Annotated in this window: 58 protein-coding genes and 2 pseudogenes; 21 read left to right on the top strand and 39 right to left on the bottom strand. The window is 64.7% G+C overall.

The window, feature by feature from the left end; all coding sequences use genetic code 11:
• Window positions 1-24 precede the first annotated feature (24 nt).
• The 4 genes from XH84_RS29045 to XH84_RS29035 all read left to right on the top strand — a co-directional run bounded on the left by XH84_RS29045 (window position 25) and on the right by XH84_RS29035 (window position 3,144).
• Complete coding sequence (locus XH84_RS29045) at window positions 25-1,050, top strand: aldo/keto reductase (RefSeq protein WP_164936396.1); 1,026 nt, start codon at window positions 25-27, stop codon at window positions 1,048-1,050.
• Between the two features lie 66 nt (window positions 1,051-1,116).
• Window positions 1,117-1,281: a hypothetical protein gene (locus tag XH84_RS40085; protein ID WP_164936395.1), complete on the top strand. Its 165-nt coding sequence runs from the start codon at window positions 1,117-1,119 to the stop codon at window positions 1,279-1,281.
• A gap of 12 nt (window positions 1,282-1,293) precedes the next feature.
• Complete coding sequence (locus XH84_RS29040) at window positions 1,294-1,632, top strand: c-type cytochrome (protein WP_128920541.1); 339 nt, start codon at window positions 1,294-1,296, stop codon at window positions 1,630-1,632.
• Between the two features lie 90 nt (window positions 1,633-1,722).
• Window positions 1,723-3,144 (top strand): MFS transporter, encoded by a 1,422-nt coding sequence (locus XH84_RS29035; RefSeq protein ID WP_128920540.1) that lies wholly within the window; start codon window positions 1,723-1,725, stop codon window positions 3,142-3,144.
• 72 nt (window positions 3,145-3,216) lie between these two features.
• Here XH84_RS29035 and clpA read toward each other — a convergent pair whose 3' ends face one another.
• Together clpA and clpS are read right to left on the bottom strand one after the other, a co-directional pair.
• On the bottom strand, window positions 3,217-5,625 hold the full coding sequence (gene clpA / locus XH84_RS29030) for an ATP-dependent Clp protease ATP-binding subunit ClpA (RefSeq protein WP_128920539.1): 2,409 nt from the start codon (window positions 5,623-5,625) through the stop codon (window positions 3,217-3,219).
• Between the two features lie 284 nt (window positions 5,626-5,909).
• Window positions 5,910-6,242, bottom strand: a complete 333-nt coding sequence (gene clpS, locus XH84_RS29025) for an ATP-dependent Clp protease adapter ClpS (protein WP_026202494.1) — start codon at window positions 6,240-6,242, stop codon at window positions 5,910-5,912.
• Between the two features lie 482 nt (window positions 6,243-6,724).
• Here clpS and XH84_RS29020 point away from each other — a divergent pair, with 482 nt between their 5' ends.
• A complete protein-coding gene (locus XH84_RS29020; protein ID WP_128920537.1) occupies window positions 6,725-8,077 on the top strand; it encodes a vWA domain-containing protein in 1,353 nt (450 codons plus the stop codon).
• 74 nt (window positions 8,078-8,151) lie between these two features.
• Here XH84_RS29020 and XH84_RS29015 read toward each other — a convergent pair whose 3' ends face one another.
• A complete protein-coding gene (locus tag XH84_RS29015; RefSeq protein WP_128920536.1) occupies window positions 8,152-8,490 on the bottom strand; it encodes a phasin family protein in 339 nt (112 codons plus the stop codon).
• A 388-nt stretch (window positions 8,491-8,878) separates the two neighbouring features.
• On the opposite strand from XH84_RS29015, the gene XH84_RS29010 reads away from it, so the two are divergent.
• Window positions 8,879-10,723, top strand: a complete 1,845-nt coding sequence (locus tag XH84_RS29010; protein ID WP_128948517.1) for a D-alanyl-D-alanine carboxypeptidase — start codon at window positions 8,879-8,881, stop codon at window positions 10,721-10,723.
• A 248-nt stretch (window positions 10,724-10,971) separates the two neighbouring features.
• Here XH84_RS29010 and XH84_RS29005 read toward each other — a convergent pair whose 3' ends face one another.
• From XH84_RS29005 to XH84_RS28990, 4 genes are all read right to left on the bottom strand, one after another.
• Window positions 10,972-11,697 carry a DnaJ domain-containing protein gene (locus XH84_RS29005; RefSeq protein ID WP_128920534.1) on the bottom strand — a complete coding sequence of 242 codons (726 nt, stop codon included), beginning with the start codon at window positions 11,695-11,697 and terminating at the stop codon, window positions 10,972-10,974.
• 72 nt (window positions 11,698-11,769) lie between these two features.
• Complete coding sequence (locus XH84_RS29000; RefSeq protein ID WP_128920533.1) at window positions 11,770-12,519, bottom strand: vWA domain-containing protein; 750 nt, start codon at window positions 12,517-12,519, stop codon at window positions 11,770-11,772.
• 133 nt (window positions 12,520-12,652) lie between these two features.
• A complete protein-coding gene (locus tag XH84_RS28995; protein ID WP_128920532.1) occupies window positions 12,653-13,513 on the bottom strand; it encodes an alpha/beta fold hydrolase in 861 nt (286 codons plus the stop codon).
• A gap of 340 nt (window positions 13,514-13,853) precedes the next feature.
• Complete coding sequence (locus XH84_RS28990) at window positions 13,854-14,777, bottom strand: division plane positioning ATPase MipZ (protein ID WP_128920531.1); 924 nt, start codon at window positions 14,775-14,777, stop codon at window positions 13,854-13,856.
• Window positions 14,778-15,058: 281 nt separating this feature from the next.
• Here XH84_RS28990 and panC point away from each other — a divergent pair, with 281 nt between their 5' ends.
• Window positions 15,059-15,910: a pantoate--beta-alanine ligase gene (gene panC, locus XH84_RS28985; RefSeq protein ID WP_128920530.1), complete on the top strand. Its 852-nt coding sequence runs from the start codon at window positions 15,059-15,061 to the stop codon at window positions 15,908-15,910.
• 97 nt (window positions 15,911-16,007) lie between these two features.
• On the opposite strand, the gene XH84_RS28980 is transcribed toward panC, so the two are convergent.
• The 4 genes from XH84_RS28980 to XH84_RS28965 form a co-directional block, all read right to left on the bottom strand.
• The gene (locus tag XH84_RS28980) at window positions 16,008-16,448 is read right to left on the bottom strand and encodes a DUF1489 family protein (RefSeq protein WP_128920529.1); all 441 of its coding nucleotides are present in this window, start codon (window positions 16,446-16,448) and stop codon (window positions 16,008-16,010) included.
• A 42-nt stretch (window positions 16,449-16,490) separates the two neighbouring features.
• Complete coding sequence (locus XH84_RS28975) at window positions 16,491-17,498, bottom strand: hypothetical protein (RefSeq protein WP_128920528.1); 1,008 nt, start codon at window positions 17,496-17,498, stop codon at window positions 16,491-16,493.
• Window positions 17,499-17,669: 171 nt separating this feature from the next.
• Window positions 17,670-17,873 carry a hypothetical protein gene (locus XH84_RS28970; protein ID WP_007611353.1) on the bottom strand — a complete coding sequence of 68 codons (204 nt, stop codon included), beginning with the start codon at window positions 17,871-17,873 and terminating at the stop codon, window positions 17,670-17,672.
• 293 nt (window positions 17,874-18,166) lie between these two features.
• Window positions 18,167-18,841, bottom strand: a complete 675-nt coding sequence (locus XH84_RS28965; protein ID WP_128920527.1) for a glutathione S-transferase family protein — start codon at window positions 18,839-18,841, stop codon at window positions 18,167-18,169.
• A 120-nt stretch (window positions 18,842-18,961) separates the two neighbouring features.
• Between XH84_RS28965 and XH84_RS28960 the strand changes: the two genes are divergently transcribed.
• Window positions 18,962-19,678 (top strand): DUF599 domain-containing protein, encoded by a 717-nt coding sequence (locus tag XH84_RS28960; protein WP_128920526.1) that lies wholly within the window; start codon window positions 18,962-18,964, stop codon window positions 19,676-19,678.
• Window positions 19,679-19,885: 207 nt separating this feature from the next.
• Here the strand turns inward: XH84_RS28960 and XH84_RS28955 are convergent, their stop codons facing one another.
• The 4 genes from XH84_RS28955 to mgtE form a co-directional block, all read right to left on the bottom strand.
• On the bottom strand, window positions 19,886-20,824 hold the full coding sequence (locus XH84_RS28955; protein ID WP_128920525.1) for a hypothetical protein: 939 nt from the start codon (window positions 20,822-20,824) through the stop codon (window positions 19,886-19,888).
• Window positions 20,825-20,873: 49 nt separating this feature from the next.
• Window positions 20,874-21,692: an aldo/keto reductase gene (locus XH84_RS28950; RefSeq protein ID WP_128920524.1), complete on the bottom strand. Its 819-nt coding sequence runs from the start codon at window positions 21,690-21,692 to the stop codon at window positions 20,874-20,876.
• Between the two features lie 162 nt (window positions 21,693-21,854).
• Window positions 21,855-22,187 (bottom strand): helix-turn-helix domain-containing protein, encoded by a 333-nt coding sequence (locus XH84_RS28945; protein ID WP_128920523.1) that lies wholly within the window; start codon window positions 22,185-22,187, stop codon window positions 21,855-21,857.
• A 443-nt stretch (window positions 22,188-22,630) separates the two neighbouring features.
• Entirely contained in the window at window positions 22,631-24,052 is a 1,422-nt protein-coding gene (gene mgtE, locus XH84_RS28940; protein WP_128920522.1) for a magnesium transporter, read from the bottom strand.
• A gap of 83 nt (window positions 24,053-24,135) precedes the next feature.
• Here mgtE and XH84_RS28935 point away from each other — a divergent pair, with 83 nt between their 5' ends.
• Both XH84_RS28935 and XH84_RS28930 read left to right on the top strand, forming a co-directional pair.
• Window positions 24,136-24,942, top strand: a complete 807-nt coding sequence (locus XH84_RS28935) for a polysaccharide deacetylase family protein (protein WP_128920521.1) — start codon at window positions 24,136-24,138, stop codon at window positions 24,940-24,942.
• Window positions 24,943-25,130: 188 nt separating this feature from the next.
• The gene (locus XH84_RS28930; RefSeq protein ID WP_128920520.1) at window positions 25,131-26,405 is read left to right on the top strand and encodes a polysaccharide deacetylase family protein; all 1,275 of its coding nucleotides are present in this window, start codon (window positions 25,131-25,133) and stop codon (window positions 26,403-26,405) included.
• 3 nt (window positions 26,406-26,408) lie between these two features.
• Here the strand turns inward: XH84_RS28930 and XH84_RS28925 are convergent, their stop codons facing one another.
• Window positions 26,409-26,783: a hypothetical protein gene (locus XH84_RS28925; RefSeq protein WP_128920519.1), complete on the bottom strand. Its 375-nt coding sequence runs from the start codon at window positions 26,781-26,783 to the stop codon at window positions 26,409-26,411.
• Between the two features lie 294 nt (window positions 26,784-27,077).
• Here XH84_RS28925 and XH84_RS40080 point away from each other — a divergent pair, with 294 nt between their 5' ends.
• The gene (locus XH84_RS40080) at window positions 27,078-27,335 is read left to right on the top strand and encodes a hypothetical protein (protein WP_164936394.1); all 258 of its coding nucleotides are present in this window, start codon (window positions 27,078-27,080) and stop codon (window positions 27,333-27,335) included.
• Between the two features lie 6 nt (window positions 27,336-27,341).
• Here XH84_RS40080 and XH84_RS28915 read toward each other — a convergent pair whose 3' ends face one another.
• The 4 genes from XH84_RS28915 to XH84_RS28900 all read right to left on the bottom strand — a co-directional run bounded on the left by XH84_RS28915 (window position 27,342) and on the right by XH84_RS28900 (window position 29,924).
• Entirely contained in the window at window positions 27,342-27,530 is a 189-nt protein-coding gene (locus tag XH84_RS28915; RefSeq protein WP_128920518.1) for a hypothetical protein, read from the bottom strand.
• A gap of 10 nt (window positions 27,531-27,540) precedes the next feature.
• Window positions 27,541-27,870 (bottom strand): four-helix bundle copper-binding protein, encoded by a 330-nt coding sequence (locus tag XH84_RS28910; RefSeq protein WP_128920517.1) that lies wholly within the window; start codon window positions 27,868-27,870, stop codon window positions 27,541-27,543.
• A gap of 81 nt (window positions 27,871-27,951) precedes the next feature.
• Window positions 27,952-28,851 carry an NAD(P)/FAD-dependent oxidoreductase gene (locus XH84_RS28905; protein WP_128920516.1) on the bottom strand — a complete coding sequence of 300 codons (900 nt, stop codon included), beginning with the start codon at window positions 28,849-28,851 and terminating at the stop codon, window positions 27,952-27,954.
• Window positions 28,848-29,924, bottom strand: coding sequence for a flavodoxin family protein (locus XH84_RS28900; protein ID WP_128920515.1), 1,077 nt, complete (start codon window positions 29,922-29,924; stop codon window positions 28,848-28,850). The genes XH84_RS28905 and XH84_RS28900 overlap by 4 nt, the downstream gene beginning before the upstream one ends.
• Before the next feature lie 192 nt (window positions 29,925-30,116).
• Between XH84_RS28900 and XH84_RS28895 the strand changes: the two genes are divergently transcribed.
• Window positions 30,117-30,401, top strand: a complete 285-nt coding sequence (locus XH84_RS28895) for a hypothetical protein (protein WP_128920514.1) — start codon at window positions 30,117-30,119, stop codon at window positions 30,399-30,401.
• Window positions 30,402-30,970: 569 nt separating this feature from the next.
• Complete coding sequence (locus XH84_RS28885) at window positions 30,971-31,171, top strand: hypothetical protein (protein WP_128920512.1); 201 nt, start codon at window positions 30,971-30,973, stop codon at window positions 31,169-31,171.
• A gap of 47 nt (window positions 31,172-31,218) precedes the next feature.
• Here the strand turns inward: XH84_RS28885 and XH84_RS28880 are convergent, their stop codons facing one another.
• From XH84_RS28880 to XH84_RS41945, 3 genes and pseudogenes are all read right to left on the bottom strand, one after another.
• Window positions 31,219-31,965, bottom strand: a complete 747-nt coding sequence (locus XH84_RS28880) for a Crp/Fnr family transcriptional regulator (protein WP_128920511.1) — start codon at window positions 31,963-31,965, stop codon at window positions 31,219-31,221.
• Window positions 31,965-33,098, bottom strand: a pseudogene (locus XH84_RS41950) (sensor histidine kinase); the annotation flags it as partial. The pseudogene XH84_RS41950 and the gene XH84_RS28880, both read right to left, overlap by 1 nt.
• A 42-nt stretch (window positions 33,099-33,140) precedes the next feature.
• Window positions 33,141-33,722, bottom strand: a pseudogene (locus XH84_RS41945) (chemotaxis protein CheB); the annotation flags it as partial.
• A gap of 345 nt (window positions 33,723-34,067) precedes the next feature.
• Here XH84_RS41945 and XH84_RS28870 point away from each other — a divergent pair.
• On the top strand, window positions 34,068-34,541 hold the full coding sequence (locus tag XH84_RS28870; protein WP_128920509.1) for a response regulator: 474 nt from the start codon (window positions 34,068-34,070) through the stop codon (window positions 34,539-34,541).
• 289 nt (window positions 34,542-34,830) lie between these two features.
• Here the strand turns inward: XH84_RS28870 and XH84_RS28865 are convergent, their stop codons facing one another.
• Complete coding sequence (locus XH84_RS28865) at window positions 34,831-35,613, bottom strand: SDR family NAD(P)-dependent oxidoreductase (protein WP_128920508.1); 783 nt, start codon at window positions 35,611-35,613, stop codon at window positions 34,831-34,833.
• A 151-nt stretch (window positions 35,614-35,764) separates the two neighbouring features.
• On the opposite strand from XH84_RS28865, the gene XH84_RS28860 reads away from it, so the two are divergent.
• From XH84_RS28860 to XH84_RS28840, 5 genes are all read left to right on the top strand, one after another.
• Window positions 35,765-36,940 (top strand): zinc-dependent alcohol dehydrogenase, encoded by a 1,176-nt coding sequence (locus XH84_RS28860; RefSeq protein ID WP_128920507.1) that lies wholly within the window; start codon window positions 35,765-35,767, stop codon window positions 36,938-36,940.
• A gap of 11 nt (window positions 36,941-36,951) precedes the next feature.
• Window positions 36,952-37,521: a hypothetical protein gene (locus XH84_RS28855; RefSeq protein WP_128920506.1), complete on the top strand. Its 570-nt coding sequence runs from the start codon at window positions 36,952-36,954 to the stop codon at window positions 37,519-37,521.
• Complete coding sequence (locus XH84_RS28850; RefSeq protein ID WP_128920505.1) at window positions 37,502-39,097, top strand: alpha-amylase family glycosyl hydrolase; 1,596 nt, start codon at window positions 37,502-37,504, stop codon at window positions 39,095-39,097. The genes XH84_RS28855 and XH84_RS28850 overlap by 20 nt, the downstream gene beginning before the upstream one ends.
• A 156-nt stretch (window positions 39,098-39,253) precedes the next feature.
• Window positions 39,254-39,433 carry a CsbD family protein gene (locus XH84_RS28845; RefSeq protein WP_128920504.1) on the top strand — a complete coding sequence of 60 codons (180 nt, stop codon included), beginning with the start codon at window positions 39,254-39,256 and terminating at the stop codon, window positions 39,431-39,433.
• A complete protein-coding gene (locus XH84_RS28840; protein ID WP_206734152.1) occupies window positions 39,430-40,605 on the top strand; it encodes a DUF305 domain-containing protein in 1,176 nt (391 codons plus the stop codon). Before XH84_RS28845 ends, XH84_RS28840 begins: the two co-directional genes overlap by 4 nt.
• Window positions 40,606-40,617: 12 nt before the next feature.
• On the opposite strand, the gene XH84_RS28835 is transcribed toward XH84_RS28840, so the two are convergent.
• The 7 genes from XH84_RS28835 to XH84_RS28805 form a co-directional block, all read right to left on the bottom strand.
• On the bottom strand, window positions 40,618-41,226 hold the full coding sequence (locus XH84_RS28835) for a cysteine hydrolase family protein (protein WP_128920502.1): 609 nt from the start codon (window positions 41,224-41,226) through the stop codon (window positions 40,618-40,620).
• Between the two features lie 124 nt (window positions 41,227-41,350).
• Entirely contained in the window at window positions 41,351-42,400 is a 1,050-nt protein-coding gene (locus XH84_RS28830; RefSeq protein WP_128920501.1) for a LacI family DNA-binding transcriptional regulator, read from the bottom strand.
• On the bottom strand, window positions 42,397-43,041 hold the full coding sequence (locus tag XH84_RS28825) for a ThuA domain-containing protein (RefSeq protein ID WP_128920500.1): 645 nt from the start codon (window positions 43,039-43,041) through the stop codon (window positions 42,397-42,399). Before XH84_RS28825 ends, XH84_RS28830 begins: the two co-directional genes overlap by 4 nt.
• 9 nt (window positions 43,042-43,050) lie before the next feature.
• Complete coding sequence (locus tag XH84_RS28820) at window positions 43,051-44,148, bottom strand: Gfo/Idh/MocA family protein (RefSeq protein ID WP_128920499.1); 1,098 nt, start codon at window positions 44,146-44,148, stop codon at window positions 43,051-43,053.
• A 22-nt stretch (window positions 44,149-44,170) separates the two neighbouring features.
• Entirely contained in the window at window positions 44,171-45,019 is an 849-nt protein-coding gene (locus XH84_RS28815; RefSeq protein ID WP_128920498.1) for a carbohydrate ABC transporter permease, read from the bottom strand.
• A complete protein-coding gene (locus tag XH84_RS28810) occupies window positions 45,012-45,953 on the bottom strand; it encodes a carbohydrate ABC transporter permease (protein WP_128920497.1) in 942 nt (313 codons plus the stop codon). Before XH84_RS28810 ends, XH84_RS28815 begins: the two co-directional genes overlap by 8 nt.
• 1 nt (window position 45,954) lies before the next feature.
• Complete coding sequence (locus tag XH84_RS28805) at window positions 45,955-47,214, bottom strand: extracellular solute-binding protein (RefSeq protein WP_128920496.1); 1,260 nt, start codon at window positions 47,212-47,214, stop codon at window positions 45,955-45,957.
• Window positions 47,215-47,378: 164 nt separating this feature from the next.
• Here XH84_RS28805 and XH84_RS28800 point away from each other — a divergent pair, with 164 nt between their 5' ends.
• Entirely contained in the window at window positions 47,379-48,137 is a 759-nt protein-coding gene (locus XH84_RS28800) for an SDR family NAD(P)-dependent oxidoreductase (protein WP_128920495.1), read from the top strand.
• A 283-nt stretch (window positions 48,138-48,420) separates the two neighbouring features.
• Here the strand turns inward: XH84_RS28800 and XH84_RS28795 are convergent, their stop codons facing one another.
• From XH84_RS28795 to XH84_RS28760, 8 genes are all read right to left on the bottom strand, one after another.
• On the bottom strand, window positions 48,421-49,089 hold the full coding sequence (locus XH84_RS28795) for an NrsF family protein (RefSeq protein WP_128920494.1): 669 nt from the start codon (window positions 49,087-49,089) through the stop codon (window positions 48,421-48,423).
• A complete protein-coding gene (locus tag XH84_RS28790) occupies window positions 49,086-49,718 on the bottom strand; it encodes an RNA polymerase sigma factor (RefSeq protein ID WP_128920493.1) in 633 nt (210 codons plus the stop codon). Before XH84_RS28790 ends, XH84_RS28795 begins: the two co-directional genes overlap by 4 nt.
• The gene (locus tag XH84_RS28785; protein WP_245471883.1) at window positions 49,715-50,206 is read right to left on the bottom strand and encodes a DoxX family protein; all 492 of its coding nucleotides are present in this window, start codon (window positions 50,204-50,206) and stop codon (window positions 49,715-49,717) included. Before XH84_RS28785 ends, XH84_RS28790 begins: the two co-directional genes overlap by 4 nt.
• Before the next feature lie 14 nt (window positions 50,207-50,220).
• Window positions 50,221-51,009 carry an HvfC/BufC N-terminal domain-containing protein gene (locus XH84_RS28780; RefSeq protein ID WP_128920724.1) on the bottom strand — a complete coding sequence of 263 codons (789 nt, stop codon included), beginning with the start codon at window positions 51,007-51,009 and terminating at the stop codon, window positions 50,221-50,223.
• Window positions 50,993-51,880: an MNIO family bufferin maturase gene (bufB, locus tag XH84_RS28775; protein WP_128920491.1), complete on the bottom strand. Its 888-nt coding sequence runs from the start codon at window positions 51,878-51,880 to the stop codon at window positions 50,993-50,995. The genes XH84_RS28780 and bufB overlap by 17 nt, the downstream gene beginning before the upstream one ends.
• 49 nt (window positions 51,881-51,929) lie before the next feature.
• Complete coding sequence (locus XH84_RS28770) at window positions 51,930-52,271, bottom strand: BufA1 family periplasmic bufferin-type metallophore (RefSeq protein WP_128920490.1); 342 nt, start codon at window positions 52,269-52,271, stop codon at window positions 51,930-51,932.
• Between the two features lie 140 nt (window positions 52,272-52,411).
• Window positions 52,412-53,002 carry a TlpA disulfide reductase family protein gene (locus tag XH84_RS28765; protein ID WP_164936393.1) on the bottom strand — a complete coding sequence of 197 codons (591 nt, stop codon included), beginning with the start codon at window positions 53,000-53,002 and terminating at the stop codon, window positions 52,412-52,414.
• A 20-nt stretch (window positions 53,003-53,022) separates the two neighbouring features.
• On the bottom strand, window positions 53,023-53,352 hold the full coding sequence (locus tag XH84_RS28760; RefSeq protein WP_128920488.1) for a hypothetical protein: 330 nt from the start codon (window positions 53,350-53,352) through the stop codon (window positions 53,023-53,025).
• Window positions 53,353-53,663: 311 nt separating this feature from the next.
• On the opposite strand from XH84_RS28760, the gene XH84_RS28755 reads away from it, so the two are divergent.
• Complete coding sequence (locus XH84_RS28755) at window positions 53,664-54,326, top strand: hypothetical protein (protein ID WP_206734151.1); 663 nt, start codon at window positions 53,664-53,666, stop codon at window positions 54,324-54,326.
• The last annotated feature ends 193 nt before the right edge of the window (window positions 54,327-54,519 follow it).

Here is a 54,519-nt window from a genome sequence, read left to right as displayed (position 1 = left end):
AGCAGGCAGCCGAGGAGCATATCGATGGAATACCGACGCTTGGGCCGGTCAGGCCTCATGGTGCCCGCCCTGAGCCTTGGCACCGGCACTTTCGGCGGCGTCGGCCGCCTCGCTGCGTGGGGGACGACGGACGCGACCGAAGCGCGGCGCCTGCTGGATATCTGCCTCGAGGCCGGCGTGTCGATGTTCGACACCGCGAATGTCTATTCGCTCGGCGAATCCGAGCGCGTGCTCGGCGAAGCCGTCAAGGGCCGCCGCGACAAGGTGCTGATCTCGACCAAGGCCACTTTCCGCTTCGGCGACGGCCCCAACGACATCGGCTCGTCGCGGCAGCATCTGCTCGCCGCCATCGATGGTTCGCTGCGCCGGCTCGGCACCGACTACATCGATCTGTTCCAGCTTCATGGCTTCGACGCCTTCACGCCGCCCGAAGAGGTGCTCTCAACGCTTGATGTGCTCGTGCGCGCTGGCAAGATCCGCTACGTCGGCGTTTCGAATTTCTCGGGCTGGCACCTGATGAAATCGCTCGCACTTGCCGACAAGCACGGCTTTCCGCGCTACGTCGCCAACCAGACCTATTATTCACTGATCGGGCGCGACTACGAATGGGAGTTGATGCCGCTCGGCCTCGACCAGGGGTTGGGCGCGGTGGTCTGGTCGCCGCTCGGATGGGGGCGCCTCACCGGCAAGATCCGCCGGGGTCAGCCGAAGCCCGAGGTGAGCCGCCTGCCGAAGACGGCCGAGTTCGGCCCGCCCGTGCCGGACGAGCACGTCTATCGCGTGGTCGATGCGATCGACGAGGTCGCGAAGGAAACGGGCAAGAGCGTGTCGCAGATCGCGCTGAACTGGCTGCTGCAGCGCCCCACAGTGTCGACGCTGATCATCGGCGCGCGCAACGAGACGCAGCTGCGCGAAAATCTCGGCGCGATCGGCTGGTCGCTGACCAAGGAGCAGGTTGCCAAGCTCGATGCGGCGAGCAAGGTCACGCTACCCTATCCCTACTGGCACCAGAGGACGACGTTCACCGACCGCAATCCGCCGGCGGTCTAGGACCCTTGAGCTGCATCAAGCGCGCTTGCGTCGGCCATGACATTCTGCGGCCGTCGCGAGGCTCCGATGCGCCGATTTGCCATGAAGGTCCTGTTCACAGCCCTCAGTCTGGGCCGCGCCGAGCGGACGCGGATCGATTGGGATCGCTACATCCTGGTCATCTCCACAGGGGTGACGATCGCCTTGATCACACTCTACGTCTGGGCCAAGGCAACCTCGCGCTGGGAATGACGGGAGTGCCTGATGAATAGGGTCGTACCGGCGTTGCTGGCCGTCGGCATTCTGTGGAGCACCGCGAGTCAAGCCCTGGACCTCGAACAGCGGCGCGCCGAAGCAATGCTGCAACGGATGTGCGCGCGTTGCCACGCAGTTGGCAGGGCTGGCACGAGCCGGAATGAGTTGGCACCGCCTTTCCGGAACCTCGGCGAGAACAAACTCTACGACCCCGACTTCATGCAGCGCCTCCAGGACGGCTACAGCAGCATTCACCGCTCCATGCCGACGGCTCGATTCGGCCGCGACGACGCCGAGGCCGTGGTAAGCTACCTCAGGGCGATTCAGGAGCCGCGGAAGCCGAAATAGGAGCTGAGACGGCTACGGCTTTGGCTGGAACCATCCCGGGTCGGACCAAGTTGCGGAGCAGCACCGCATCTCAACCGAACACGCTTCACGATGTCGTCAACCACGATCGAGCATGCCGACGGCCTGCCGCAGCCGCAGCGCAAGCAGGCGGTGCTGACGATTGCGCTCGGCATCATCATGGCGGTGGTCGACAGCGCCATCGCCAATGTCGCGCTGCCGACGATCGCGGCCGACTTGGACGCGAGTCCGGCCTTCTCGATCTGGATCGTCAACGGCTACCAGCTCGCGATCACGATCGCGCTGCTGCCGCTGGCCTCGCTCGGCGAGATCGTCGGCTATCGCCGCGTCTATCTGGTCGGGCTGGTGCTGTTCACGCTGGCGTCCGCCTTCTGCGCGCTGGCGCATACGTTGCCGCTGCTGACGGTCGCGCGCATCATCCAGGGCTTTGGCGCCGCCGGCATCATGAGCGTCAATTCGGCGCTGGTGCGCTTCACCTATCCGCGCAATCTGCTCGGCCGCGGCATCGGACTTAACGCGCTCGTAGTCGCTTTCTCCGCCGCAATCGGCCCGACGCTCGCCGCGGGCATCCTCGCGGTGGGAAGCTGGCCCTGGTTGTTTGCCATCAACGTGCCGCTCGGCGCGGTGACGCTGCTGGTCGGCTTGCGCAGCCTGCCGCACACCAAGCCTGCCAGCCATTCGTTCGACTGGCAGAGCGCGGGGCTTTCCGCGATCACGTTCGGTGTCGGCATCGCCGCGGTCGACAGCGTCGGTCATGGCGAGGCAGCGATCACCTGCCTGATCCAGTTCGCCATCGCCATCGTCGCCGGTGCGCTGCTGATCTGGCGCGAGACCCACATGACCTCGCCGCTCCTGCCGGTCGATCTGCTGCGCATCCCGGTGTTCGCCCTGTCGATTGCAACCTCGATCGCCTCGTTCTGCGGACAGATGCTCGCCTTCGTCGCGATCCCCTTCTACCTCCAGAGCCGCTTCGGCTATTCGGCGGTGCATATGGGCCTTTTGATCACGCCATGGCCGATCGCGGTGGCGTTCGCGGCGCCCCTCGCCGGCCGCCTGGTCGAGCGTTATCCGGCTGGCCTGCTCGGCGGCATCGGGCTCACGCTGTTCGCCTGCGGCCTTGCCGCGCTCGCCCTCCTGCCCGCGGACCCGACGCCGTTCGACGTGATCTGGCGCATGGCGCTGGCGGGCGCCGGCTTCGGCCTGTTCCAGACTCCCAACAACCGCACCATGATCGCGGCCGCCCCGCGCGAGCGCGCGGGCGGGGCCAGCGGCATGCTGGGCACGGCGCGCCTGCTCGGCCAGACCACCGGCGCTGCGCTGGTGGCGCTGCTGCTCGGCCGCTATCCGGTCGAGGGGACCAGGCTGGCCCTCCTCGCGGGCGTCGGATTTGCGCTCTGCGGCGCGGTCCTGAGCATGCTGCGACTGTCCCCGGCCGGCGCGCGCGGCGCCGAACATGTCCGTGTGCAGGACGATCAGCGCTTGCGCGGCGATTGACGGTCATCGGACGTCGAGCCGACAAAAAAGGCCGGCTTTACAGCCGACCTTTTCAACCCATATCGCTCGAGATCAAGCCTTGACCAGCGGGCCCTTCGAGGTCGGCCCCTTGGAGCCGCCGGGACCGCCCGGCTTGGACTTGCCCGGCGGACGCTTGCGGGCGCCGGGCAGCTTCTCCTGCTTCGGCGTGACCGGGCCCTCGACGAATTCGAAGCCGATCTTCTCCTTGGTCTCGTCGGCCTCGTCCTTGACGAGAACGACGCGGACGTGGCCGCCGCCCTTGAGCTTACCAAACAGCACCTCGTCGGCCAGCGGCTTCTTGATGTGCTCCTGGATCACGCGGGCCATGGGACGCGCGCCCATCTGCTCGTCGTAACCATGCTGGACCAGCCAGGCCTTCGCGGGCTCGGACAGCTCGATGGTGACGTCACGGTCGCCGAGCTGCGCTTCGAGCTGAAGCACGAACTTCTCGACCACGGTGCCGATCACCTCGACGCTGAGATGGCTGAACGAGACGATGGCATCGAGGCGGTTGCGGAATTCCGGCGCGAACTGCCGGTTGATCGCCTCGTGGTCGTCGCCTTCCCGCTTGGAGCGCGTGAACCCGAACGCCTGCTTGGCGAGATCGGAAGCGCCCGCGTTCGTGGTCATGATCAGGATTACGTTGCGGAAGTTGACCTGCTTGCCGTTGTGGTCGGTGAGCCGGCCGTGGTCCATGATCTGAAGCAGCACGTTGTAGAGGTCGGGATGCGCCTTCTCGATTTCGTCGAGCAGCACCACGCAATGCGGATGCTGGTCGACGCCGTCGGTCAAGAGGCCGCCCTGGTCGAAGCCGACATAGCCGGGAGGCGCGCCGATCAGGCGCGACACGGTGTGCCGCTCCATGTATTCGGACATGTCGAAGCGAAGGAGCTCGACGCCGAGCGACGCCGCGAGCTGCTTGGCGACTTCGGTCTTGCCGACGCCGGTCGGACCCGAGAACAGGTAGCAGCCGATCGGCTTCTCCGGCTCGCGCAGGCCGGCCCGCGCCAGCTTGATCGAGGCGGCGAGCGACTCGATCGCCTTGTCCTGGCCGAACACGGTGCGCTTCAAGGTCTGCTCGAGATGCTTGAGCACCTCGGCATCGTCCTTCGACACGCTCTTCGGCGGGATCCGCGCCATCGAGGCGATCGTGGTCTCGATCTCCTTGATGCCGATCGTCTTCTTGCGCTTGTTCTCGGCAACCAGCATTTGCGCGGCACCGGACTCGTCGATCACGTCGATCGCCTTGTCAGGCAGCTTGCGGTCGTGGATGTAGCGCGAGGAGAGCTGAACCGCAGCCTCGATCGCCTCGTTGGTGTACTTCAGCCGGTGGTAGTCCTCGAAGTACGGCTTGAGCCCCTTGAGGATCGCGATCGCGTCCTCGACCGTCGGCTCGTTGATGTCGATCTTCTGGAAGCGCCGCACCAGCGCGCGGTCCTTCTCGAAGTGCTGGCGATATTCCTTGTAGGTGGTCGAGCCCATGCAGCGGATCGTGCCCGAGGCGAGCGCAGGCTTCAGCAGGTTCGAGGCGTCCATCGCCCCGCCCGACGTCGCACCCGCACCGATCACGGTGTGGATTTCGTCGATGAACAGGATGGCGTTGGGATGCGCCTCGAGCTCCTTCAGCACCTGCTTCAGGCGCTCTTCGAAATCACCGCGATAGCGCGTGCCCGCGAGCAGCGTGCCCATGTCCAGCGAGAACACCGTGGCAGCTGCCAGCACCTCCGGCACTTCGCTGTCGACGATACGCTTGGCGAGGCCTTCGGCGATCGCGGTCTTGCCGACGCCGGCTTCGCCGACGAACAACGGATTGTTCTTCTGCCGGCGGCACAGCACCTGGATCGCGCGGTTGATCTCGGAATTGCGTCCGATCACCGGATCGATCTTGCCGTCGCGCGCCTTCTTGTTGAGGTTGACGCAATAGGTCTCGAGCGCCTCGCCCTTCTTCTTGGCGTCCTCGTTGCCCTTGGCCTCGGTCTCCTCGTCGACGCCGCGAACGGGGCGCGCCTCGGAGACACCCGGCCGCTTGGCAATGCCGTGGCTGATGTAGTTGACCGCGTCATAGCGCGTCATGTCCTGCTCCTGCAGGAAGTACGCGGCATGGCTCTCGCGCTCGGCGAAGATCGCGATCAGCACGTTGGCGCCGGTCACCTCTTCGCGACCGGAGGACTGCACGTGGATGACCGCGCGCTGGATCACGCGCTGGAAACCGGCGGTCGGCTTGGCGTCGTCGGCGCCATCGGTCACCAGGTTCTCGAATTCGGTCTCAAGATAATTGACGAGGCTCGTACGGAGCTTGTCGAGATCGACGCTACAGGCGCGCATGACGGCGGCTGCATCGGAGTCGTCGATCAGGGAGAGCAAGAGATGCTCGAGCGTCGCGTATTGGTGATGACGCTCGTTTGCGATCGCCAGCGCACGATGCAGGGATTGTTCAAGGCTTTGGGAAAAAGTCGGCATTCGCGTCCTCTATGGCCCCCACCATCATGGTCGTGATCGCCCGGTCAGGCAACAACAACCTTTGTCACATATAGTTATACAAGACCGCGGCGAAAGACCGGTTCCCGCGACTCGGCGACTCCACAGCTGTGGTATTTTTCGATGCAAAACCCATTCCGAATTGGGCGGGAGCGGCGCCGGCGCGGAATTCCGTAGTTTTGCCGACTGCGACGCACCTCGTGCGCACAGGCCTCACGCGACGCTCACACTGCGACCGACACAAGGGCCGGCGTCAAACGCACCGTCTACTTCTTTTCCATCACGCATTGCAGCGGATGCTGGTGCTTACGGGCGAAATCCATCACCTGCGTCACCTTGGTCTCGGCGATCTCGTAGGTGAAGACGCCGCACTCTCCGATGCCGTGATGATGGACGTGCAGCATGATCTTGGTCGCGGCCTCGATGTCCTTGTTGAAGAACTTCTCCAGCACGTGGACGACGAACTCCATCGGCGTGTAGTCGTCGTTCAGGATCAGCACGCGGTAGAGGTTCGGCCGTTTGGTCTTGGGCTTGACCTTGGTGATGACCGACGTGTTCGGACCGGAGGGGTTGCCGGAACGGTTCTCGTCATTGCTCATGCGAGGAGCGTGGGCAGCGGCTGGCGCGGACAGGTCGAGTCTGGAAGTCAATTGCGGCATGGCTCAGGCGTTCAAATTCCCCACGGAAGCGAATGGCGGCCACCGCGCGACCCCGCCCTTCGGAGCCTGGCGCAGGCGCGCCGCCTTATTGGATCGCCGCTCCCGATAGATCCGATTCAAACCGGATCGTTCGCCAGCAATATGGGCCTGCCCCCGGCTCGCCGCAAGCGTGCAAGGTCCGACCGATGGCCGCGGCAGTCCCGATTCCCGGTCCGGGCGATCTGGGTCAAGGTTAATCAATCCGGACCGATTTGACAAAAACTTATGCCCCTGCCGCTTAGAATCTGTTGACCAGGAACCCAGCCATTTAACACGATTGCGACGTTTCGCCCGAGATACCCCGGTCTTCTACGGTGCGATTCACCAAGTCTTCAATGGCGTGGCGCGAAATCGGGCAAAACCACCGATTTCGGGGCACCGTCATGTTTCGCTCGCCGCTCGCCAGCCTGATTGGTCGACAGTTCGCCCGCTTCGCAGCGGCCGAGCAAGGCAATATCGCCGTGATCTTCGCGATCGCGCTGGTCCCGGTGCTGAGCTTCATCGGTGCCGCAGTGGACTATAGCCGCGCCGCCCAGGCCCGGACGTCCATGCAGGCGGCCCTCGACTCCGCCGCTCTGATGCTTTCCAAGGATCTGTCGTCCGGGACCATCACCACCTCGCAGCTCGGCACGAAGGCGCAAGCCTATGTCAACGCGCTGTTTACAGATACGTCCGCCCTGCCTTCGGTCAGCGTCGCGGCGACCTATTCGGCGAGCACCAGCATGGGCTCAACGATCCAGCTCACCGGAACTGGCACCTACACGACCACCTTCATGAAGATCGCCGGCTTTCCGACGCTCGACGTCGGCACCACGTCCACCAGCGCCTGGGGCAACGTCCGCATGCGCGTGGCCCTGGTGCTCGACAACACCGGCTCGATGGCCCAGGACGGCAAGATGGGGGCGATGCAGACGGCTGCGAAGAATCTGGTCGACCAACTCAGCGCGCTCGCCAAGACTACCGGCGATGTCTACATCTCGATCGTTCCGTTCGCCAAGGACGTCAATGTCGGCGCCAGCAACTACAATAAGAGCTGGATCGATTTCAGCGATTGGGATGCCGCCAACGGCAGCTGGAGCTGCACGTCGGGCAACTACAACAACTGCAACAATTGGAAATGGACGCCGGCCAACCACAACACCTGGACCGGGTGCGTGGTCGATCGCGATCAGGACTACGACACCAAGAACACCACGCCGACGAGCGGCAATGTGGGGACGCTCTTCCCCGCCGACCAGTACTCTTACTGCAGCACGAGCAGCTGGTCCTACCTGCAACCGATCATGCCGCTGAGCTACGACTGGACCGCGCTCAAGAGCCGGATCGACGCCATGAAGCCTACGGGCAACACCAACCAGGGCATCGGCCTCGCCTGGGGGTGGATGACACTATCGACCGGCGATCCCATGAACGCGCCGGCCAAAGACACCAATTACACCTACAAGGACGCGATCGTGCTGCTTTCCGACGGTCTGAACACGCAGAACCGCTGGTACAGCAACGCCTCGCAGATCGACGCGCGGCAGAAGAAGCTGTGCGACAATGCCAAGGCCCAGCCCTACAACATCACGATCTACACCGTGCAGGTGAACACCGGCAGCGATCCGACCTCGAGCGTGCTGCAATATTGCGCCAGCAGCACCGACAAATTCTATCTGGTCACGTCGGCCAGCCAGACCGTCTCGGTGTTCAAGGACATCGGCACCTCGCTGTCGAAGCTGCGCGTGGCGCGTTGACCGAGTGACCGCGAGCAAACAAAAAGCCCGGCTGGATCAGCCGGGCTTTTCGATTCCAGGATATCCTGAAAACGTTACTGGGCGGCCGGGGTGAACTTCGACACGATGGTCTCGACCGGCTTGAACGCCTGCTTGGCGAGGTCGCTGTAGAGGCCGGCGATCTTCTGCGATTCCGCAACGAAGGTCTCGTAGGCGGAACGGGCGAAATCGGTCTGCGCTTCCATCGCCTTGTCCAGCGACTTCACGCCGGAAAGCTTCTCGACGAAGGACTTGGTGTCTTCGAACGACTTCTTGGTGTAGTCGCCATAGGCACTGGCGATCGCCTGGAGGCCATGCTGCACCGAGGTCGCGGAAGCAACACACTGCTCGAACTGCTCTTTCCCGTAGTTCTGAAAGTCTTCAACCTTGAACATTTCGGAATCCTTTTCCCTGGCTCGCGTCGGAAGCCCCGGCTCCCTGACTCTGCCCATTATTAGTGCAACGCACAAATAAGTCAAGAATATTTGTGCGTCGCACAAAATTCGACGCAAATCGCGGAGATTCCCGGGGTTTCCCGCAAGGGTTCCTTAAGCTTTTGGAAACCGCGGCCCCCTACCCTGATTCCCGGACGTGTTCAGCTACCGCAGACGGTCAAAAAGCCGTTTGAGAACATCACCTTAGCCAGAATAGCGGCTCAGGTCCAACGTCTCCCGCGGCGAACACCAGCGGAGGGACAGCCTGAGCAGGTAATGATCCCGGGTCCAATGGGCACAATTTCGCCTCACGAGCCGGTGATCTAGTCAGAAACGGGGACGGGGTTCCATGCTTCGCAAAAACTTGTCTTCCTCGCGCTTGGCGCGGGTTGGCGTTTTCGGGCTTCTTACGATCACCACCGCGGTCATCTTCACCACCGATGCCGCCGAGGCACGGCGCCATCGCCGCCACTATGCGCACCACCGGGTGCAGCGCGATGTGTCCGAGAGCTCCAGCCCGAAATTCGCGTCCATCATCGTCGACGGCAATTCGGGTGCGGTGCTGCAGGCAACGAGCCCCGACGGGATCCTCCACCCCGCCTCGCTGACCAAGATCATGACGCTCTATCTCCTGTTCGAGCGCCTTGAGTCCGGCAAGATGAAGCTCGACACCGAGATGCCGGTGTCCCAGCACGCCGCCGACCAGGATCCGACCAAGTTGAACCTGCGTGCCGGCCAGACCATCCGTGTCGAGGACGCGATCAAGGGTCTCGTCACCCGCTCCGCCAACGACGCCGCGGTGGTGATCGCGGAAGCGATTGCCGGCGACGAGGACGACTTTGCCCAGATGATGACGCGCAAGGCGCGCGCGCTCGGCATGTCCAGGACGGTGTACCGCAACGCCAACGGCCTTCCCAACGACGAGCAGGTCACGACCGCGCGCGACCAGGCAACGCTCGGCCGTGCCATCCAGGAGCGCTTCCCGCGCTACTATCGTTATTTCGCGACCTCCACGTTCAACTGGCGTGGACAGTCGATCCGCAATCACAATCACCTGCTCGGCAGCGTCGAGGGCGTGGACGGCATCAAGACGGGCTACACCCGCGCCTCCGGCTTCAACCTCGTCACCTCGATGCGCCGCGGCAACCGCCATCTGATCGGCGTCGTGCTTGGCGGCCGCAGCGGCGGCTCGCGCGATGCCATCATGCGCAACCTGCTCGCGGAGAATCTCGATAAGGGTGCGACCACTCACACCGTCGCCGCGGTCACCGAGCGCAACGGCGCCGACACCGCCACCGATGTTGCTGCCGCCTCGGATACTCCGCCGGCCCGTCCCGCTGCGCAGGTCCAGGCCGCGGCCCCTGCGCCCGAATCCGCCCCGTCTCGTCTCGCTGCCCGCCTGTCGACGCTTGCTGCCGCAACGGCCGCGGTGCCACCGTCCCCGCCCAAGCCGGAAACCAGCAAGCCCGAGGTTCGGCAGACGGAATCCAAGATCGAGCCCGCGCCGCTCACCAATGGCGTGATCTCGAGCCAGCCGCTCTCCATCATCCCCGGCTCGTCCGAGCCGATGAAGCCGGTGCGGGTCAAGACGGTTCAGGTCAAGGCCGGCGCCGTGAAGGTCGCCTCGGCCGCCCCCGCCCAGGTTGCCCCGCCGGTCACCAGCACCATCCCGTCCCGTTCCGACGTCGCAGAAACCTCCGGCGCCGTGGTCGCCCGGGCCGACCTCATCAACAAGCCCGAGATCGTCAGCCAGGCGGAAGCGCCGAAGGCCGAGGTCGCCCGCACCGAGATGCCGCGGCAGCCGGCCGGCTTCGGCACCGGCAACGGGATCCTCGGCGTGCTGCCCGCCACAGCGGCCGCCGCGCCAGCCCCGGCCGCTCCGAAGCTCGCCTCCGCCGATCCGATGCCGGTCCAGATGAGCGCCACCACCAAGCCGGCCGCCACCCACAACGGCTGGATCGTCCAGGTCGGCGCGCTCGAGAGCGAGAACGAAGCCCAGCAGCGTATCGACGCCGCGCGCAGCTCGGCCCGCGGCCTGCTCAGCAGGGCCGATCCGTTCACCGAGCCCGTTGTCGCAAAGGACAATCGCAAGCTCTATCGCGCCCGCTTCGCCGGCCTCGAGCGCGACCAAGCCGAAGCGGTCTGCCGCACCCTGAAGCGCGCCGAGATTTCCTGCATCACCGTCCGCAACTGATCTCGTTTCCCGTTCCCGACGAAATGCCCGCGCCTTGCGCGGGCATTTTCGTTTGGGGGGACGCGTTCGTTGTGCGGACGCGGTGACGGGATCACGACAAGGCTGTTCCGCGACAACCTCTCGTCAAGAATTTACGGTTAAAACTTTGCTCAAGGGATCGACCACGCCGAAATGGCGGGCATCGGGGCGACGGCAAACGGAGCAAGCGGAGCTCACACGGTACGGGCGTTTGTGGCGTGGTGCCGGAGTTAGCCGTTATGCGTACGAAGCAGAGTATCCTTGGCCTCGTTTACCCGGGCAGCGAGATAGTTCGAGCCCCCCTGGTCGGGATGGAGTTTCTTCATCAAGGACTTGTGCGCCCGGCTGATGTCGTCACGCCCCGCCCCCGGCTGCAGGCCAAGGATCTGATAGGCCTCCTCCGCCGTCATTTTGCCGCTCGCCGCCGTGCGGCGCTGCCCCCCTGCCGCATCGCCCTGCGCGTTCTGACGCCAAGCGGGAAACCGGCGGTCCAGATAGCTTTCAAGTAAGGCCACGCTCTCGGCGTCGAAGGTCGGGACCATCGCCAGCAGGCTCGGAAGATCGAACTCGCCGAGATCGCGCCCGGCGTGAGGCCCGGCGACGATCTGTCCGCCAAGCTGGCCGGAATCGTGGTCGAGCCGCATATCCAGGAATTGCGAGCGCACGCGTGAGGCCTGCCCTGACGCGGGCGCGGCACCGCCGCCGAACAGTCCGCCGACATTGCCGAAGCCGGCGTTTGCCAGCGGTGTCCAGCCCAGCAGCCCGGCACCGAAAATCCCCAGCGGGATCGCCACCGCCAGCTCGCCGCGCAGGCCGGTGAACGCTGCGACTGCGAGTGCCAGTACGCCGCCACCAAATCTGATGGCACGCGCCAGCACCGCCGGGTTGGCGGCGCGGAACGTCTGGAGCAGCAGATAAAGCGTGATAACGGCGACGGCGCCGGCGAGCAGGGTCATATCGGGAATATAGTCGCCCTCGCGGCAAAATGCATGGCATGCGCCCCGCCGCGAGCGAGGACGGCCTGCGCGCTATTTCATCTGGCCGATCAGCTTGGCCGCGCCGCTCGCGGTCTTCGCCAATTTCAACAACGCCTCGCGACCGCCGGCGGCATAGGCCGCGGCTGCCCGCAGCAGCTCGCGCAACTGCGCGGCCGCGCCTGGATCGAACCGGCACCAGGCACCGCCGGTCAGGCGCGCGATCTCGCGAAAGGCCTGCTCGGCGACCGCATCATGACCTTCCTGAAACACGAACACGGGCACCTTGAGCATGCCGAGCTCGCCGGCCTTGGCGCAGAGCTCGTCGACCTTCTCCTCCATGGCATCGCCGACGAAGACGACGGCGCGCACGCCCGATGCGACCGCTTCGCGTCGCGCCTCGGTCAGCACCTTGCCGATCTGGGTATCGCCGCCGCGGCAATCGATCTTGCTCATCAAAGCCGCAAGCCTGGCGCTGTCGGAGATCCACCCCGTGGCACGGCACTCGTTGAAGCCGCGATAGTAGACTAGCCGGATATCGAGACTGCCGAGCGCCGCGGTCTCGCGGAACATGTCGGCCTGAAGCGCGCAGGCCATGTCCCAGGTGGGCTGTCGGCTCATCGTCGCGTCCAATGCGAAGATCAGCCGCCCCTTCGCGCCCGGCGCATGGGGTGACAGTGCCCGCGCCTTGGCGACGAAAGCGGCGATGTCCTCCGCGGTCGACGTTGCGGCTTGTGGCACCGCGCCGCCCGCTTGCGCGGAGACGGCATCGCCGCGGTGCGGCTTGATGGGTTCGCCCGACATTCCTTGACCCTGCGTGGACAGCTAATGTGGTCAGCGCGGGAGGCCCGGTCAATGCGCAAAGCCCCCGCGGGCGGAGACCGGCGGGGGCTTTGAGAACGTGACGGACGACGAGGAAGAGCGTCGGCTTAGGGCATTAGCTCTTGGCAGGCGCCATCAGCGCGACCGGACCAGGCTCGAGGATGTTGGGCGGCGACGATTGCGTGTCGACCGGCGCGATCTCGCTGTCGGTCACGCTCAGGAATTTGTCGAGCATGCCCTGGATCGAGTTCTTGGCGACATCCGGACCGGTGTCGCGCATGTCATTATGCTGGAATTCGGTCTTCACAACCTGGATACCCGCCTTCTCGCATTCCTCGTCGGTCGGGAGAACGCCCGCATCGGTCTTGAACTGCGGATCCTGCGAGCGGAACGACAGGATCTTGAACTTGCCGGCGGTGACGAAGGGCACGCGCAGATTGTCAAGTGTGACGACTTTCTTGACCTCATCCGGATACTGCTTGGCAAAATACATCGTGATGTCGCCGCCCATGGAGTGGCCGACCATCGTCACCCTGGCGTAGTCGGCGTTGGGCTGAACCTTCTTCAACTCCTGCATCGCGAGATGGATGTTGGCAACGCCGCGCAGGATCTGCGGCAGCCGGCCGACATAGAGCTCGCCGGGCTTGGTGACCATCGGAGGATCCGTCGGCAAATCGTGCTGCGGGCTCACGACCATGTAGCCGCGCGCAGCGAAGATGTTCGCGAGGAAGCCGTATTCGGTGTTCTTGACGGTGTTGCCGTGATTGATCACTGCGACCGGCAGCGTGATCATGCCGGCATTGGCCTGCATTTCCTTGTCGCGGCGCACCGCGATGTCGACGGGCACCGGACGATTGTCCCGAGAGGCGTCGTAGAAGGTGATGGTCTCGTGCTTGATTGCCCACTTGCTCGCCGTGAAATAGGCGATGCCGCAGAGGGCACTGACCGAAACCAGAACGGCAATTCCACGCTTCATTTTCGTCCTCAGCCTCAGGCGTTTGCGGCCTGAATCCCTGTTGAAAATCGTGTTCTTCCGGGGCTCTTCGTCCCCTGGTCGCCTATTCGCTAATATATGTCACAGGCGCGTGACAGGAAGGCCAAATATTGTGAACCGGCAGCTCTTTCGTTGTGCGGCGCACACGTTTTCTAGGCACCCTGTTTTTCCACGGCTACGTTAGGGTGTATCTCACTATCCGACGCAACCGGTCAGGATCGGGTTCAATTTCGCGTATGCGTAGGATGAAAACGGCCAAACGCGGCTCCGGTTCCCTGAGGAATCGGCCGGTTAGATCGATCGGAAGTAGCGATATACCGCCTCAGGCGCCCAGGATGTCGTGGACTTCGAGCGGCTTGTCGACCTGGTTGAACCACTCGGCCCGGTTGGCGGCGCGGCGGCGGCCGCGTTCGTCGAGCGGCAGCTTGAGCTGACGAAGCAGGCTCGTCACTTCTTCCCGCGCGGTGAGATGGCCGAGATTTGGCCGCATGCCGAGCGTGACCTCGTCGATCTCGTCGAGGGCGGTCAGGCCGCGCGGGAAAAATTCGCGGTAGATGACCCGTTCGGCGAAGCCATCGACGTAGCGGAAGCCGAGCCGCAGCGAGAGATCCTTCAGCCCCTCGGCGACCAGCTGCTTGTTGCGGGAGCCGAGCATCGACAGGCGGTTGCGCACGACGATCCAGTCGGTGGTCGAACCGTCGAGCTGGCGGCGCTTGCGCCTGACGTCGCGCACCATCTCTGCGTAATGGCTCTCGCCCGTCACCGCGTAGCTCGCGGGATCGACGGTACCGAGCACGTCGAAATCGAGGAAGCTGTCGTTGATCGGCGTGACCAGCGTGTCGGCCATCGAATGCGCAAGCCGCATCAGGTAGCTGTCGGTCCCCGGCGTATCGATGACGATGAAGTCGAAGCTGCTCTCGACCGCCGAGACCGCCTCCATGAACTGCTGGAACTCGGAATTCTCGTTCTCGGCGATCTGCATGGTCTCGCCGAGCTTGATGCAGCGATGAACCGGCAGTTCGAGGTCGAGCTTGGTGCGGCGCGCCCAGGCGGCGCGGTTGCCGATGTAGCGGGTAAAGCTCTGCTGACGGCAGTCGAGGTCGATGGTGGCGACGCGCTGGCCAGCCTTCAGGAGCGCAACCGCGATGTGCAGGGCGGTGGTCGACTTGCCGGAGCCGCCCTTCTCGTTGCCGAGCACGACCACATGCGCCGAGCCGGATTGGCCTTGGCTAGCCTGCACAAGCATGGCGATCCTCAACACCCCTGATGAATATCTTCGAGTTGGCCGCGTCTGCGGTCAAGTGAAATGCGTGACAGGCAATGCAAATCGTACTGCGCCGTTCTTCATCATGAATCGCGGCGCCAATCTTCGTCTGTGATCCAGTCTACAATGTCGCGATGTCGTGCGGCCTTGCGCGGGATGCTGTGCCGCATCCGCATGCATGGCGTCCATGATCGCTGCTTGTTAAGGTTAGTCGCCCTGGGCGCAGATCACACCGCGCCGATTCCCAACCCTGCCGAGTCCTGATGTCATCAAGCCCCTTGATCGCCCGCACGGTCCCAACCTTGCGCCGCACCGTCGACACTCTTCGCAAGCGAAAGGCCACGATCGCGCTGGTCCCGACCATGGGGGCCCTCCATGACGGACATGTGTCTCTCGTCCGCCTCGCCAAGCGGCGCGCCAGCCGCGTCGTGGTCTCGATCTTCGTCAACCCGACCCAGTTCGCCCCGACCGAGGATTTCGGCGCCTATCCGCGCACCTGGAAGGCCGACATCGCCAAGCTCGCGGCCGAGGACGTCGACATCGTCTGGCATCCGGACGTCAAGGCGATGTATCCGGAGGGCTTCGCCACCCGAATCGTGCCGGAGGGGCCGGCGCTCGCCGGCCTCGAGGATCGCTTCCGCCCGCATTTCTTCGGCGGCGTCGCCACAGTCGTCGGCAAGCTGTTCACGCAGTGCCGGCCGGACTTCGCAATCTTCGGCGAAAAGGACTTTCAGCAGTTGCGGGTGGTGACGCAGATGGCGCGCGACCTCGATCTCGGCGTCAAGGTGATCGGCTCGCGCACCGTGCGCGAGCGCGACGGACTCGCGATGTCCTCCCGCAACGTCTATCTGTCGCCCGAGGAGCGGCAGACCGCCCCCATCCTTTACCGTGCCATGAAAGAGAGCTCGCGGCGGATCAAGGCCGGCGACGCCATCGCACCTGCGATGGCCGGCGGCGCCGAGATGATCAAGGCGGCGGGCTTTGCGCTCGACTATTACGAGGTCCGCCATGCCGAGACGCTGGCGCAAGTCGCCTCGCGCAAGGAGGGCCCGTTGCGGATCCTGGTCGCGGCCAAGCTCGGCAGCACGCGGCTGATCGACAATATAGGAGTCTGAAGATAGGAGTCTGAAGCGCGATGACATCATCGCGCTTCAGCTTATTGTTTGAGCATGATCTCTTCGGAAAACCGCAGCGCACTTTTCCGGATCATGCTTAGAGCAGACCCAGATCGCGCAATTCGCGCCGCATCGGCTCCGGCATCGCCGCGATCGAGCCTGCAGCGGACTTGCCGAGATCGGGCGGCACGGAATCCTCGGTGAGATAGCGCCAGCCCTGGAACGGGCGCATCGGCCGCGGCGATACCGAGATCACTTTCGGCTGCATCACGATGCGGCAGCGCCCGATACCGTCCTTGTCGCGGAACGGCTCGATGCCGATGATCTTTTCCCGCGCGGCGACCTCGCCCTTGATCACCCAGTAGAGCGACCCGCCCGCGAGGATCTCGGCGTCGCGCTTGGGGACCATGCGGGTGATGTGGATGTGATGTTGCGGCAGCCCCTTCTTCTTGGCGGTCTGCATCCGTTCGGCGATCCACCCCTTCAATTCCTTGACGGAGTCGCAGCCGACGGCGAGCTTGATCAGATGTAGCGGCATGCCCAAGCATTAGCCGGGCAGCACCGCATTTGGAATGCCGAACTACTCGTTATCCGCAGCCGCAGGAGCCGCAGCCGACGCCGGCGGGGGCGCGAGCGGAACCGGCGCGGCGGGGGCACGCGCAGCCTTCGGAGCCGGCGGCCTCTTCGCAGCAGGTGCCGCAGGAGCCGAGGCCTGTGCCGAGGTCGCGGCCGGTGCGCGCGAAGCGGCCGGCGCTGCCGCTGCGTTCGCGGCAGGGGCCGCCTGCCGCGTCGTCGCCGCGGGCTCCGGATTCATGATGCTCACCGGCGGCGTCGACGAGGCGCTCGGGAACTCCGCGTTGGTCGGCTTGCCCGTCGGCATCGAAGGCGGCAGACCCGCAAGCGCCGCCGTCGGTGGCAGCGCTGCTGGCGCCGTCGCCATCGCGGGCGCGTTCCAGGTCGGCGCATGGCGCGCGACCAGCGTGTCGTAGAGACGGGAATCCATGTTGGCAGCGACCTGCTGCTGGTCGGTCAGCGAGCGGAACGCGGCACAATCGAACTGGGTACAGCCGTCGCGCACGACCAGCACCTGCGCCACAAGGCCGTAGCGATCGCGCTCCAGCGCCTTGCGCAGCACCTTCATGTCCGCCGTCAGGCTCTTCTCGGCAGTCGCGGCATCACCGAGCGCCATCAGCCGGTCGATCCGGGCCGCGGTGTAGGACACGGCCGAAGCCACGGCATCCGGCGAGCCGAACAATGCCTTCTCGCAGCCGATGGCCACGGCATCGCCGGCGAGATCGTCAAGGCAGGACAGCGCCGGCAGACTGGCGACGACCGCACCTTGCGCGCGCGCCTCGACCGGCGTGTCCGGCCCCGCCGGTCCATAGACGCGCACGGTGGCGGCTCCGGCGATCGCGATGGAGAGCAGCGAAATCACGGTCAGGGCGCCGTTGGCGACCGACTTCTCGGCGCGCAGCAGCGTAATCAGCAGGATCAATCCGAAGAATCCTGCAGCGGCCAGCGTCATCCACATCGGAAAGGCCGGTGAGCGCCAGATTTGGTCGAGCGAAGTGGCCCATGCCCAGTTCATGCGCGACGTCCCCTCACGCGAGCAGAGAGCGAATGGTCAAGCGAGCACCGCGAGTCGGCAGCTGCCCCGGCCCACCTTTTGAAGGTGAAGCGGGCCTTTTAACGGCGGCAGGACACAATTCCGGATGGCACCCATGCGAGGTGCGTCAGCCTTCAGGAGCGTGAGCTGGCCTCAGGACAGCGCGAGCTGGCTTTCCTTGGCAACGCGTTCGAAGGCTTCGGTCGAGCTCTTGATCCGATACTGGCAGTCGTCGCCGTCGGTCGGCAGCAGGCGGATGACCTCGTACGAGCCGCTGGCAGCGGGACGCGCGACGTTGCTCGCCGTGAACAATACGCGCGCTCCAATCGGGAATTTGTGCTTCAACACCCTCTCCATCACTCAAACAACGCCTGCCTCGCCCATGGTCCCACTACGACGGCCGGCCGGAAACCCAGGCGCTGTATAGCACGCGGCCGACGGTTTTGGCCAGCGCCATGCCCGCATGGCAAACGAGTAAATTTTGCAGTCTTTTCAAAATGATAGAGATCGAACCAGCGGGCCGATGATACCGCCCGGGCCGCTCGTTCGGGCGGGCGAGTCGCAGGCCGGGGATCCCTGGCCTCCGGTCAATTTCCGGACCGGCGCGCCGCCGGCCGACACGCGGCCAGCGGACCTGGGGGACCCGGCGATCAAGCGTCCTCGAACTTGGAGATGACCAGCGTTTCGGCGAGCCCGTCACGGGTCCATTCCTGGAACGCGGGCAGCGCCATCATCGTCTCCATGTAGACCTTGGTGTCCGGCGCGACGTCGATCGCGTAGGTGCGCAAGCGGTGCACGACCGGCGCGTACATCGCGTCCGCCGCGCCGAAGCGGCCGAACAGGAACGGACCCTTGGACGAACCCTTGGCCCCATAGCCCGTGCGGCACTCGCGCCAGATCTCCTCGATGCGCGCGACGTTGGCCTTGGCGTCCGCGGAGAGCGCCACGGGGCGGATCGGCCGATGCAGGTTCATGCCGCATTCGCCGCGCAGCGCCACGAAGCCGGAATGCATCTCGGCGCACACCGATCGGGCCTGCGCGCGCGCGGCGACGTCGTCGGGCCACAGCTTCACTTCCGGATAGCGCTCGGCGATGTATTCGATGATGGCGAGCGAATCCCACACCGTGACGTCGCCGTCGACCAGCACCGGCACTTTGCCGGCGCGGCTGAAGGACAGGATCTGCTCCTTGTCCGCGGGATTGTCGGTGTAGAGCGGAATCAGCGTCTCCACGAACGGGATGTCGTTGGCGCGAAGCGCGAGCCAGGGCCGCATCGACCATGACGAGTAGTTCTTGTTGCCGATCGCGAGTTTCAGCGCAGCCATGTCATCAGTCCTTCCCGAAACGCTTTGAAGCGCCGCTTTTAACGCCATCGCCTGCCGCCAATCAATCGTTGCCGCGCCCCGTCACGCGTGGCAATCGTGGCGGCTTCCGAGGAGAGAGAGATGAGCAGGCATTGGGTCGACATCACCGCCGTCGGCTTCTTCATCATCGAATGGCTGGTCTACGCCCTGACGCTGGAGCATTCGGCCTACGGCCGGGACAGCCTGTCGGCGCGCATGAACCGCTATCGCGAGGTCTGGGTCCGCCGCCTGCTCGACCGCGACACCCGCATGGTCGACATGCAGATCATGGCCTCGCTGCAGAACGGCACCGCCTTCTTCGCTTCCACCAGCCTGTTTGCGCTCGGCGGCGCGCTGGCGCTGCTGCATGCCACCAACGACGCCATCACGATTCTGAGCAAGCTGCCGATCGACCTCAGTACGTCGCCGGCGATGTGGGAGCTGAAATGCGTCGGCCTCGTGCTGATCTGTGTCTATGCCTTCTTCAAATTCGCCTGGGCCTATCGTCTGTTCAACTACGTCGCGATCCTGTTCGGCGGCATGCCGCCGGCGGAGCGGCGCGACACGCCGGAGGCGGAAGCCCATGTCATCCGTACCTCGCGCCTGTTCGAATCCGCCGGCCGCCATTTCAACCGCGGCCAGCGCGCCTTCTTCTTCGCGCTCGGCTATCTCGGCTGGTTCGTCAGCCCCTGGGTGCTGTTCGTCACCACCGCCGCCGTGGTGGTCGTGACCTGGCGACGCCAGTTCGCATCCAGCGCCTGGGCGGCGATGGCGCCGGAGGTGGTGCACGGCGATGAGGAGATGAAGCGCGGTCATTGACGTACGTGTCCCGGACCAGCCGCAACGCGCTGAGCGTTGCGGCGCAGAGCTTGGACCCAAGGGCCGCACGGTACAATGCGGATGGATGGGCCCCGGCTCTGCAGCGCAGTGCTGAAGGAGCGCTGCGCTGCGTCCGGGGCACGACAACGAGAGTGTGGCGCGCAAGCCGCTCACCCGGGCTTCAAGACGCCACCCGAGCTACCAGAGCTACCCGCCGAAATCCCGCGGGCTGAACGGCAGGTCCAGCACCTTCCATTCCTCGTACAGATTGGCGGGCAGCATCTTGTAAGGTTGACAGTTCTGCAGCGCGCTCATCGCGGATTTCATGAGGGCCACGCCTTTCGCGGACGGCGGGGCCTCGATCAGGATCGGCTCGCGGGCCAGCGTGCCGTCGGTCGAAAACACCGTGCGCAGCTTGATGTGAACGTTGTCGGTGGGCGCAAGTCCGGCCGGCAATTTCGCACAGCTGCGCAAGTGACCGCGAAGCGCGGCGATGACTTCCGGCGGCAGCTTGGCGCCGATCGAATCCTTGGCGTCGCCGCCATCGTCCTTGGGGACGACGTCTTTCGGCAGCGGCAGCGGCAATTCAGGCGGCAGCCCCAGCATGACGCCGTATTTGACGGTGACGTCAGGCTGCGGCGCCTGATAGGCCGGCGGCGGCGCAGCCTGCTGCTGCGGGGGCGTCGGCTGAGGCGGCATTTGCGGTAGCGGCTGCGACTGGGGTTGCTGCGGCGGCTGTTGTTGCGGCGGAGCCTGTTGTTGCGGCTGCGCGTTGGCCTCACGCGGCTTCGGCGCCTGCGCGGGCTGCGGCGGCTTCTGCAGCGCCGGCTGCGGTGAAGGTTGCGACGAAGCCTGCGGCTTGTCCGCGGGTTTTGGCGCTGGATCCGCCTTGTCAGTGATATCGAGCTTCGGCAGCTTCAGGTCGGGCTCCGGCGGCTTTTCCTTGACCTCTTCTTGAGCCTTCTCCTCTGCCTTCGCCTCCTCCTCTTTCACCTGCTCCGGCGTGATGATGTCCACCGTGACGGTTTCGGGCGGAGTAGCGTGGAACGGATGGACTTCGCTGATCAGGATGATCAGCGCCACCAGCGTCAGATGCGCGATCGCCGACGCTGCAATGTCCGTCCGTATGATTGTCCGCAGTTCCATTGCCAGATCTTGGATTGCCGCCCTGCTGTTAGCATAATGCGGTCTCCCCTCAATCCCATTTCGGGGCGAAGCCAAAGTCGGTCAGGCGGCCCTTCGGATTGGCGAGCGCGGCGATCTGGCTCATCTCGTCTTCCGACAGCTCGAAATCGAAGATCTCGATGTTTTCAGACAGGCGCTCGATGCGCGAGGTGCGCGGGATCGCAGCGACATTCTGTTGCAGCAGCCAGCGCAGGCATACCTGCGCCGGCGTCTTGTGGTGGGTGCGCCCGATCTCGACCAGCGTCTGGTCGGTCTTGATGCGCCCCTTGGCGATCGGGCTGTAGGCGACGAGGGCAAGGCCATGCTGGTCGCAGGCCGCCCTCACCTTGGCCTGATCGAGATAAGGGTGGTATTCGACCTGGTTGCAGACGAGCCGCTCCGGTGAGGCCGCCACCGCCTGCTCGATCAGCGCCACCGTGAAATTGGAGACGCCGATGTGGCGGGTCAGGCCCATCGTCTTCGCATGCGACAGCGCGCCAAGCGTCTCCGCCAGCGGCACGTGAGAATTAGGCCAGTGCAGCAGCAACAGGTCGACGCTAGGAAGCCGCAAGCGCGCCAGGCTCTCCTTGACCGAGCGCTCGAGATCGTGGGGCGCGAAATGGTTGGTCCAGACCTTGGTGGTGAGGAAGACGTCGTCGCGCCGCACGCCCGAGGCGCGCAAGCCGTCGCCGACCTCGCGTTCATTGTCGTAGACCTGGGCGGTGTCGATGTGGCGATAGCCGAGCCGCAGCGCCTGCTCGACCACGCGCGCGGCAAGCCTTCCGCTCAGCTCCCAGGTCCCGAGCCCGATCGCCGGGATTCTTGCGCCATTGGCCTCGACGAACAGCATGAGGACTCCTCTTCCGTTCCGGCAGCCCCAAACGTCATCAGAGCGCATTATGGACCCGGCCCATGACGCTGCCAACGGAGGCCGCGGCAGTCCGGCCGGATATTTGGCGCAATGCTAACGGGAGGTTCGCATCAGGGCTGTTCAATCCGCGAGGCCTTGACGTCAGGCTTTGGCAAGCGCCTGGAACACCGTTTCCGGGGCGTGCGCGATCACCGCCAGTAGCGCGCGGGCCGGCCCCCGCGGAGCACGCTTGCCCTGCTCCCAATTGCGGATGGTCTCAACGGGAACGCCGAGCTTGGCGGCAAATTCCATCTGGGTCAGGCAGGCGCGGCGACGCAAATCGCGCACCGCGAGCGAAGAGCTATCGCCAGGCGCGACCGTGGCCACGGGCTCGACGACAGACGGCTGGACCGGAAACGGCTGAACTGGAAGCTCTTGCCCGTCCCGCAACTCAACGACCCGTCCGTCCGCCTTCAGCCGCAACCGCATGTCCAGTCCCCCAAGCGCGGCCGATGATGCGGCAGGTCGCTTAAGTTCGGATTAAAGATGACGGTCCCGTGCCCCGGACGCAGCGCAACGCGCCGCCCTTGCGGCGTGGTGCGCTGCTGAGCCGGGGCCCATTTCGCCGCGGAGTACGCCGCCTTCTGGGTCCCGGTCTGCGCAGCAGCGCCATAAGCGGGTTTACGCGCGTCTTCGACGCGCTATGGAGCGCCGCAGCGCGCCCGTGACACGAGAGTGAGGGAGCCCGCGCTGCCCACCCCGTCATTGCGAGGAGCTCGCGACAAAATTGCGTAGCAATTTTGCGCTGATGCGACGAAGCAATCCAGACTGCCACTGCGGAGGGATTCTGGATTGCTTCCGCCTTCGCCAAAGGCTTCGGCGGACAAGTCGCTGCGCTCGCAATGACGCGGAGCGAGCTTGGCGCCCCAAACCGCCCCCTACCTCAACCCGAACCAGAGCGTCGCGATGCCGAGGAAGGAGAAGAAGCCGACGACGTCGGTCACGGTGGTAACGAAGGTGCCGGAGGCCACGGCCGGATCGGCCCTGACACGTTCGAGCGCCATCGGGATCAGGATGCCGCCGAGCGCGCCGGCGACGAGGTTGCAGATGATCGCAAGTCCGATGACGATGCCGAGGCCAGGAATCTTGAACCAGGCCACCGCCGCGATCCCCGTGATCACGGCGAAGGCGAGCCCGTTGACGAGACCGACCAGGCCTTCGCGCATCACCACGCGCCAGGCGTTGGAGGAGCCGAGCTCGCGGGTCGCCAGCGCCCGCACCGCGACCGTCATGGTCTGGGTCGCGGCATTGCCGCCCTGGCTCGCCACGATCGGCGCCAGCACGGCGAGCGCGACCATCTTCTCGAGCTGCCCCTCGAACAGGCCGAGCACGGAGGACGCGAGGAAGGCGGTCGCGAGATTGACCAGCAGCCAGTTGAAGCGGCCGCGCGCGATGGTCAGGAAGGTATCCGACAGCTCTTCGTCGCTGGTGACGCCGCCGAGCGCCTTGAGGTCCTCGTCCGCCTCCTCCTCGATGACGTCGACGACGTCGTCGACGGTGATGACGCCGACCAGGCGATCCTGGGTGTCGAGCACGGGGGCAGCGACGAGATTGTACTTGCCGAACATGCGCGCCACCTCCTCCTGGTCCTCCAGGACGGACACGCGGCGGCGGTCCTCATCGGTCAGCTCGGCCAGCGCGATCGGCCGGCGCGCGCGCAGCAGCACGTCGAGGGGAACAGCGCCCTGCCAGTGCTGGTCCTTGTCGACGACGTAGATCTCGTAGAAGCGGTCGGGCAGATCCGGCGTCTCGCGCATGTAGTCGATCGCCTGGCCCACGGTAAAATCCTGGGGCACCGCGATGAACTCGGTCTGCATGCGGCGTCCGGCCGAATTCTCCGGATACAGCAGGCTGCGCTCGAGCGCGACGCGCTCCTTCAGCGGCAGCTTCTCGAGGATCTCCTCCTGCTCGGCCTGGTCGAGGGTCTCCAGCAGCTCGACCGCGTCGTCGGATTCGAGCTCACGGACGCCCTCGGCGACGGTCTCCGGCGGCAGCTCTTCCAGGATCTCCTCGCGGACGGCCTCGTCGACCTCGTTCAGCGCGGAGAAGTCGAAGTCGGCCCCGGTGAGCTCGACCAGGCGGACACGGTCGTCGGGCTCCAGCGCGCCGATGAGATCGCCGAGATCGGCCTCGTGCAGCTCGGCGACGCAGGCGCGCAGCGAGGCGCTGTCGCCGGCCTCGATCGCACGCGCAATCTCCTCGACGAATTCGTGCCTGATGTCGCCGTCTTCATTGCGCATCGGCACGTGGTCGAGTACCGAATCCGCAGCGGGTGGGGCCACGTCCATATGTTCGTCCATGGCGCGCCTCGCCGTTTGACAGGTTGGAACGGGTGATCTGGGCTGACGGTTCAGGCAATACCCACAAGGCAACTCCGAGCGCAATGACAAAGATGCTTCGACTGAGGTGGACCTCGATGTCGCTGGGCGCGGCCCTCGCCGCCCTCGCCGGCATCGCCGCGACGGATGCTGCGGAGTGCCCGCGCAAGGCCGCGCTCGGCACCTTCCGCGTGCTGAGCGTCGATGCCAAGACCACGCCGCGCGTGGGCTTGAAGAGCTTTCCGCAGACGCTGCCGCTGGCCGATCACGAGGTCGTGCTGACCTTCGACGACGGACCGAACCCGCCGACGACGTCGAAGGTGCTGGCGGCGCTGGCGCAGGAATGCGTGCGCGCGACCTTTTTTCTGATCGGCCTGCACGCCTCCCAGCATCCCGACATGGTCAAGCGCATCGCCCGCGAGGGCCACACCATCGGCCACCACACCTTCTCGCATCCGTTCATGGCGCGGATCCCGTTCGACAAGGCGAAGAGCGAGATCGACCGTGGCATCGCCGCGAACGAGACGGCGTTGCACGGCACCTCGACGACGACGCCTTCGACACCGTTCTTCCGGTTTCCCTATTTCGAGGGGACGCAGGCCGAGCTCGACCTGCTCCAGGCGCGCGGCATCGTCGTGTTCGGGGCCGACCTCTGGGCCAGCGACTGGAACGAGGTGACGCCGGAGCAGGAATTGAAGCTCGTCACCGAGCGCCTCGCCGCGGCCGGCAAGGGCATCGTCCTGTTCCATGACCCCAAGGCGCGCACGGCCGCGATCATGCCGGCCTTCCTGCGGTATCTGAGGGAGAACGGGTTTCGCGTGGTTCACGTCGTACCGGCCGGCGCGCCGCAGAAAGATGCCGACGCGCGCTGATGCCGGAATGTCACGCCGGCGCAAATTGGGGTGATTTGGGCCCTATTAACACTCTGTTCATGCTACGCCATGCAAATGGATGGGGACTTTGCAATGGGAAAGGCTTGAAAGCCTCTTGGCGCCTGAACCGTTTCCTGCAGTCTCCGACCTATTATGGGGGCAATAGCTGATGAGGGCAGACGGAGTTCATGATCGGAAGTAGCGTTGTTGTGCGGACGCGATCGTGGATCGTCCTTTGCCTCGGCGGTTTCCTTGGGTGTTCGGCCGTGGGATCGCCGGCGGCGCTTGCCGATTGTCCGGGCCATCCGGACGCGCTCGGGACTTCCCGCACGCTCGTGGTCGATCCGCACGAGCATCCGCGCATCGGCACCATGCAGTACCGCGAGACGCTGCCGCTGAAGGACCATGAAATCGTTCTCACCTTCGACGACGGTCCGCTGCCCAAATATTCCAACCAGGTCCTCAAGATCCTCGACGACGAGTGCATCAAGGCGACCTTCTTCATCATCGGCAGCCAGGCCAAGGCGAATCCCGAAGGCGTGCGTAAGCTGGTGGCGGCGGGGCATACCGTCGGCACCCACAGCATGAACCATCCGCTGACCTTCGACCGGATGCCGGTCGAGAAGTTCGAGCCCGAGATCAACGGCGGCATCGAGTGGACTTCGGCCGCGATGACGGACCCGTCCCAGCTCGCCCCGTTCTTCCGCATTCCCGGCCTGATGCGCGCCGAAGGCGTCGAGAACTATCTGATCTCGCGCGGCATCCAGGTCTGGAGCGCCGACTTCCCGGCCGACGACTGGCGCCATGTGTCGTCCGACCGCGTCTATCAGCTCGCGATCCAGCGGCTGGAGGCCAAGGGCAAGGGCATCCTGCTGCTGCACGACATCCAGGCCCGCACGGTGGCGGCGCTGCCGAAGATCATCCGCGACCTCAAGGCGCGCGGTTATCGCATCGTGCATGTGGTGCCGGCGACCGCCGACCGGCCGGCGACGCCGACCAATCCGGTGGAATGGCTGCTGCATCGGCCGACCGAGACGGTGCCGATCGCGCGCTGGCCGGCCGTTCCGACCTTCGTGTTCACGCAGACCCGGACGCTTCCGGCGCCCTCGCTCGCCGACCTCAACGCACAGACCGAGCATCAATCGCTGCTGCCGCGCCGGACCAAGGGACAGATGGATCTCGCATCCACCCTGCCCGTGCCCGGCCGCGCTCTCTTCGCGATCCCGGAAGGCTCGGTCGAGGTGCTTCTGTCGACGACATTGTCGCGGCGTGCCGCGACGCGGCTGGCGATGGCGGCCGAGACGCCGCATACGGTCAGGGGCAAGATAGCAAAGGGCAGGACGGCCAAGTCCCAAGCTCGGCACGCCGCGCATGCGTCCCCGGCGGCACCGAAGCATGCCGCGCAGGTCAAGAGTGCTACGCCGCGCCCGACCCGCGTCGCCAGCCTGAAGAAAAGGGCTTAACCTCTACTGCCGCAGGATAGCGGCGACGCAGAGCAGCACGATCAGCGCCAGGAAGAACAGGTCCATATAGGACTTGAGCTCGCCGTCACGCCGCAGCCGGGCAACGTCGGCGATGACCTGCTTGCGCGCGTTCGTTCCTCCGGAGCCGTCGTTGATCGGGCCCTGAAGACGCCGTGTCTCGGCTTCCAGCCTCTCGATCTTCTGGAAGAAGTAGAACGCGCGCAGCGTCGAGACGGCACGCATGGAGGCATAGATCAGCACCAGGATCGCAAGGATCGCCCGGTTCGGATATTTCTCCATGAAGTTCAGGCTGAAATAGACCACCGCCATGAACGCGAAGTTGGTGATGAAGCGGTAGACGAAGCTGAGAAAGACCATGCTGGTTCGAGCCTTGAGGAGCGCAACCACAATCGTGTTGCAAATTCGGGATCGGAGATTCAGACCGGAACGGCCAGCCTGGATGCGGTAGCGGCCCGTCTACGCCAAGTTTGTTTCAATAAAGATACTGTCGCCCCCGCAACTCGCGCCGCCTTTTAGCCTGACGCGGACATAAGGCAAGCCGGAGCATGGCCCACGGGCGCTGCCCCCCGCAGGATACCCGCAACGGCTCAATGGCGATTTGGCGGAAGTCGCGATAGACTAAAGCCCTGCCGCCACATCTGGGGTCAGCCGATGCCGAAGAAGGGAATTACCGGCCACGACGACTGGGTTCTGACCGAGGCCCTCGCGACCGCCCTGGTCGCGCTGGAGCAGCTCGAACCGAAGCACCAGCCGACCGCGCATATGGACGACATCCGCAAGATGCTCTCGAACGGCAAGGAGCCGGCGGCGGTGCGCCTGCACCTCGCCCAGGCCAAATGCCGCCTGTTTCCCGACCTCGATCCGCTGGAGATCTATCGGGAATACGGCATCGGCGAGGAATACGGCTGAGGCGGCTTAAGGGCCGCCCGCAACCGATCCGGCGATCGCCATGACGAGCGCGCCGAGGTCGATCTTGCCGTTGACGGTCAGCTCTTCCGAGCGTTGCGCATCCTTGGCGCCCTCGATCTTCAGCGACTGCGGCCGGTTGGCGGCCTGCCGTTGCAGCTCGCCGATGACGGCGTCCTTGAGCTTCTCTTCCAGCATGGGCTTCTCCTCAAGCGGCCATCGCGCGGCAGGATTGTGCGCAGGAGCGGCACATGGCGACGCATTCGTCCATGCCCCCGATCCGCTCGCAATCCGCGGCGCACTCGGCGCAGATCTCAGCACATTCGCCGCAGGTATGCCGGTGATGGGGCGTATTGATCAGCATGAAATGCGCCGCCGTCCGGCACATTTCGGCGCAGGCCATCATCAGGCGGAAGTGCTTCGGCTCGACGTGCTTTCCGCCGGTCTCGAGGCAGTGGTTCATCGCCGTGCCAAGGCAGGTCTGGTAGCAGCTCATGCAGAGCGCGACGCAGCGGGTCATGTCTTCTGATTGCGCCATCTCTATCTCCTTGCGCTCGCCCGCCCGCTCAACCAAGGCGAGGCAACGCCCTTCGTTCCCGGTTCCCTGGCAATTGTGAGTTCATGCAAGACGCCGCGGCAGGCTGTGATGGATGTTGCAGGCGGCGACGGCCGCGTGGCCGAACGCGACCGAGATCTGGTGCAAATCGGTAACGACATCGCCGATGCTATAGAGCCCATGGATCGACGTGCGCTGATGGTCGTCGACCTTGAGATAACCTTCGCCAATATGCTCGGCCCCCAGCGACACCGCGAGCTGCGAACGCACCTCGGCCCCCATCGCAGGATAGACCATGTCGAATTGCATCGTCCGGCCATCGGCGAAGACGGCCTCGACGCCCCCGCCGCTCCGCCGCAGATGCAAATCGGGCGCGAACACGACCTCGACGCCGGCATCCAGCAGCTCCGAGGCTGCGCCCTGGTCGTCGTCCGGTCCGGTTGCGAGCAGCGTCACGTCGCGCGAATAGGCGCGCAGGAAAAGTGCCTTACTGGCGGCAAGGTGAAGCGGGCCGATGACGCCAATGCGATGGCCGGTCGCCTCGAAGGCGTCGCAGACGGGACAGTAGCGCAACAGCCCATCCGCGACCGCTTCGCGCCATTCGGCAAACGGCGGATGGGTGTCGACGATGCCGCTGGCGAGAATGACGGTGGCGGCGGCATGCGCATCGCCGTTCCAGCTCGCCTCAAAACCATGATCGTGCCGCCGCAGCGCGGTGACCTCGGCCTCCACGCGCGTGACGCTGAGCTCGTCCAATTGCGCTGACATCCGCTCGATCAGCTCCGCGCCTGACAGTCCGTGGACGAAGCCGGGAACGTTGTGGCTGCGCGGGATCAGCGCGGCCCGGCTCGCGCCGGTGTCGACGACACAGACGCTGCGGCGGAAGCGTGCCAGATAGATCGCAGCCATCAGTCCGGCAGGTCCGCCGCCGACGATCAGGCAATCGAGCCGCGCAACGGTCATTTGGGGCTCGGATCGGCAAGACCGGCACCGGGCTCCTGAAGGCGCCCGCTCCTTGCCAGCCGGACAGCGTTGCCCAGCGCGCGCGCCGCGTTCTGCACCTGCTGCTGGAATTTTGCGTCTTCATCGAGCTCGTGATGCGAGGTGGCGTATGGCTCCATGTAGCCGACATAGCCGTCGAGCTCGGCGAAGCGGCCGGCCGAGATCAGCTGCATGTCAATCAGCCAGTCCGACAAAGCGCGGCGCACGCCCTCGGCACCGACGGCATCACCATGAACGACGATTCCGAAATAACGGCCGGCGAGATGGCGCGGATAGGACCAGCCCTTCAGCTCGATCGCCTTGGCCTCGGCGGCCTTCTTGCCATGCGTCGAGGTCGGATCGGGATTGCCGCCGTCGGCGCAGACCATGCGGTCCATCATCGCCTTGAGCCCGGCCGGGACGTGATACCAGTTCACCGGCGTCACGATCAGGATGCCGTGAGCGGCAACCCATAGCGGATAGATCTCGTTCATCCAGTCGCCCGTCTGTCCCAGCGAATGGTTCGGGTAGCAGCTGCAGGGCCAGTGGCAGAGCGGCATGGCGGTGCCGACGCAGGATTTGCAAGGATGGATCGTCTTGCCGAATTCCGAGGCGAGGCGCGACAGGTCGAGAATGTCGACGGCAAACCCCATCTCGGCGAAGACAGGCTCGGCCAGCTTGACCAGCCGCCAGGTCTTGGACATCTCGCCGGGACAGGTGTGCTCGCTGCGGGCCGAGCCGTTGATGACGAGGATGCGCGGCGTCTCGTTCGCATCGTCGTGCCGTCGCTGGGCTTCCTGGATCTTTGCACGTGCCTCGAGCCAGTCGACGGCGATGTCGTAGTCGGGATCGGAAAAACCCGCGCCCGCCTTCCGCGTCAACGGTGCCTTGCGCGAATGGCTGTAGGCATCCCAGGCCGCAGCGGTGACGGCATCGAGCTCGCGCTGCAGCGGGGCAAAGACGGGGTCGACGAACTGCCCCTTGTAACGCCGTTCGAACTCTGCGCGCGACAGCTTGACGGGCGGCATCCCCTTGCGAATTTCGGCGTCCGTCATGCGTGCTCCGGCAAAGTCGGTCGTCCGATCAACCCGGAGCATTGCGCGCGGTTCCTTACCCTTACTGGCGAACCACCTCCTGTGGCGCATCAAGTTAACGGCGCGCGATTTTGGCAAGCGACAGGACGGACATTGCGCCGGAACCGAAATGCTGATTCGTATGTTCAAGAACGATCCTGAAGGAGGATCATCATGGCGAAAGCAGCATGGAAACGGCCGGGCTCACCGATCGGCCGCAAGGGACCGCGCAAGGCAAGCCCGGCGTACAAGCGCCGCGCGCGGCAGCCCTGGACGCCGGCGGACGTGAGCAAGTTGAAGCAGCTTGCGAAAGGAAACACGCCGACCGGTGTGATGAGCATCAAATTGCAGCGCCCGGTCGCGGCCATTCGCAGCAAGGCGCAACGCGAAGGCATTTCGCTGCGGCCCGTCAACCGCTCGCCTTACAACCGGCGAACCAAAACCGCGAAGCGGCGTTGATGCTCCGCACCGCCGGGTGACAACCGGACACAACGGGGACGATGGACGTGGCGCTCATTTTTCCGGTTTCTGCCCACGACATCAGCGCATCGGTACGCGCCGACATCTAACCCGTTCCCGGCGCGTGCAGCCTGTGACAGGCTGCACGCGCTGCGCCCTTTAGTTCGGTTGCTGTAGGCCCGGTGACCTCAGCCACTCGCTCATTTGAGACCCCGTCTCCGCCTGACGCGCCTTGCGTAACATCTCGTCGCGAGCTGCGCCCGGCGGAAGCGATTTCGCTGCCTCGCGCAGCCGCTCCGCCTCGGCGGCGAGGCGCGTTTCCAAAGTCTCAGCATGTTTGAACCGATGTCGCGTCGTCATCAGGCTGTCTCCCTGATCGCCAGGTCGGAGCGCTCCGTTGCCTCCTTACCGATTGAAATCATCGCGCGAAGGCGATGCCTCTACAACATTCCAGAAGCGGAACGGTTGCGTGGTGCCTCATCGGCCAGAAAGCGTAACATGGGTTAAATCAGCCGGTGGCTCATTCTGCTAATTTGGGGATGTCGTGGCTCCAGCCTGGATTGGCGCAAATGGACAACTATCGCCAGCTGCAGAAGAGCTGTGAGCACCAGGCTGCTCTCAGCTCCTCCCCCGCAACGCGAACGGTGCTTCTCGAAATGGCGGAGGAGTATCGCAAACGAGCGGAATACAAGGAGCTTCAGGCGGCCGAGCTGCGCGCGCAAGACGATCCGCGAGGCGTCGGTATGCAAATGATCACGAACGTTGAATGACCGATTTCCGGCCCGACCGCGGGCGCCACGAAGGCCTGGTCCGCAGTTCAACCGCGCCGGTAGAGCTGCAGATAGCTCGGCGAATACAGTCCGGCGTCCTTGAGCGCATCGAGATCGTTGATGGTCAGCGTGCGATCGCGCAGCACGATCCGGCCCGACGCGCGCAGCTCCTGGACGGTGCGGTTGAGATGGACCACCGACAATCCCGTCGCATCGGCGAGATCCATTTGTGTCACCGGCATGATGCAGGAATTGCCCTCGACCATGCCGACGGGACGAAGCCGCTCGAAGATCTCGCAGAACAGATGCGCCACGCGCTCCAAGGCCATGCGCCTTCCAAGATTGACGGCCCATTCGCGCTGGATCGCGTTGTTGACCAGCGTCTCGCACCAGAACGCTTCCGCGAGCGAGCGGTCGCCGGCCAACAGGCTCTCGAAACGGGCGCGCTTGATCTCGGCGTAGACCACCGGCGTCAGCGTCGCGATGGAATGGTCCATCACCGGGAGCAGGAACGCATGGGTGTCACAGCTCTCGCCCGGAAAAATGAAATTGACGATCTGGCGCCGCCCATCCTCGAGCATTTTGTAGCGGCAGAGCCAGCCCGACAGCAGGATACGGACACTGTCGACAGAATCCCCTTCGGCGAGGAGGTCTTCGCCCGGGCCGCCACGTTGCAACCCCTCGAGCATCGCATATTCGAGTGAAGCGCGGGCCTCCGCTGACAACAGCCTCAGCGCGCTCAGCCGGCGAATGGCCGGCTCCACCACGCTGCGATCGGACGTCGACAACGGCATCAGCCAGCCACCACCGGTGTGTGAAACGTGCGCTTGCTGAGGGGGATCGCGATGGCGCATTCCAACCCCGCAGGGTTGAATGCCAACGCGGTGTGCCCCTTGAGCTCGAATGCCAGCGTGCGCTCCAGAAGCTCGGTACCAAAACCCTTTCGCGGCGGCGGCTTGACCTGCGGTCCGCCGTGCTCGCGCCATTCGAACAGGAGCGCGGCAGGATCCCTGCCCTCGTCGAGGCGCCAGGTGATTTCGATACGTCCGCCGGGCCGGCTCAGGGCACCGTATTTCAGTGCGTTGGTCGCAAGCTCGTGGATCGCGAGCGCAAACGTCTCCGCGGCCTTGGCCTGGAAGCGCACCTTGGGGCCGGACACCCGCATCTGCTCTCCTTCGCGGGCGTTATAGGCCAGGAACTCCTCGACGACGAGAAATTCCAGGTCGACCCCACTTTCGGGATCGCGGGTCACCAGCGCCTGGGTGCGGGCGAATGCGTTGAGCCGCCCGTCGAGATGCGAGGCGTATTCCTCCACCGTGGAACTCGTCTCGGCGGAGCGGCGGGCGATCGAGCGCACCACGCCGAGCGTGTTGCGGACACGATGTTGGAGCTCGGCCAGCAGCAGACGCTGGCGCTCCTCGGCGCGCGTGACCGCGGTGACGTCGATGAAAGTGATGACGACGCCAGCGATAAGATTGTCGATGCTGCGGTAAGGCAGGATGCGCACGATGTAGCGCGTGCCGCTGTCCGTCGCGCTCAGCTCGCGCTCCACGCTCGCGAGCGTGCGCAGCACACGGCGGATGTCCTCGTACAGCTCCTCGATCGGGACGTGGGCCTTGATGTGGGCGATCGGCCGGCCCGTATCGGTCTCGACGAGATGCAGGATCTGCCTGATCGCCGGCGTGAAGTTCATTACGCGCATTTCGTTGTCGAGAAACACGGTGGCGATCTGCGTGCTCTCGAGGAAGTTCTTGAGGTCGCTGCTGGTGCGCGTCAATTCCTGGACACGATGCGCCAGCTCGCCGCTGACCGTCGTCAATTCCTCGTTGACCGACTGCAACTCCTCGCGCGAGGTTTCGAGCTCCTCATTGACCGACTGAAGCTCCTCGTTGAGCGAGTGGTATCCCGCGTTGGAGGATTTCGGTTCCAGGCGCCGCAGATGTCGGGCATAGACCTGGATGTACGCGGGGATCTCCTCCGGCGACAGCACGAAATCGGCGATGGAAGCCGGCGTGTTGCCGTCGGCCAGAGGCGAGGCTTGTTCGGGGCTCGCGACTCCTTCGGCAATGGCGAGACCACCATGATCCTTCAAGGCCGCAGTGCCGAGCGTGCCGTCACCGCCTGTGCCGGCCAGGAGGACGCCGATGGATTGCTCGGCGCGTTCCTCCGCGAGCGACACCAGGAAGCTGTCGATGATGGCGCGCTCGCCAGGCGACTGCCCGGCCTTCCGAACCGCGAACCGGCCGTCCTGGATCGTGGTGATCATCGCGGGCGGACACAGATAGATGGTGCCGCCCTCGACCACATGGCCATCGGCGATCTCAGCGACCTTGCCGCCGTTGGAATTTCTTACGACCTCTCGCAACCGCGGCTCGTCGGATGCCTCGTGATGCTGAAGCACCAGCACGAGGGTCTGATCGGCGCCGAGGGTCAACTTGGAAAAAAAGCGCGCGATGCTGTCCGGCGAACCCGGCGAGGCGCCTACGCCGATGATCAGCGGGACTTTCCTCTGGCGCTCTCCATCGACCGGCTGGTCGCCGACTTCGTTCATGGCTCTGGCAGCTTTCGTTCACCGACCGGGGCCAACGGGCGCCCGTCCCTGCAAATCGCAGAAATCGATATTATCCCAACAGATCAAAGACAAAAACGTCCCGAAACCTGTTTCGATTTCCGAACCAAGCCCCTCCCGGCGACCCGGCGTCAAGGGTTCGGTCAGATGTTCGGTCTCAATGCGTAGGTCAGGCTGGCTCATGGCTACCCCGGTTTTGGCTGGGTCGCACCGGCCGAGCCTCCGATGACGATGATATCGCGGTGGCATGGAACCCAGCTTCGGTTGCATTGTTGTACGAGGGCGCCACCGGCCTAATGTTCCCAGCGAGGGGGCGCCGGAGGGATCATGTCGGTATCGTCCACGTCGTCTCGTCAGCGCGCGCCATTGATGGGTCGCCGCATCCTCGTGGTCGAGGACGAATATTTTCTCGCCGATGACATCGGCAACGCGCTACGCAAACTCGGCGCGGAGATCGCCGGTCCCGTCGGCCACATCGAGGATGCGGTCGAGATGCTGCACAATGGCGGCGCTCTCGATGCCGCGGTCCTCGACGTCAACATCCGCGCCCAGTCGATCTTTCCGATCGCCCGCGAGCTCAGGGCACGCCAAGTGCCCTTCGTGTTCACCACGGGCTACGACAGGCTCAGCATCGAAACGGAATTCCGGGACGTGCAGCTCTGGGAGAAACCGATCGACATTGTGGCCATGGCCCAGAACCTTGCGAGCCTCGTCCGCGGTCAACCGCATGATACCGCGCAGCCTCGCCACCGATCAGAGCAGATGCGCGAAAGCAAGCCAGGCGGTGACGGCCAGGCATAGGATAACCGCGGCGTAAGGTAGCGCGACGCGCAAGACGGCAAGCTCCCTCGCGTCAACTCACCATCATCCAGACGATTGCCGCCATCATGACGAGAAAGCCCGTGATTGCAGTCGCGACAAAGGCCTGTTCGATGCGGTCCATCGCCATCGCAGCCCCCTTCTGTTTCCAGCCCGTCCAATTTGACGGCTTCGGGGCCACCGCGCATTAGGCTATGTGAATCGGCTGTCTCCTTATAGTCGCATCAAGGGATGTGCCGCACTGCTCCGCGAAGATTGCAGCGACGGCATCTTACGATCTTGCCGTGCCCGGCTCGGCCATCTTGCGATGCTGCCTGGCCAGGATCTCGTTCGGTGTGACGTTGGCGACCGTGGTCTGGATCTTGTTCTTCAGCCCGGTGACGATATCGGCCTCGCCGCGCAACATGGCATCGAAGCCCGCCTTGGCGACGTCGTAGGCGCCATCCTTCTGCTCGGTGCCGACCTTGGTGTCCATCATGTCGGCGCGGCGGAAGAATTCGGTGTCGGTGGCGCCCGGCATCAGGCAGGTGACGGTGACGCCGCTGTCACGCAGCTCCTCGCGCAGCGCGAACGAGAATGAATCGAGGAACGCCTTGCTGGCGTTGTAGGCCGCCTGGAAACTGCCAGGCGTGAAGCCGGCGATCGAACCGGTGATCAGGATGCGGCCGGCATTGCGGCGGAGCATCTCGTTGCCGACGCGGTGGATCAGATAGAGCGTGCCGGTGATGTTGGTGTCGATCAGGTGTTTCACCCTGGCGAAGTCCTGGTCGAGGAAGGCCTTGCCGAGGCCGACCCCGGCATTGGCGAGCAGCGCGTCGATCGGCCGGTCGCCCACCGCGGCGCAGAGCTTGTCGACGCCTTCGGTGGTGGAAAGATCGGCCTCGACCGGCTCCACGCTGACGCCGAGCCGGCGCAGATCGACGGCGACCCGCTCGATCTGGGATTCATCTGCGGCGATGACCAGGTTGAAGCCTGCCTGGGCACAGCACCTGGCGAGCTCCAGGCCGATGCCGGTGGAGGCGCCGGTGACGACGGCGAGTTGATTGGCGGGCATGGCATATGTCCTTGCGGTGAGATGATGACGCCCAATCGCTCCGCCGCCATCTCGTTCCTATCAGGTGCAGTGCGAAGAATTGTGCAGCGCTTAGCAACCATCGTTCATTCCTGGACTTAAGTGGCAACTGGTTCAGCCGAGAGGACGAAAGATGAAGGCGCTGGTTTGGCACGGCAAGGAGGACATCCGCTGCGACACCGTCACCGACCCTGAGATCCAGGATCCGCGCGATGCCATCATCAAGGTCACGAGCTGCGCCATCTGCGGCTCCGACCTGCACCTGTTCCACAATTTCATTCCCGGCATGCTGCCCGGCGACATCATGGGGCACGAGACCATGGGCGAAGTGGTCGAGGTCGGCTCCGGCGTCGACGGCAAGCTGCAGAAGGGCGACCGGATCGTCGTGCCCTTCACGATCATCTGCGGCGAATGCGACCAGTGCAAGCGGGGCAATTTTTCCGTCTGCGAAACCACCAACCGTAAGCGCCATCTGGCCGACAAGGTGTTCGGACATACCACCGCCGGCCTGTTCGGCTACACCCACCTGACCGGCGGCTATCCCGGCGGCCAGGCCGAATATCTGCGCGTGCCCTATGCCGACGCCACCCACATCAAGGTACCCGCCGGCATTCCCGACGAGCAATTGCTGTTCCTCAGCGACATCTTCCCGACCGGCTGGCAGGCCGCCGTGCAATGCGACATCGAGCCGACCGACACGGTCGCGATCTGGGGCTGTGGTCCGGTCGGCCAAATGGCGATCCGCAGCGCCCTCCTGCTCGGCGCCAACCAGGTGATCGCAATCGACTGCCTGCCCGAACGGCTGAGCATGGCGGAAGCCGGCGGCGCGACCACGATCAACTTCGAGACCGAGAGCGTTCTGGAGCGGCTGCAGGAGCTGACCGACGGCAAGGGCCCGGAGAAATGCATCGATTGCGTCGGCATGGAATCGCATGTGATGGCCTCGCTGCCGGACACGCTGCTCGACCGCGCCAAGCAGATGGTGATGGCGGAGAGCGACCGGCCGCACGTCCTGCGCGAGATGATCTATGTCTGCCGTCCCGGCGGCATCATCTCGGTGGCAGGCGTGTACAGCGGCTTGTCCGACATGCTCCCGATGGGTGCCTTCATGAACAAGGGGCTGACGATGCGCACCGGCCAGACCCACGTCAACCGCTGGACCGACGATCTGCTGCGCCGCATCGAGGACGGCGAGATCGATCCGTCCTTCGTCATCACCCACACCGTCCCGCTCGAACAGGGACCGGAGATGTACCAGGTGTTTCGCGACAAGCGCGATTCCTGCGTCAAGGTCGTGCTGAAGCCCTGAGGAGCAAGCTCATGTTTCATTTCTCCAACATCGTGCGCACCAAGGGCGATCCGAAGATCGTCCAGGGCGGACCAAGCCTGAAGCAGCCGGCGGACCAGCTCGCCCGCGCGCTCGGCTGGTTCAGCATCGGCCTCGGCGTCGTCGAATTCCTCGCGCCGCGGCGCGTCACGGAGACGCTGGGCATGGAAGGCCACGAGACGCTGGTGCGGGCCTTCGGCGTCCGCGAGATCCTGGCCGGCATCATGTCGCTGTCGGTCGAGAAGAACGCTGGCCTGTGGGCCCGCGTCGGCGGCGACGGCCTCGATGCCGCCGCGCTGCTGTCGGGGCTGACGCCGGACAATCCCAAGAACGGCAATATCGCGCTGGCGCTGCTGATGGTCGGTGGCATTGCCATGCTCGACTACCGTGCCGCACAGGACACCAAGCCGCGACGCCCGCCGCGCGATGCACGGCGTAAGCTCTATCCGAACCGCAGCGGTTTCCCCAAGGGCATCGAGAGCGTCCGGACTGCGGCCAGGCAGATCGCGGCTCACGCCGGACAAAACGAGGTGAAGCAAGGTGATGAGCGTCGAGTCCCCTGACGAAGCCAAGTGGTGGGAATCCGCCGAGATCGCACTGATCTCCTTCCAGGACTCCAACGGCGACGGCAAGGGCGACCTTGCCGGGCTGATGTCACGGATCGATTACCTGAAATGGCTCGGCGTCGACGCGGTGTGGCTGACGCCGATCTACAAGAGCCCGTTCCGCGACCTCGGCTATGACATCTCCGACTATTGCTCGGTGGATCCTGCGTTCGGCAGCCTGGAGGAGTTCGACCGCCTGCTCGAGGCGCTGCACGCCGCAGGCATCCGGCTGATCCTCGACCTCGTCCCCAATCACACCGCCAATGATCACGCCTGGTTCGTCGAGAGCTCAAGCTCGCGCAACAGTGCCAAGGCCGATTGGTACATCTGGGCCGATCCTGCCGAGAATGGCGGGCCGCCCAACAACTGGCTGAGCCGGTTCGGCGGCAGCGGCTGGGAATGGTGCGAGGCGCGGCGGCAATATTATTATCATTCTTTCCTGGTCGAGCAGCCCGACCTCAACTGGCGCAATCCGCAGCTGCGCGCCGCGATCGCCGACGTCATGCGCTTCTGGCTCGACCGCGGCGTCGACGGCTTTCGCGTCGACGCCAGCGCGGTGCTCATCAAGGACGCGCTGATGCGCGACAATCCGCCTAACCCGCAGGCCAAGGGCAAGCCGCCGCCGCAGCGGCAGACGCCCGTGTTCACCGACGACCGGCCGGAGACGATGGATTGCATCGAGTTCATTCGTAAGGTGATCGACACTTATCCGGGGCGCATAGTGTGCGGCGAAGTCCAGGGCAAGACCGACCGCATCGGCCACTTCTACGGCAACGACAAGCCGCGCCTGCATCTGCCGCTCAATTTCGCTTTGCTTGACTCGCAATGGGATGCGTTGTCGCTGCAGGCAACGATCGATTCCTATTTCAACGCCATCCCGGAAAAGGCCTGGCCGGTCTGGGTGATCGGGGGCCACGACAAGCAGCGGATCGCCAGCAAGATCGGCGAAGCCCAGATGCGCGTGCTGGCGATGCTGCTGATGACGCTGCAAGGGACACCGTTCTTCTTCATGGGCGACGAGATCGGCCGCAAGCGCGTTCCGATTCCGTCCGAGCGCGTCCGCGATCCCTTCGAAAAGCTCGTGCCCGGCTTCGACCTGTGCCGCGATCCCGAGCGCGCGCCGATGCGCTGGGACGACAGTCCGGAGGGCGGCTTCACCAATGGCAAACCATGGCTGCCGCTGGAGCGTCCTGATGGTGCGGCCAACGTCGCCGGGCAGCAGCGCGACGAGCGTTCGATCCTGGCACTGTTTCGCGCGCTGATGGCGCTGCGGCGCGAGCGTGGGTGCCTGCGCCGGGGCGGTTACGAGCCGCTGCGTTCGCTGCAGGACGTCCTCGCCTACAAACGGACCGATGGCGGCGACGGATTACTGATCGCGCTCAACATCGCTGCCGAGCCGCGGAAATACCACTGGCAGGGCCGCGGCCGCCTGCTGATGTCCACGCATCTGGATCGCCCGCCCGAGCCATTGCCGGACGCATCCATCCTGCTCCGCGGCAATGAAGGCGTGATCATCGCAATCGAGGCGCGGTGACGGCAGGAACCATCGGCGCATCAGTGCGTCTGATCAACGCCTCCTGCCCCCCCGGCCGGAGGCGGACTGCGCGAAACCGCGGCCCCGGCGCTCGCCCCCCTTCAGGCGCCGGGGCTGGCGGCATGAAGCTTGGAGGCAGGCCAAGGGAGGCAGCTCATGAGCAAGACGAACGGTCTTCGGCAACGCATCGTCGGCAAGACCAGGCAGGCCGTCGGCGAGATCATCGGCGACCAGGATCTCCACGATGACGGCAAGGCGCAAGCCGAGCGCGGCCGTGACGAACAGGACAAGCCGAGCGAGCTCAATCCACTGAAGAAGCTCAAGCAGCTGACGTGAACGCCGAGCCGCGACCAACGGTCTCCGATACAGCGCGGCACGCTGGCGGAGGCGCGTTGCGGTTCACCGGGCGAGCGCGACGTTCGCGTTGGATCGCCGCCGCCGAGCTCGGCTTGATCAGCAGCACGTTCTCGACCCTCGTCAGCCAGCTCTTCGCCGCCCGCATCGGCCGCGATGCCGCGGTCGACTGGATGACGGTGGCCGCCATTCCCGCGCGCGACTGGGCGCTCAGCGCAGAGCCATCGTGGAGCGCGATCCTCGCCGGCATCGGCTTTCATCAATGGGCGGATTTCTCCTGGGCGCTGGTGTTCTTCGGCGTGCTCGGGCGCTGGACCGCGGACTTAGCGCCGCGAACGATCCTGCTGCTCGCGCTGCCGTGGGCGGCGTTCACCTCGAGCATGGAATGGTTCGTGCTGGTGCCACTGTTTCCGTTCTGGCAACCGCTGTTCACGTTGCAGCAGCCCTACTGGATCGGGCTGCTGGTCCATGGCTCCTCGGCCGTGATGTATCCCCTGTTCGCCCGGCTGCGCTGGAGGCGCGGCCATGCGCGGCTGCGCGATATTCGTTTCACCAATGTCTGGGCCACCGGCGCGGTGGCCGCGATGGTGCTGCTCGGCGCGATAGCCCTGTTCGGCAGCCACGGCTACGAGCCGCCGTGGATGGGCCGCGACAGGGATGCGGACCAGACCTATATCAGGCACATGACCGCGCATCACGCCCAGGGCATCGAGCTGGCGCGGATCGCCGCCGAACAGGCCCAGGACCCGCATCTGCGCAAGCTCGCGATGCTGATGGTCGCGAGCCAGGCCGGCGAAATCAGGATCTTCGAAAACTGGTGGCTGAGCTGGTTCGACACGGAGATGCCCGACTGCAGCACGGAAGAACGTGCTGCCATGCCGGGCTACTTGACGCCGGCCGAGATGCGAGGGGTCAAGGCGGCGCCGCCCGACCAGTTCGACGCGGTCTTCGCCGAGGCGATGACCAAGCATCATTCCGGCGCGGTCCGGATGGCCGATCAGATGTGGCAGAGCCGCGGCGATCTGCGCCTGCGCATCATGGCGCATGCCATTCGCCACGGCCAGCAGGGCGAGATCGCGCTCATGCACGGCGTCGACGGCGTTACGGCCGTCGCCACGGCCTTCCGCAACATGTTCGGCGACAACGTCAATTGAGCTGATAGCACCCTACTCGCGCCAGAACTCCGCCAGCTCCTCGGCGGTCACGAGGTCGACCTGACCGTGAAAGCGGGTGCGGTACATCGTCATGAGCGCGTCGTGCCCGACGTCGGACGAGCTGCACAGCGCATCCTCGACGATGACGACCCTGAAGCCGAGATCGACGGCGCTGAGCACCGTCGAGAGCACGCAGACGTCGGTCTCGGCGCCCGAAATCACGACCGTGCCGACCTTCTTTTCGATCAGCAGGCCCGCGAGGCCGGGATTGCTGAAGGCGGAATAGGCCGGCTTGTCGATCACGGCCGCCGGCGGAACGAAGCGGCTCAGGACCGGCACGAGGTCGAGAGCGGACGGCGGAAGATGCTTCCGCGTCGCCTGGTGCCAGCGATGAAAATAGTGCTGCCACTGTCCGGGACGATCTTCCGGATCTTCCGGCGTGATGAAGCGCGTGAAGATCGTTCTGATCTGGAAGCGCAAAACGATCGAGGCGATCGTTGGCAGGACGCGCTCCATCCAGGGTGTCGCCCAGAGACCACCGGGCGCGAAGATGTTCTGCATGTCGATGCAGAGGTGAACGGCGTCCCTGATCTCGGCGACGTCCGAGGCGCTGTTTCTCATTGTCCTCCACCGGCAAACGCATGGCCGCGGCCCGTCCGCAGCGGGCTTACCGACTGCAAATGCGATTCCGGCGGCAATCGTTCCGCATTCATGCGGCCGGTGATCCGGCAGGATGATGCGTCGCTTACGGCAGATTGTCGCGCAGAAAAATGTCGATGCGGATGCGCTCCTGATCGGGGCTGATCGGCTCACCCGAGCAATGCGCGAGCAGGACCCGCGCCGCAGACCGCGCCTCGTGGCCAGGATCCTGGTTGATGATGGCATCGAGCGTGCCGCGCACCAGGAAACGCCGTGTGTACTGGGTGAGCTCGTGGGTGATCCAGACCACCTCCCGCGCGCGGTCAGAGGCCTCCAGCGCATCGGCAATGCCGCGATTTCCGGCGCCGCAGCAATAGATGCCGCGGAGATCGGCATGGCGCGCGAGCAACGCGGCGGTGAGCTCCCGCGTGCGTGCACTGTCGTCGCGGCCCTCGATGACCGGGAGCGCGACCAGGTTCGGATATTCGCTGGACAGGATCTGGTGGAAGCCGAACTGCCGCTCGGTATGATCGCGCAGCGACAACGATCCGGCGATCACGGCGACCGTCCCCTCGCACCCGGCCAGGAAACGTCCCATCAGCGTCGCGGCAGTCCGCCCCGCGGCCGGGTTGTCGATACCGACGTAATGCAGGCGGCGCGAGCTCGGCGCGTCCGACACGAGAGTCACCACGGCGACCCCGCGCGCGGTGAGTTCGTCGATCGCGGCGCGCACCCTGGGATGGTCCAGCGCGATGACGGCGACGCCCTGATAGACCGGCGACAGGTTTTCGAGCGCGCCTGCCAGCACATCCGGATCGAACACGTCGACATGGAGGATATCGATGAAGCCGCGCTGGCCGGCGAGCCAGTCCGCGGTGCGCTGGACCTGCTCGGTCAAATTGGTCATGAAGCTGTTGCTGCCGGTCGGCAGCACGAAGGCGAAGCGAAAACTCTGTCCGCGCGCCAGCCGGGCGGCCGCCACGTCGGCACGGTAGCCGAGCTTGGCGACGGCGGCCTCGACACGCGCAACGGTCTTGGCACGGACGCCCTCGCGCCGGTTGACGACGCGATCGACGGTCGCAAGCGAAACGCCCGCCGCACGCGCGACATCCTCGAGCGTGGCGCGAACTGCCGGCTGCATCGCGCCAGCCGTCATTCGCGCGCCGCCCACAGCATGCCGCGCGTCATCAACGTCCGGATCTCGGGCACGTCGAGCTCGTAGGCGCGGTGGCCGAGCGAGGAATAGAACACCCTGCCCGCGCCGTAACGCTTCTTCCAGACCACCGGCATCACTACGCCGTCGATCCAGGGCGCGTGCTCGCCCGTGAAGGTGGTCGTCGCCAAGACCTCGTTGGCGGGGTCAACATGCATGTAGTACTGCTCGGAACGATGCTCGAAACTCTTCAGGCCCTTCATGATGGGGTCATCCGGCTTCGTCAAGTCGACCTTGTAATCGATGATGTTGCCGGGATGCGCCACCCACTGCCCGCCGCACAGGAACTGGTAGTCGACCGACTCGCGGAACGCATCGCACATGCCGCCATGATGGCCGGCGAGTCCGACGCCGCTGCGCACCGCCGCGCAGAGATTGAGCGCGTCCGCCTTCTCGATCTTCGACATGGTGTAGATCGGAATGATCAACGACAGATCATGGATCGCCGGATCGCCGAATGCTTCCGTCGTCGTCTCGATCCGGACCTCAAAACCTTCCGCCCTGAGCCAGCCGCGGATCATCGAGGCACACAGATCCGGATCGTGTCCCGGCCAGCCGCCCCACACAATCATTGCCTTGCGCATGTTCTGTCCTCAGTCGATTTGTCCGGTTTCACGTCCGGCCGGCAGCATCGCCGGCCGCTCGATGCGGCTCTCGATCTTGACGCGTCGGCCGTCGTCGGCGGAAGTCTGGAACGCCTCCATCACCTCCAGCACGTGGAAGGCGAGCGCGCCGCTGGCGCGGTGCGGCCGGTCGTTCAGGATCGCGGAGGCCATGTCGGCGACGCCGATGGAACGAAACTCGCCTTCGACATGACCGTGCGTCAACGGCACCGTCTCAAATTCACCGCCGGTCTTGGCGACCTGCACCTCGCCGCCGAAGCGGTTCGGGTCCGGTACCAACATGCTGCCCTTGTCGCCATAGATCTCGATCGGCGCATGCCGGTGCTTCGGCACGTCGAAGCTCATCGCGATCGAGACCACCGCCCCGCTCTCGAATTCGAGCGTGCCTGCAACATGGGTCGCCACCTCGACCGGAATCAGCGCGCCGTTCATCGGCTGGCTGGTGACCAGACGCTCCGATTTCGGGCGCGCGGTCGAGCCCATCACGCTGGCGACCGGACCGAGCAATTGCACGAGATCGGTGATGTAATACGGGCCCATGTCGAGCATCGGCCCGCCGCCGCGCAAGTAATAGAAGCCGGGCGCCGGATGCCAGCGCTCGTGGCCGGGACAGCCGAAGAAGGCGCTTCCGGCGACAGGGGTGCCGATCGCGCCGTCGTCGATCAGCTTGCGCGCAGTCTGGTGCCCGCCGCCGAGGAACGTGTCGGGTGCGCTGCCGACGCGAAGCCCTTTCTGCGCGGCGAGATCCATCACCTTGCGGGCTTCCGCGACGTTGATGCCGAGCGGCTTCTCGGAGTGAACGTGCTTGCCGGCGTTCAGCACCGCGAGGCTGACGTCGGTGTGGGCGAGCGGAACGGTGAGATTGATGACGATCTCGACGTCGTCGCGTTTGAGCAGCTGGTCGACCCGCATCGCCGGCAGCCCGAAGGCGGCGCCCTGCCGCTCCGCCACATCGCTGCGCATGTCGGCCAAAGCTCTCACCTCCATGAACGGGAAGCGCTGCGCTGCCTTGAGGTAGGCGGTGCTGATCACACCGCAGCCGATGATTCCGACGCCGATTTTTCTCATTGCGTTCTCCGTGAAGTCCTGCTCATCCCTTGACCGCGCCTGCGGTGAGGCCGGCGACGATATGCTTCTGTGCCAGCAGGAACAGAATGATCGTCGGCAGGATAGTCAGCGTGATGAAGGCCAGGATCAGGTGCCACTCGGACGAATACTCCCCCTGGTAGATCATGATGCCGAGCGGCCAGGGATAGAGCGCATCGGTGTTGAGCATCACGAGCGGCAGCAGATAGGCGTTCCAGCTGTTGACGAAGGTGATGGTGCCGACGGTCGCCAGGATCGGTCGCGACAACGGCAGTGTCACGTAGCGGAAGAACTTGATGTAGCTACAGCCGTCGACCAGCGCGGCCTCAAGCAGCTCATAGGGAATGTCCTTGAAGAAGCGTCGCAGCAGCAGCACGCTCATGGCAAGGCTGAAAGCGACCTGCGGCAGCGCGACGCCGAAATAAGTATCGAGCAATCCGAGATCGCGCACCTTGATGAACAGCGGCAGCACGGCGGTCGCTGCCGGAAACAGCAGGCCCAGCGTCAGGTAGCTCAGCAGCATCGAGCTACCGAAGAACCTGACGTGGGCGAAGGTGAATGCCGCCATCGAGGCGACGATCAAGGTCAACGTCACCGTGAGCGTCGAGATGATCAGCGAGTTGCGCAGGAGCTGCCAGTAACGGGCCGAGAACAGGATGTCGGCATAATTCTGCCATTCCCAATGCGTGGGCCAGCCGAACGGATTGACACGCAATTCACCGAGCGACTTGAAGCCGCCGAGCAGGGTCGCGAGCAGCGGCACAAGCACGAAGACGGCGACGACGGCGAGGAACACCGTCTTGAACAGCACGGCGGGATCGAACGGCGCGCGGGTGGTCTCGGCCCTACTCATCGCGCATGAACCATCGCTTGTAGGTGAAGGCAAAGGTCAGACAGATCACGAACAGGATGACGCCGATGGCGCTGCCATAGCCGACCCGCATGCGGGAAATGCCGTTGTTGTAGAGGAAGCTCACCATCGTGTTCGACGAATCGGCCGGCCCTCCGCGCGTCAGGGGCATGACGAGATCGAAGAGCTGCAGCGAGCCAATGATGGCGAAGAACACGGACAGACGGATCGTTGGATAGAGCAAGGGGATCACGACGTGACGCAACGCCTGCGTCCGCGTCGCACCGTCGATCCGCGCCGCCTCGACCAGGCTCTTGTCGAGGCTCTGGAGCGCCGCGATGAACAGCATCATGTGGAAGCCAAAGTACTTCCAGACGATCACGATCAGCACCGCCAGCATCGCCGTGTCGGTCGAGGCGAGAAGATGGGGCGGCTCGGCGCCGAAACTGCGCCAGATCGAGGCGACCAGGCCGTAGTCGCCGTCATAGACGAAGGAGAAGATCAGCCCGGTCGCGATCTCCGCGAGGATGTAGGGCATGAAGAACAGCATGCGCAGCACCACAGCCCCACGAAAGCGCTCGGCGAGCATCAGGGCCAGCGTCAGCGCGAGCGGCAGCTGGATTGCGAGCGAGACCGCGATGATCAGGCCGTTGTTGCGCAGTGCGAGCCAGAAGGCGCGCGTCTCCAGCACGAAACGGTAATTGTCGAGTCCGATCCAGTTGGTCGGCCTGCCGAACCCGTTCCAGTTGAAGGCCGAGTACCAGGCGGCCTCGCCGATCGGCAGCACCACGAACAAGGTGAACAACAGCAGCGCCGGCGGCAGGAACAGGATCAGAACAGTGAAGCGGCCGTCCCAGCGGGGGCCGCGAAGCGCGGCCCGCGGGGCCGTCTCGCCGGCAACGCTCATCGCCGACGCGATCGCGATCCGCCGCGCCACCTCAATTGCCCTGCTTCCACGCCGCCTCGATCGCTTTCGCCGCGTCCTGCGGGCTCATGCTGCCGCCGGCGATCTCCGCGGTGACGTCGTTGACGACGCGGCCGACCGAGGGGCCGAGGCTCTGGTCATAGAAGTTCTGGTGATAGTTCGACTTCGCGAGATTGGCCGCGATCAGCTTCATGAAGGAATTGTTGAGACCGGCGTCCGCGCCCTGCACCACCGGGATGATGAAATTGCCCGCCGCAAGCCGGGTCTGCACGTCCTTCGATACGAAGTACTTCAGGAAATCGACCGCCTCCTTCGGCGAGCCCTTGGTGATCAGCCAGCCGGTGATACCGCCGAGCGTATCCGTCGGTGCACCCTTGCCGCCTGATACGATCGGAAAATCGAACCAGCAGATCTTGTCCTCGCTCAATCCGACCTTGTCGGCGGCGAGCGCGCGCTGCAAGTGGTAGACGGTCGAGATCGCGAGTGTCATCGCTGCCTTGCCGTCGCCGAAATAGCCGACGGCCTGCGGGTTCTTGAAGCCGAGGAAACCGTTCTGGAACGGCTGGAGATCGACGAGCTGCTTGAACAGCTCGCCGGATCTTTGGAAAGTCTCGCCGGCAAAGCCACCGTTCTCGCCCTTCAGCGCCACCTCGAAGGCCGGCTTGCCGCCGAGGCGCACCGCAAGATGGGTCCAATAGAAGTGCAGCGGCCACTTGTCGGCGCCGCCGACCACGATCGGCCTGACGCCCGCCGCTTTCAGCGTCTTCACCGCGGCAAGCAGATCGTCCCAGGTCTTGATCGCGGCAGGATCGACCTTCGCCTTGGCCATCAGTTCCTTGTTGCAGAGGAAGCCGACCTGCGACAGCGCGGTCGGCAGGCCATAGACGCGGCCATTGCTGGTGAAGGCGGCGAGCGCCGCCGGCGTGAGGCTGTCGCTGTAACCCTTCACGGAATCGGTGATGTCGTCGAGGACGCCAGCCTCGATCTGCGTCTTCAGGACGCCGCCGGCCCAACTGTAGATGATGTTCGGCCGGTCCTTGGATTGCAGGATGGTCGGCAACTTGGCCTTGTAGGTCTCGTTTTCGAGAAATTGCATCTCGACCTTCACGCCCGGATGCGACGCCTCGTAGGCGCGCGCAACCTCCTCCCAGATCTTCACCTGGGCCGGATTGGCCTCAATGTGCAGCCATTTCACGGTTGCGTCGGCTGCGGCAGAGTTGGCCCAAAGCAGGCAGGCGGCAGCGGCGAGTCCCAGTTTCCCGAGCAGTCTCATCACATCCTCCCGGCCGATCTTATTCTTGAACCGCAATCCTGCCTTCAATATTTGAGGTACGCAACTGAAATTCTGACCTATGCACCTCATGGACCGACTGGCTAATGTCTCGACAAGAATCGGGACGGCCCACCGTGCCGCCCGCAAGAGACTGAGAGGTGCCCATGGCCGCCATCTATTCCGACCTCGCCGGCAAGGTCGTGCTCGTCACCGGAGGTGCGGCAGGAATTGGCGCCGCGATCGTGCGGCGCTTCGCGGAGCAGAAATCCAAAATCGTGTTCTTCGACATCAAAGTCGAGGAGGGCCAGCGCCTCGCGCGCGAGCTGTCCGATCAGGGACTGTCCGCGCATTTCCAACACGTCGATCTCACCGACATCCCCGCGCTGCGCGCCGGAGTCGTGGAGGCACGCAAGGCGCACGGCGCGATCAACATCCTGATCAACAACGCCGCGCATGACGAACGGCACAACACCGAGGAGATGACGCCTGAGTATTGGGACGATCGCATCGCGGTGAATCTGAAGCACCAGTTCTTTGCGGCGCAAGCCGTTCTGCCGGACATGAAGGCGGCAAATGCCGGCGCCATCATTAATTTCGGCTCGGTATCATGGATCGCCGGACAAGGCGGCATGGCCGCCTACACCGCCAGCAAGTCGGGCGTCATCGGTCTCACGCGCTCTTTGGCGCGCGACTACGGTCCCTACAATATCCGCGTAAACGCGATCGCACCGGGCTGGATCATGACCGAGCGGCAGCTCGAGAAATGGATGACGCCGGCGGGCGAGATCGAGCTGCAGCAGCGGCAGTGCCTGAAGCGCCGGCTGATGCCGGACGAGGTCGCGAAGTTCACCCTCTTCCTCGCCTCGGAGGAAGCTTCCGCCTGCACCGCCCAGCACTACATCGTGGATGGCGGCTGGGTGTAAGATGCCGAGGATGGCGGACGCATCCGGGCGCAGCCCGGTCGCCGCTTGCACTGCAAAACCATTTGCGCCGCAACATTCAAAAATGAGACTGCCCGTCAAACCGGACGAGGCGCCCGCGGAGGCACCCCGCCGCGGTAGCGCTCGGGAATGGTGTCGGGTGCGCCACTTAAGAGAAAAGTCGGGCCGCGGCACTCGGCAAAGGTTACACAACGCGCGTTTCGTGCCTCGAAAGTGTCTTTCGAGGAGGATGCCCGAACTGCCATCCGATCGGGCGATCTGCTGGCTAGTTTCTGATGTCGGAGCGCGGGCCCATCCATTCGAGCATGCGACGGCCGAACAGGCTGCCGAGGCCGACAAACATGGCCGCCGTTCCGACGTTGAACATGATGATCATCAAAGTCGCGTCGCCGGCGTGAAAGAGCGAGAGAGCCGTTGCGGTGATCGCCGCGACCGATAGGCTGCCCATGAACGTCACGGACGTCGGTCGCAGCGGCGCCGCGTACCGCAGCATTACCAGCATGGCGAGCGACAACGGCAGGCTCGTCAGAACCAAGGTTGCAAGACAACGGATCGTCTCGCCGAGACTGACCCCGTTCGGTCCCATCGATATCCACTGCGCGAGGCACTGGTAGCCGATGTTCGACAACCAGATCGCCACGGCCGGCGTGGGCAGGATCAGCCACAGTCGCGAGCGGTCGGGAAGACTGACGAGGAAAGCCGCGATGGCCGCAAGCACGCCCGTCAAAGCGGCCCCGGCCATCCCGCCGGCGAAAGCCGGATCGTGCAGCCGCTGCGCCAGGTCCGGACGGATGCCCTGACTGACCGCGAGAAGCGCCACGACCAGGGCTGCGAGCAGTAGCCAGCAGGCCGCCCGCGTCACCGGCGGCCGAAGCCGCCGCACCGGCTTCATGTTCGCGGCGAGGGATTCGATGAGATCGGGGGTGGCTATCATGGCTCGCTCCGATCGCCCAGGATCTTCCGCAGGCTCTTCACCGCGCGATGCATGTTGATCTTGAGCGAGGCGATCGACATCCCGCTCGCCGTGGAGGCTTCCTTCAGAGACATCTCGTTGAGCCTGAGCAAACGTATCGCCTTGCGTTGCATGGGAGGAAGCTTGTCAATCGCCTTTTCGAGTTCGTGTCTGTCGGGTGTCTCTTCCAGGTTCGATTGGGGCTCGGCAAAGGTTTCATGTTCGGGCATCAAAGGCGTTTCCCGGTTCCGCCTGCGCCCTTGCCGTCGGAGCCGGTCGATGAACCGCCGGTTCGCGATCGTCACGAGCCACGGGCCGAATGGCCTGGTCGGATCGAATGTATGCCGGATCGCGTGGACGGTCAGCAGGATGTCCTGCACCGCGTCCTCGACGTCGCTCGGGTCGCGATGCCGGCGCGCCGCCAGCGAACGCAGGTAGGGCGTGATTTCCCGAAGGAGGCGCTGATAGGCCGACCTGTCGCCGTCCTGGGCATGGGCCATCAGGATCGCCCAGTCGGTGTCGCGCCTCGTGAGCTCGGGGACGGCAGGCGCGGCGTCGCCTTCGCTGCCGACGAGCCTGAGCTGAGGAGGGCCGCCGGATCGCCCGGTCATGGACGGCCTCCGCCAGGGACTCGGCGCCGACAGAGCGAGGCGGCGAGATGGTCGAGCGAAAGCCTGCCGGGACCGAGCGCCATGAGGGCGATGGCAAGCGCTGCCCACGGCAGATGGAAGTTGGCCCACCCCTCCGGCACGACGAGCTGGATCACGCCCGTCATGACCAGGAGCGCGAGCGCGCTGAAGCGCGTTGCGAATCCCACGATCAGCAGTACCGGCAGTACGATCTCCGCGATGCCGTCGAAGTACGCGAACACGGCGGGAAAGGGAAGATCGTACGCGTGTCCGAAGATGTGCAGCTTGAACTCGTCTTCGAAGAGGTACGACGCCGCCGGCGACAGGGACAGGAAGCCGTCCCACTTCGTCAATCCCGATTTGAAGAACGGCAGCGCCAGAGCGATGCGAAGCACCGGCGGCGCTACGACGAGGGCGACCTGCGCGAGACGCTCCAGGAGGTCCCGCACGACATCTTCGGCGGTCGACATGGTCGGGAAAGATCTCATGTCCCTAGCGGCTCCTGCGCGAACCCGAAACCGACCACCATGCCCGCCAGGATCAGATCCGACAAATTCGCCGAAAGATCAAAAGTCGGGTCGGCGGCATTGGCTTCCTCGAAAGCGGCAAGCACCGGCCTTCCGGATGCGAGCGCGTGGATGAACTCCGGACTGCCGTTCGGAATCGATCGAACCTCCACGTCGGCCTCCGGCCGGACGACGATCGCGTTTTCGCCGCCGGCCGCCAAATCGACCGGACCTGGAATGCCGCCGTCGACGTTCATCTGCCAGATCGTCAGCGCCGGAAACCGCGAACGTACGATCCGGACCGATGGATGCAGCTCCAGGGTAATAGCCGGAATCCGGTCCGGTGCGATTTCCACAAACGCCGAGAGACCGATCGGCGAGGCCTCGGCTGCGTGGTAGGCCTCCGTCCACGCCCGCTCGATGCGCGCCACGTCGGCCAGATAAGGCAGCACGGAAGCAGGTTCGAACTGGCCGATGAAGTCCGGGAAGCCCGCGCCATAGTCGAAGAGCATCGGCGACCGGGGCAAATCACCGACGACGTAGGCGCGGGCCAAGGCGAGGAAGAATTCCGATCCGACGATGCCGTGCACCGCGGGATAGGCATCCTTCAGTGTCTGGGTCAGGCCGACGATCACGTTGTTGCGGTAAACGGCGAAGCGCCGCGAACTCGGCTTCCCGTCGGGGCCGACCAGGCCCGCCGGTGTCGGAAGCGCGGGATCGAGCAGCGCGGCCGCGAAAGACCGTTGCAGTTCAGCAAGCGGCTGCATCACGTGGCATCTCCGGACGGTTGGCGGCCATGATCGCTTCGGCACGTTCGGCTTCGCCTGCGAGCGTCGGCCAAGGCGGCACTTCGGCATCCCACTCGATCAGGGTGGGAACCGGACCGATGAGTCGGATCGCGAGTTCGTAGAGGTACCAGACGGCATCCTCGACCGGGCGATCATGAGTATCGATGAGAAGCGGCCTGCCGATCTCGTCGGCCTGCCGGCGGTTTCCGGCGAGATGGATCTCCTTTACGCTTGCGAGCGGATAGCCTTCGATATAGGCGACCGGATCCCACTGCTGGTTGGTCGACGCGACGAAGACGTTGTTAACGTCGAGCAGAAGGCCGCAGCCCGAACGCCGGGCGACTTCGGCGATGAAGTCGGTCTCAGCGTAGGTGCTCTCGACGAACGCGACGTAGGTCGACGGATTCTCGAGGAGCATCTCGCAGCCGAGCGCCGTCTGGACCTGGTCGATGTGCTCGACGACGCGCTGGAGCGTCCCGGACGTGTACGGTACGGGAAGCAGGTCATTCAGGAAACCGGCGTCATGGGTCGACCACGCCAGATGCTCGGAGAACAGGCCAGGTGTGTAGCGTCGCCTGAGCTCTCCCAACCGCTTGATGTGGTCTTCGTCCAGGGGCCTGTCCGCGCCGATCGATAATCCGACGCCGTGAAGGGACAACGGATAGCGCTCCCTGACGGCCGACAGATAGCGGTGCGGTGGACCTCCCGCCCCCATATAGTTCTCCGCATGTACTTCGAAGAAACCGACGTCGGGCGCCGTATCGATGATTGTGCGGTAATGCTCGGCCTTGAGGCCGACGCCGGCGCGCGCCGGTATACGATCTTCTGGCGACGACGAAAGAAAGCGCATGGCGATCTCGAGGATGGAGGGCGGGCCCGCGGGGCCCGCCCCGGTTTCATCAGGCCTTCGGGGTGAGGCTTCCGGCGCCCTTCGGCGTGTTCATGGTCGTACAGGTCCCCTTGGGCTCGAGCTTGAACGCGTTGCCCTGATAATCCACGGTGCTCGTCCCCGCGCAGGTCGTACCGGCTCCGGCGTAGCAGTCGTTCTGGCCCTTGAGGGCCACGCCGAAGCACTTCTCCATCTTGCCGCCCTGCATCGCCTTCATGGTCTGGGCCTGCTTCTCCTTCATCATCTTTTCCATGTCGGCCTTGCCCTGCGCGGTGGCCGACGTGGCTACGAGCGTTCCGACAGCGACGGCGAATGCGCCGGCAACCATTGCATTGAGCGTGCGATTGGACATTTCGAGTTCCTCCGGGTTCGGAGCGACTTTGCGAGGTGCATGGTCGCTGTCCGACGGGTTGCTTTTCCCGTCCGTACCGATGTTCGCTGCGTGACTGGTAAAGGTTACATGGCTCGTGCGCCCTACGGCCCTTCGCCAGGTTACATTCTGCCGAGATAGGCGATGAGGTCGCCCGCGGCCGTGGACCACCAATCCGCATCGCCCTGCATGTACCCGACGACTGCGCCGGAGCCCGAGATGGCGTAGGTGATCGGCATGCCATAGAGCGCAAACGGCGCCTTCTTGGCGTTCTCGGCGTCGGAGTACGCCGCGTATCCGTTCGGGTCCAGGAAGATCGGAAGCGCCTTCAAGTCGAGCGACTTGACGAAACGCGCGACCGCTTCGCGCGGACCGCGGTCTTCCGAGACGGCGACGACATGCACCCTGCCCCGCCAGGCGTCCCGATATAGCCTGTCCAGAGCGGGTAACTCGAAGCGGCACGCCGCGCACCACGACGCCCAAAAGTTCACGAGTATCGGCTTGCCGCGTAGGATCGACAGATCGATCGTGCCGCCTTCCAGACGAAACAGCCGCAGCGGGGGCAACTCCTGCGGCGGACGGAGAATGGTGAACTGGTAGCGTCCGGATGCGAACCCGGGAACGTCATCTTCAGCCGCGGTCGCCTCGCGCGGCGCGAATTCGGCCGCCATGCCGACCAGCGCGCGCAGCAGAATGGCGCGACGTGAGGGCATCCACGCTGTCGCTTCCTTCTTCAAGCCGTCTCCAGCACCGACAGCGCCGGCGACGATTGAGGGACTGCCGGCCGGAACGCGACGAAGAAGAATAGCGGATTGGGCAGCCAGTACAGCCATCCGATCGACGGTTCTCGCGTCCCGTCTGGAAGACGCAGGTCGAGCCACACGTACAAAAACTTGTAGATGCAGAGCCCGGGAACCCAGTTCGGCTTCAGTCGCGAGGTTCTCAGGTATTTGCGGGCGATGTAGTAGTTGCCCTCGAAGGGCATGATCCCGAAGAGGCCAATCGGTCCTTCCGCGATGACTTCGCCGCTCGCTCGATGCGTGATCCGGACGCGGCGCGACATGCTTCGACTTCCCATGCAGTACCCGCGGATCAGTTCGCTGCATCTCCAAAAAGGTTACAGGTCGCCGCGCAGTGTGACCATCTCGCCTCTTCGTTCCACGTCAGCTCCGGCCCCGTCTTGGGCATCGTTCGCGCTCGAGCCGCCGGACACATCGAGGGAATTTTAGGGCATCCGTACCCAGGGGACCGGAGCGGTGATTTCTGGCCGCGGGACGTAACCTCGGGGCGGATCGCAGCGAACTAGACGTGAGGCCTCCCGCCCGCGGCGCCTTAGGCGGCACCGGCTATCACCTCGAAAGGCAACGATTCCACATGAAGAAATCGCTCGAACGATGTCTGATCCTCTCGGCCGCGACGGCCGGACTGCTCCTCGCTTCGGTCGGAAGCAGCTTCGCGGCCCAGCCTCTGAAACTGGAATTCGTCACTCACGCTGCCTTCTTCTCGGCGGAAACCAAGCAGCCGAAAACGCTCGACCCTCAGGTCTTCGTCGAGGATGCCTCAGCAACGGAGGCGACCGGTCCGCAGGGCATCAAGCACGTCGCCGGAGTGCGGCCACCGTTCATCGACCAGGACGCCAGGACGTTGAAGTTGTTCAACGCCGAGCACCAGCCGCTGGGCTTCGATCTCCGGTCGTGGCTGTCCGCTACCGGCACCGTCACGATCTCGGAGAAGGACGGCAAGGTGACGCTCGATGCGACGTTCAAGAATCTGCAGCCGAACGCGAGCTACAGTCTCTTCGAGAATCACTTCGACACCACGCCGATCACGTTCACGCCTATCGACGGCGCCGGAAAGGCGAACAGCTTCACCGCAAAGACCGACGGCACCGCCAGCGTCACCGTGACTCTGCCCGGCATGCCGACTCACGCCAACGCCGTGCTCGTCATCTACAACAGCGGCGGCCAGCCGCACGGAATGGAACGCGGCCGCATCGGAGTTGACGCCCATCACCAGATCATCGCGCGGCCTGAGTGATCCTGAGGCGCTCTTGGGGTTTCCGGTCGCGGCTCCCACACTCGGCGCCGACGCTGTTGAACCAATCACGAGCAGATTGCTCCGAAGCGTTAGCTGCGCCCTAGGTGTGGTCTGTCAGGAGGTTGTCCATCTGGTCTGAACCGAGGAAGCTGAGGTTGCGAAGCTTCAGTGTTCCAAGGAGAGACCAGATGAA

Source organism: Bradyrhizobium nanningense, from assembly GCF_004114535.1.
In the GTDB taxonomy this organism is placed as follows: domain Bacteria; phylum Pseudomonadota; class Alphaproteobacteria; order Rhizobiales; family Xanthobacteraceae; genus Bradyrhizobium; species Bradyrhizobium nanningense.
This window is presented reverse-complemented; position numbering and strand designations above follow the sequence as displayed.

Excerpts from the sequence above, each read along its gene's own strand:
- XH84_RS29045 (WP_164936396.1), top strand. The coding sequence starts at position 25 with ATGGAATACCGACGCTTGGGCCGGTCAGGCCTCATGGTGCCCGCCCTG.
- XH84_RS40085 (WP_164936395.1), top strand. The coding sequence starts at position 1,117 with ATGCGCCGATTTGCCATGAAGGTCCTGTTCACAGCCCTCAGTCTGGGC.
- XH84_RS29040 (WP_128920541.1), top strand. The coding sequence starts at position 1,294 with ATGAATAGGGTCGTACCGGCGTTGCTGGCCGTCGGCATTCTGTGGAGC.
- XH84_RS29035 (WP_128920540.1), top strand. The coding sequence starts at position 1,723 with ATGTCGTCAACCACGATCGAGCATGCCGACGGCCTGCCGCAGCCGCAG.
- clpA (WP_128920539.1), bottom strand. The coding sequence starts at position 5,625 with ATGCCGACTTTTTCCCAAAGCCTTGAACAATCCCTGCATCGTGCGCTG.
- clpS (WP_026202494.1), bottom strand. The coding sequence starts at position 6,242 with ATGAGCAATGACGAGAACCGTTCCGGCAACCCCTCCGGTCCGAACACG.
- XH84_RS29020 (WP_128920537.1), top strand. The coding sequence starts at position 6,725 with ATGTTTCGCTCGCCGCTCGCCAGCCTGATTGGTCGACAGTTCGCCCGC.
- XH84_RS29015 (WP_128920536.1), bottom strand. The coding sequence starts at position 8,490 with ATGTTCAAGGTTGAAGACTTTCAGAACTACGGGAAAGAGCAGTTCGAG.
- XH84_RS29010 (WP_128948517.1), top strand. The coding sequence starts at position 8,879 with ATGCTTCGCAAAAACTTGTCTTCCTCGCGCTTGGCGCGGGTTGGCGTT.
- XH84_RS29005 (WP_128920534.1), bottom strand. The coding sequence starts at position 11,697 with ATGACCCTGCTCGCCGGCGCCGTCGCCGTTATCACGCTTTATCTGCTG.
- XH84_RS29000 (WP_128920533.1), bottom strand. The coding sequence starts at position 12,519 with ATGTCGGGCGAACCCATCAAGCCGCACCGCGGCGATGCCGTCTCCGCG.
- XH84_RS28995 (WP_128920532.1), bottom strand. The coding sequence starts at position 13,513 with ATGAAGCGTGGAATTGCCGTTCTGGTTTCGGTCAGTGCCCTCTGCGGC.
- XH84_RS28990 (WP_128920531.1), bottom strand. The coding sequence starts at position 14,777 with ATGCTTGTGCAGGCTAGCCAAGGCCAATCCGGCTCGGCGCATGTGGTC.
- panC (WP_128920530.1), top strand. The coding sequence starts at position 15,059 with ATGTCATCAAGCCCCTTGATCGCCCGCACGGTCCCAACCTTGCGCCGC.
- XH84_RS28980 (WP_128920529.1), bottom strand. The coding sequence starts at position 16,448 with ATGCCGCTACATCTGATCAAGCTCGCCGTCGGCTGCGACTCCGTCAAG.
- XH84_RS28975 (WP_128920528.1), bottom strand. The coding sequence starts at position 17,498 with ATGAACTGGGCATGGGCCACTTCGCTCGACCAAATCTGGCGCTCACCG.
- XH84_RS28970 (WP_007611353.1), bottom strand. The coding sequence starts at position 17,873 with ATGGAGAGGGTGTTGAAGCACAAATTCCCGATTGGAGCGCGCGTATTG.
- XH84_RS28965 (WP_128920527.1), bottom strand. The coding sequence starts at position 18,841 with ATGGCTGCGCTGAAACTCGCGATCGGCAACAAGAACTACTCGTCATGG.
- XH84_RS28960 (WP_128920526.1), top strand. The coding sequence starts at position 18,962 with ATGAGCAGGCATTGGGTCGACATCACCGCCGTCGGCTTCTTCATCATC.
- XH84_RS28955 (WP_128920525.1), bottom strand. The coding sequence starts at position 20,824 with ATGGAACTGCGGACAATCATACGGACGGACATTGCAGCGTCGGCGATC.
- XH84_RS28950 (WP_128920524.1), bottom strand. The coding sequence starts at position 21,692 with ATGCTGTTCGTCGAGGCCAATGGCGCAAGAATCCCGGCGATCGGGCTC.
- mgtE (WP_128920522.1), bottom strand. The coding sequence starts at position 24,052 with ATGGACGAACATATGGACGTGGCCCCACCCGCTGCGGATTCGGTACTC.
- XH84_RS28935 (WP_128920521.1), top strand. The coding sequence starts at position 24,136 with ATGACAAAGATGCTTCGACTGAGGTGGACCTCGATGTCGCTGGGCGCG.
- XH84_RS28930 (WP_128920520.1), top strand. The coding sequence starts at position 25,131 with ATGATCGGAAGTAGCGTTGTTGTGCGGACGCGATCGTGGATCGTCCTT.
- XH84_RS28925 (WP_128920519.1), bottom strand. The coding sequence starts at position 26,783 with ATGGTCTTTCTCAGCTTCGTCTACCGCTTCATCACCAACTTCGCGTTC.
- XH84_RS40080 (WP_164936394.1), top strand. The coding sequence starts at position 27,078 with ATGCCGAAGAAGGGAATTACCGGCCACGACGACTGGGTTCTGACCGAG.
- XH84_RS28915 (WP_128920518.1), bottom strand. The coding sequence starts at position 27,530 with ATGCTGGAAGAGAAGCTCAAGGACGCCGTCATCGGCGAGCTGCAACGG.
- XH84_RS28910 (WP_128920517.1), bottom strand. The coding sequence starts at position 27,870 with ATGGCGCAATCAGAAGACATGACCCGCTGCGTCGCGCTCTGCATGAGC.
- XH84_RS28905 (WP_128920516.1), bottom strand. The coding sequence starts at position 28,851 with ATGACCGTTGCGCGGCTCGATTGCCTGATCGTCGGCGGCGGACCTGCC.
- XH84_RS28900 (WP_128920515.1), bottom strand. The coding sequence starts at position 29,924 with ATGACGGACGCCGAAATTCGCAAGGGGATGCCGCCCGTCAAGCTGTCG.
- XH84_RS28895 (WP_128920514.1), top strand. The coding sequence starts at position 30,117 with ATGGCGAAAGCAGCATGGAAACGGCCGGGCTCACCGATCGGCCGCAAG.
- XH84_RS28885 (WP_128920512.1), top strand. The coding sequence starts at position 30,971 with ATGGACAACTATCGCCAGCTGCAGAAGAGCTGTGAGCACCAGGCTGCT.
- XH84_RS28880 (WP_128920511.1), bottom strand. The coding sequence starts at position 31,965 with ATGCCGTTGTCGACGTCCGATCGCAGCGTGGTGGAGCCGGCCATTCGC.
- XH84_RS28870 (WP_128920509.1), top strand. The coding sequence starts at position 34,068 with ATGTCGGTATCGTCCACGTCGTCTCGTCAGCGCGCGCCATTGATGGGT.
- XH84_RS28865 (WP_128920508.1), bottom strand. The coding sequence starts at position 35,613 with ATGCCCGCCAATCAACTCGCCGTCGTCACCGGCGCCTCCACCGGCATC.
- XH84_RS28860 (WP_128920507.1), top strand. The coding sequence starts at position 35,765 with ATGAAGGCGCTGGTTTGGCACGGCAAGGAGGACATCCGCTGCGACACC.
- XH84_RS28855 (WP_128920506.1), top strand. The coding sequence starts at position 36,952 with ATGTTTCATTTCTCCAACATCGTGCGCACCAAGGGCGATCCGAAGATC.
- XH84_RS28850 (WP_128920505.1), top strand. The coding sequence starts at position 37,502 with ATGAGCGTCGAGTCCCCTGACGAAGCCAAGTGGTGGGAATCCGCCGAG.
- XH84_RS28845 (WP_128920504.1), top strand. The coding sequence starts at position 39,254 with ATGAGCAAGACGAACGGTCTTCGGCAACGCATCGTCGGCAAGACCAGG.
- XH84_RS28835 (WP_128920502.1), bottom strand. The coding sequence starts at position 41,226 with ATGAGAAACAGCGCCTCGGACGTCGCCGAGATCAGGGACGCCGTTCAC.
- XH84_RS28830 (WP_128920501.1), bottom strand. The coding sequence starts at position 42,400 with ATGACGGCTGGCGCGATGCAGCCGGCAGTTCGCGCCACGCTCGAGGAT.
- XH84_RS28825 (WP_128920500.1), bottom strand. The coding sequence starts at position 43,041 with ATGCGCAAGGCAATGATTGTGTGGGGCGGCTGGCCGGGACACGATCCG.
- XH84_RS28820 (WP_128920499.1), bottom strand. The coding sequence starts at position 44,148 with ATGAGAAAAATCGGCGTCGGAATCATCGGCTGCGGTGTGATCAGCACC.
- XH84_RS28815 (WP_128920498.1), bottom strand. The coding sequence starts at position 45,019 with ATGAGTAGGGCCGAGACCACCCGCGCGCCGTTCGATCCCGCCGTGCTG.
- XH84_RS28805 (WP_128920496.1), bottom strand. The coding sequence starts at position 47,214 with ATGAGACTGCTCGGGAAACTGGGACTCGCCGCTGCCGCCTGCCTGCTT.
- XH84_RS28800 (WP_128920495.1), top strand. The coding sequence starts at position 47,379 with ATGGCCGCCATCTATTCCGACCTCGCCGGCAAGGTCGTGCTCGTCACC.
- XH84_RS28795 (WP_128920494.1), bottom strand. The coding sequence starts at position 49,089 with ATGATAGCCACCCCCGATCTCATCGAATCCCTCGCCGCGAACATGAAG.
- XH84_RS28790 (WP_128920493.1), bottom strand. The coding sequence starts at position 49,718 with ATGACCGGGCGATCCGGCGGCCCTCCTCAGCTCAGGCTCGTCGGCAGC.
- XH84_RS28785 (WP_245471883.1), bottom strand. The coding sequence starts at position 50,206 with ATGTCGACCGCCGAAGATGTCGTGCGGGACCTCCTGGAGCGTCTCGCG.
- XH84_RS28780 (WP_128920724.1), bottom strand. The coding sequence starts at position 51,009 with ATGCAGCCGCTTGCTGAACTGCAACGGTCTTTCGCGGCCGCGCTGCTC.
- bufB (WP_128920491.1), bottom strand. The coding sequence starts at position 51,880 with ATGCGCTTTCTTTCGTCGTCGCCAGAAGATCGTATACCGGCGCGCGCC.
- XH84_RS28770 (WP_128920490.1), bottom strand. The coding sequence starts at position 52,271 with ATGTCCAATCGCACGCTCAATGCAATGGTTGCCGGCGCATTCGCCGTC.
- XH84_RS28765 (WP_164936393.1), bottom strand. The coding sequence starts at position 53,002 with ATGCCCTCACGTCGCGCCATTCTGCTGCGCGCGCTGGTCGGCATGGCG.
- XH84_RS28760 (WP_128920488.1), bottom strand. The coding sequence starts at position 53,352 with ATGTCGCGCCGCGTCCGGATCACGCATCGAGCGAGCGGCGAAGTCATC.
- XH84_RS28755 (WP_206734151.1), top strand. The coding sequence starts at position 53,664 with ATGAAGAAATCGCTCGAACGATGTCTGATCCTCTCGGCCGCGACGGCC.